The following is a 57671-nucleotide window of genomic DNA, read 5'->3' on the forward strand; positions in this document are numbered from 1 at the left end:
GTCTCAGCTTCATCCCTTGCGGGATTAACACACACACCAGCGAGAACAACAGGCCAGGGACTTAAAACACGGCGCGCACTCCCATCGAGAAGTTGCGGCCTGGTAAGGGTGCCAAATCTTTCAGGAACGAGGTGTGAACACGCGCCTCTTCGTCAGTAATGTTGTCTGCGCTGGCGAAAAATACCCAGTCGATCCCCCCAGCGGCGATGTCATACTCAACACTGGCGTTTAATAGTGTGTAGCCATCTGTAGCCGTTTCAAAAGGCGCTGTTTTGTCTTGATCGTCGTACCATTCAACGCCAATTTCACCCGATAAAGACTGGCTTTGATATCGCAGGGTTGACCCTAAACGAAGCGGAGGAATACGCGGAAGATCTTCGTTATCCAATTTGGCGCGAATGTAATCGCCATACACTTCAAGACGCCATGATTCGTTCAGATTGACAAAGGTTTCCGCTTCAATACCATAGAGATCTGCATCAGACTGCTGGAAGTAATAAACCGGGGTTCCTTCTTCCTCATGCTCGTCATGGCCTTCTTCCTCTTCGTGCTCATCCTCTTCATGCTCGTGCTCTTCGCTTATGGCAATTAACCCTGTATCACTTTCGTAAATGTAATTGTCTGCCTGGGTATAAAACACTGATACGGTATACCCCCAGTCACCACTGAACTTGCGGAAAGTTAAATCAAGGTTCGTAGTCACTTCCTCTTCTACGCTTCGCAGCGTATCAAGTAATTCTCCGTCGTCATCTAACTGATACACCAAGCCAACCTCGTAGGTCCGCGTTGCGATGTGTTGACCACCCGAAAACAACTCTTGCTGACTAGGTGCGCGTTCGTTGCGTGAAAGGGTCAGCGCCACAGCGTGACCTGGCTGATATTCCCAGTTAGCGCCAGCAGACAGTGAAACACTGGTGAAGTCATACTCTGGGAAATCGAAGGCAATGAGTTCTTCGTGTTCATGATCTTCTTCCTCGTGATCATGATCTTCGTGCTCGTGCTCGTCATCGTGATGCCCTTCATCATGCTCGTCTTCGTGCTCATCTTCATGTTCAGCGTGTAACTCGATTTCTGCGTCGGCGGCGTCATAAGTGGTACGCTCAACACGGCCACCTATTTCAAAGGTCACATCGCCCACTTTCTTCTGTTCTACCAAAAACAGCGCTAATGCACTAGTATTAGTGGGAGGTGAAAACGCCTCTTCACCGTTGGCTTCATAATCGCTGTCGTCAAACTGCAAACCGACAACACCATGCCAGCCCTGAACCCCAGTGTGAGTTACAGCTAATTTCAAATTCGTGCTTTCGTTTGTAAACTCGGTACCCACTTCCCCGTCTTCAATTTCAACGTGGGAATAATCGGTATACGCCGCTGAGAAACGCACATTGTCGATACCTTTTGACGGAGAGTGCCATTCACCGGCCATCTGATAGCGCGTCATGTCCACGTCTATCATGGTGCCTTCTTCAGCATGCTCTTCGTCGTGCTCGTCTTCGTCGTGTTCATCTTCATCATGCTCGTCTTCATGATGGTGGTGATGACCTGGCACGCCATACTGGTTGTCGAGTTGTTCAACGGAAAAACCTATGAAGCCTTCGTCTTGAATATAGCTCAAGCCGGCAGTGAAATTGGTGGTTTCCATATCACTGCTGCCGAGTACGCCAGGGGTGTCGTCTTCATCAGGCTCTACAGATCCATAACCGGGAATATCTACGTCATCAGTATTGCGTTTGAAACCGTCGAAATGGAAAGCAAAATCCCCCGCTCCCGCGGTAACATCAACCTTGCCAAATTTGCCGTTGTCCACCGTGGAATAACGAAGCTCCGCTTCTCCTTCGGTTCCATAGGGCATTTCTTGCGGGATCCGTTTATCGACCACATTAACCACACCGCCAATGGCACCTGAACCGTATTGCAGGGTGGCCGGACCACGTAAAACTTCTACCTGGGTTGCACTGGACGTACTGGTCGCTACATTGTGATCAGGCCCAATACGAGACACATCGGACACATCTAATCCGTTTTGCACAATTTTCACCCGGGGACCACTAGCGCCGCGAATAACAGGACTGCTGGATACCGGCCCGTAGTAGGTAGAATGCACGCCAGGCGTACTTTTAAGGGTTTCACCTAAAGTAGGCTGCTGTTTGCGCCTTAACTCGTCTGCGCTAATCACTGAAACGGGAGTGACACTTTCCAGCACAGAGTTTTGCATCGCCGTGGCAGTTACCACGATATTTTCGATAGACGCTGGCGCTAAGGTAAAGTTAACCACCCGGTCTTGCTTTACGATACCCAAATCCTCGTCACCGTGAAGGTGTTTTGGAGAAGAAACGTGAATATGTACATCATCACTAGCAATGTCTTTTAATGTATAACGCCCTTGGTCGTCGGTAATATAAACCCGTCGCGAGCCTTCCAACGTGACCTCGGCACCGACAACAGGGTTGCCCGATTGATCTAAAACCTTTCCGGTAATCGTGGTGGCAGCGGCACTACCTGAAAAAACCGCCATTAAGGCCAGTGCGAGTGTTGTTCGATTATGCATTGAAATAAGATCCGTTATTATGTCGGGGTTCGATATGTTATAACATTCTTGAATAAATAAATGGCGAGGTCAATGATGTTCTATCGCATAAATCTGCAACTCAACATATGATACAATATAACATAACCGGAATGCAACAATGGCCGCCACACGTATTGTTACTTCGTTGTATTTAGGCGCGGGAAATAGGAAAAGTCATTACCTCTTCGATATGTTTCGCGTTGAGTTTTATCATCAGTAACCTGTCTATTCCCATCGCTACACCGGCGCAATCGGGCAAACCACCGTCAAGGGCACTAAGAAAGTATTCATCGACGGGTAATTCCGGCAACCCAAGTTGTTGCCGCTGCAGGTTGTCTCGGACAAATCGTTGTCGCTGCTCATGGCCGTCTGCTAACTCAAAAAAGCCATTGGCCAACTCGATACCTTTGAAATACACCTCAAAACGATCGGCTGTTCTCCCGTCAGATTCATTCACTCTGGCCAGTGCCGCTTGACTAACCGGAAATCCGAACACAAAACAAGGCACGTCAGCACCAATAACGGGCTCAATTGACAAACTAAACAGCAATTGCAGCAGGGTGTCGATATCATTCGGCAGGCCTGAAGGCATATCGATATTTTGTGCAATTGCGACAGCCTGAAGTTCGGCTACACTAGCGGTAAGTGGGTCAATGTCAAGCTGCTGCTGGAACACTGCCTGATAGCTAATTTTCTGTGCCGGTTCAGTACCCAGCGTAAGTTGTAGTAACGCGTCCATTTCCATCATTAATTCACGATGGGTAAAACCCAGGCGATACCATTCCAACATGGTAAATTCGGGGTTGTGATAACGACCAGCCGCCTCGTGTCGAAAAGCCTTACAAATTTGATAAATATCGCCGTATTCAGCGCAGAGCAGCCGCTTCATGGCATATTCAGGTGACGTTTGAAGATACAGAGTTTCCATTTTACCGGTATGACTTTCACTAAACTGGCTGGAGAATGCCGACAGGTGAACGTCAGTCACTGTGCCATGGCATAACAACGGCGTATCCACTTCCAGTGCGTCCCGTGTTTCAAAAAACTGACGAATTTGCTTTAACAGTGTCGCCCTGGCCTTCAGGTTTTTAAGGCTTGCCGTTGGTTGCCACGCGTGAGGATAAGAAGTCATATGAAGTGAAATAAGGTGTGGTTTTTTCTGTTGCTGAGCATAGCGATGTGTCATTAACACATCGCCACACTCAAATCGTGCATGACTAAAAAGCTATTCAGTATGGCGTTTATTTCTGTGCACGAGACACGTATTCGCCTGAACGGGTGTCTACGCGAATCACTTCGCCTGTCTGAACAAACAGGGGAACTCGAACTACCGCTCCTGTCGACAAGGTCGCCGGTTTGCCGCCTGTCCCCGCCGTATCCCCTTTAAGGCCAGGATCCGTTTCTGTGATTTCCAGTTCGACAAAATTAGGGGGCGTAACGGTAATCGGAGAGCCATTCCACAGCGTAATGGTACAGATGTCGTTTTCTTTCAGCCACTTTACATTTTCTCCTACTGCTTTTTCATCCGCAGCAATTTGTTCGAATGTATCATTATTCATAAAGTGATAGAATTCGCCATCGGTGTACAGGTAAGCCAGTTCCGTATCCATGACGTCTGCGCCTTCAACTGATTCACCTGAACGGAATGTTTTTTCCAGAACTTTACCGGAAATCAGCTTACGGATTTTAACTCGGTTAAACGCCTGTCCTTTCCCGGGTTTCACGTACTCGTTTTCCAGGATGTTGCAAGGTTCGCCATCAAGCATAATCTTGAGGCCGCCTTTAAATTCGTTAGTGCTGAAAGTAGCCATATTTTTCTCTGCCCATACAAAAAGGTGTAAATACGAAGTGGCGCAAATAATACCTAAAAATCGGCTGTCTGTAGAGACAAACTGGCAAAAAGAATTAGCCTTGGCGTACACCACGCCAGAAGCATTATTAGATTACCTGGAATTAGACCGCGAAAAACTCGCCCATCACAGTGCAGCGCGTCGGCTATTCCCCATGCGGGTTCCCCGTCATTTTGCGTCCCTAATGGAAAAGGGAAATTGGCACGACCCCCTGCTTCGCCAGGTCATTCCCTTGTCTGAAGAATTTAAGGTAACGCCTGGCTACAGTATCGACCCTCTGGAAGAGCACAACACCGCGGGACAAGGCTTACTGCACAAATATAAAAGCCGGGTATTGCTAATTATTCGTGGCGGGTGTGCGGTAAATTGTCGTTACTGCTTCCGCAGGCATTTTCCTTATCAGGACCACGCGGTGGGTAAACAGGAATGGCAAACAGCCATCGAATATATCGCAAAAGACGCCAACATTAATGAAGTAATTTTCTCTGGTGGCGACCCATTAATGGCTAAAGATACTCACCTTGCCTGGCTTGCTGAGCGCCTTGCAGCCATCCCGCATATAAAACGTCTTCGCATTCATACGCGCTTGCCTGTGGTTATGCCGTCACGAATAGACAGTGCTTTCGAGCAATGGTTTACTGGTTTGCCACTACAAAAAATTTTAGTCTTGCACGCCAATCACAGCAATGAAATTAGTGCGCCATTGAAAGCACGCATGCATTCACTGCGAAGCAGAGGAGTGACGCTGCTAAACCAAGCGGTGTTGCTCAAAGGGGTGAATGACAGTGCTGACGCACTATGTGATTTACAGGAGGCTGTTTTCGATGCGGGCGTACTGCCCTACTATTTGTATTTGCTCGACAAGGTACAAGGGGCGAGTCATTTTGAAGTCAGCGACGAAAAAGCACGAAAACTAATAGCACAAGTAATAAAGCGTCTACCGGGCTTTTTGGTACCAAAACTCACCAGGGAGATTGGCGGCCAACCCGGCAAAACGCCTGTCGACTTACATATTCATCCGTAGATCACGCGTAGGTATCAACGTTGGCGCCCAACGAGGGATTTCCAGATGACGGTTTTGGTACGTCAGCTGCTGATTCCAGTAGCTGAAGCGTTGCTTTTCCCTCTTCCTGTTGCTGGCTTTTCGCCATTTTCAGAGAGGCCAACTCAAGCGACGCACCGGACGCTCCCGAGGCACTTGTACCTTGTAGATCCATACCAGTTTCCTTTGTTACTTGTAGCAAAGTGAAAAAGTAGGCAGAATTGCCCACCTTCGAAGGTTATCGGCCTTACTCTGATTAACTTTAGCACAATATACAGGAACGTCATGCAGGCGATTAACGAACAACTTCGCGAAACTCTTCAGGTATTATACAGAAAAGCCATTGATGCTGATGCCACGCTAGATGCCCTTCAACAGGCACAGAAAGGCAAGTTTCAGTCTGTGTTTGCCGACGACAGCGGGTTTACCACCCAAGCCAAACGCTTTTCACCCTACGTCGAAGAAATCGCCCAGGACTGGCAGGAATTAAAAGATACAGACGACGAAACGTTCAAGGCCGGCCTGGCGCCTTTGATCAGGAAGATTGAGCTAGCTTTAAAAACATTGAACCAGTTTCAGTCAGTTGGCAAAAACTAAAGCCCGGTTGTCTGATACAAGGGTATGGCAGATAAACGCGTTTTAATTTCTTCGACTTCCTGTAGATACGCTTCACTATCGACTTTTTCAAAGCGTTCCACAAATTCCGCTTTTGACAACCCTTCTACAATACCTTCGATGGGGGGCATAATGTCCCCCTCCTGGTGTAACCTGGCCAACTTAATCTGAAAGTCAACGGCAGTGGCCGGTGTGGTACCTACATCTGCAAAAGCGACACCTGCCATGTCAGCAGTAAGATCGACAAAAGAATACCCGCTGCCCCCCATTGCCCTATCCATGAGTTCTTTAAACTCGCCAATTGCCAGGGTAACTCCCTGTTCACTAAGTACCTTAAGCGCAGCTGAAATAATAAAGTGACGGGCTAAATCGTTTCGCCCCCGCAAGGTAGGTAGTGATGCGGGTCTTAACGCTTTGTCTGCGTTAGGCTGCACATCGCCAACAAAATTAGCCACCCTGTGATGGCCAACAAAAATGGCCAACGCCAGAATGGCAGCGCGATTGTGTTCCACGGCGTTATTTGAGTTGCTGCGTTGTTTTACCCGCTTCATCAATAAACGGATGTAATCAGTGAGGGGCTGTGGTGTATCAGCCAAGGCAATGTCCTGCCAGGAAATATAGCGCAAATAATACGCAGTCAGATCGCGCAAGCCGTCATCCTGTTCCACGGAAAGGCCGTTTTTAACTTCATTGAGCTGCTTCAAAAAACCGTCCAGTGGCTGCAAAGAAATAGCCACCTGTTCATGTGTCATACTTACCTGCTCTACCTGCAGACGAGCCTGGGTCGCAATGTCGCTGTCGGTCCAGCGATTAACCAACCACTCAACTAAGCTGACAGCCATGTCACCAGGCAATCGAAGATCTCCGATTTTAACGTTGCCCAGCGAAAAGCGTTCTGCCGGTAATACGGTGGAATCGATGTTCAAATAGCCATCAAAAAAAACGACTGGCAATGCAACGCTAAATTGCACTCTGGTGCCTTCGGGCGCAATGGCCACCGCACCGCGAAAGTCAGGCTTTGCCCGTTGAAGAAAGCCGACGATAGAATCTATTTGCTGACGATTTACAACGATGTCGTGGGCCTGATGGCGATCGCGGATACTCGATTCGATTTGTGACAGCAAGGCGTGGACCGTATCAGCATCGGCCAACTGCTCTGCGCCCTTTGCGTCTACCGAGGGCGAAGTTTCCACTATTAAAACCACAGTGCTGATAAATAACGCTATTAACAAGACTACTGCAATAAGTATACTTCGACCAATCCGCAACGCTTTTGCCCCTTATTTTCTGAGCCGCTATTTTTGGTGAATCCAGGAGTAAATACAACTCCTGAACCTAAAAAACTGTTACAGGACTTTGCCATGAGTTACTGTAACGAGGAAACAGAACGATTAACACTCCCTCGCGTACCAGGCCTGTAAAGAATGATACTTGGATGTGGCATCGGAAAAGTCGTGATGAGCCGAGTGTACCGTAGGGATCACCGCACAAGGCACGCCGGCGCGAACAGCTGCGCGCATGCCGTGCTCGGTATCTTCAATAGCAACACACTCCGAGGGGCTTCTGTTAAGCTTCTTCATGGCCAATTGATAACAATCCGGGGCGGGTTTACTGTGTTTAACGTCCTCCACAGATACCGTAGCTGAAAACATGTGTTTTATACCTCGCGCAGTAAGGGTACGCTCAACAGATATACCGCTACCACCGGTAACAATAGCCAGTTGAAACCCTGCGTCATAGCATTTCTTCAGTGTTTCAACCGCATGGGGCATCAGCGGAAATGGCTGCTCTTTAAGGTATGCTCTTGTTAAAAAGTGCTTTTCTTCTGCCAGTTTCTCTGCTGGCACGGCAAGGGTAAATGTGTTCACCACATCAATTGCATTTTGCGCCACAGGTATTCCTGCCATGACATTAGAATAAAAATCGGCGGAGATATGGGCTCCATACTTAGCAACCAGGGTTTGCCAGATTTCAAAATGGGCATGTTCAGAATCGATCAGTGTACCGTCGTGATCAAACAAAATGGCTCTAGTGGCAGCGGTTACGGCGGATTTCGCTGGCATACATCTCTCCTTTCTTTCAAACTTAGCATAGTTTAGACCTATCTACAGCTACCATACCGCCATCTTTGATATCGCGGCGACACTTTATCGCGCAAACGCGAAATTCAACGCAAAGTAAGCGAGAAACTGTCAACAAAATTTACGCACAAGCAAAACAGATTAAAAAAAATACTATTTAACAATAGCTTACATATTGGCACCATTCATGCTTAAACCTATACATAGTCCTGGGCATTGAGTACGGGAACACAAACGTAGTACGGAGTTTCTCATGATAAATATCAAACAACTTGTAACAGCAGCCACGTTAAGCTTGTGCAGCTTGATCTCTCAAGCGAGCGTGATATCTCTCGATTTCGAGAATATTGCCCCATACCCCAATACGAACAATGTCCTTATTCAGGAATTTTACAATGGCGGCACGTCCAGTATCGGTACTAGTGGTACTGATTTCGGGATCAGTTTTTCTGCCAACTCATTGTTAGTTTGCCTTAACAGCACAACAGAATTCTGTTCCAATGCCTCAAGGGGCGGCATGGCACCAGATTCAGCTGAAGGTGCTTTATTTTTCCTCACTGGCTCTGCTTCGATTATGAACGTAGCGGCAGGCTTTGACACTGGCTTTTCGTTTAACTATGTTTCTGTATCTCAAGCCGGTTCTGTGTCGGTGTTCGATGACGTAGACGGAACAGGCAACCTCCTTGCAACAATCAGCCTTTCTCCCAATGCGGGAAGTTGTCCTGGTTACAGTGCTACTTTCTGCCCGTTTTCAGCGGTTGGCGTATCGTTTAGTGGTACCGCAAAGTCAGTTTCTTTTGCCGGTGTAGCAGATCAAATTGCATTCGATGACATTACATTCGGTTCAGCAACGCCAGGCCCTCAAGTTGGCGTTCCCGCACCGGCATCATTAGGCCTGTTGGCAGCCACCTTGCTGGGTTTACGCTTACGCCGTAAAGCCTAATCCACATCTCTTTTACCGAGATCCAAACGGAGCGCAATTGCGCTCCGTTTTGTATTTCTAACAATGCTATTGGCTTCTAGCCATTTCGAGTGATTTCAAAAACAATAACACTGTAGTTACCGCCTTACCACCTGCTACTTCAGTTGTTTACCCTATTCACAGGGAACGCGAATACGATTGTACTTGAGCGAGTCAAACTTACGAATGTAGACTACCAAACCAAAGCCTCTGCGTTTAACTAACAAGCCTCGACAACAAGAGAATAACCATGCAACCTCACGACCACTCCCCCCTTGACGATTTTATTGAGTTTCCAGAACAGGACATGCTATCCCGCAGTACCGACTTCTTATCAACTATGCGTCGACGCCATAGTGTTCGCCAGTTTAGCGACCGACCGGTAGACCGAGCGGTTATCGAAAACTGTATTTTGACGGCTGGTACGGCACCAAGCGGTGCGAATCATCAGCCCTGGCATTTTGCCGCCATTCATTCCAGTTCGGTAAAAAAGAAAATTCGGCAGCAGGCAGAAGCCCACGAACGGGGCTTTTACGAAGGGCGCGCCGGTCAACAATGGCTGGATGATCTGAAGCCTTTAGGCACTGACGCGAATAAACCTTACCTTGAACTGGCACCTTGGTTAATTGCCGTTTTCAGCCAAAAATCAGGGGAAGCGGAGGCAGGTGAGAAACGTCAGAATTATTATGTCCATGAATCTGTGGGTATTGCGGTTGGCATGCTTATTACAGCTTTACACAATGCGGGGTTAGCCACACTCACCCACACGCCTAAGCCAATGAACTTTCTAACTGAAGTTTGTCAGCGCCCTGATAATGAACGGGCATACATGCTAATTGTTGCAGGCTATCCGGCTGATAATGCGACAGTGCCAGCCCATGCAAGGCAGAAAAAAGGCTTGGACGAAATCGCCAGCTTTCTCTAAATGAACCGCGCACTGTATTCACGACATCAAAATAGAGGACGAAATTATGTTTAAGTGGCAATGCGCTAGCTTCGATGAACTCTCAACTCATCAGCTCTACGCCGTTTTGCAAGCAAGGGTGAACGTATTTGTAGTGGAACAAAACTGTCCCTATCCCGAGTTAGACGATAAGGACCTTCACCCAGAAACCCGTCACCTTATCGGTTACCGCAATGACGACATCGCTGCTTACGCCAGATTACTTCCGCCCGGAATAAGCTACCCCTCAGTGAGTATTGGCAGAGTACTTACCACGGAAAAACACCGGGGAAACAAACTGGGCTATCAACTTGTAGAAGAGGCAATCAACCAGTGCACTGCCCTTTGGCCAGACACTGCCATTGAAATTGGGGCCCAGGAACACCTTGCCCACTTTTATGAAAAATTTGGCTTCAAGCCCACGTCTACCATGTACCTGGATGACGGCATTCCGCACATTGATATGAAACGGCTGGTTTAACTTGTTCTGTTGCATTGAGCCCGCGAACGCAACGGAGACTTGTCACTACAATAACGAATTTGCTAAAAGCGTACACTCTAGCGACAAAATGTCCAAAAATTATACACATCGATATAACTAATCAAGTAAGTGATTGTTTTTAAAACACTGTCATGTAGGTATAGATATTGCTAAATACTTCATCGTAAACTGTGATTTCTGAATTCTTATCAAGGTCGCTATTGTAGGCAAAAAGGCCTTTTTAAAGTGTGCAGTGAAGCCAACTCGTTAACTCAATGGAATATTTATTATGACTAAACACTCGAAAAGCCGACTGGCTAGAGTACTTGCAGGAGCAGCATTAACGGCCGCGGCGGCTACAGTAGATGCATCTGTGATTGTATTAGATTTTGAAGGCGTCGGAAACAACGCGAATATAAATGATTTTTACAATGGTGGGACGGATAGCCTGGGCAACTCTGGCGTCGATTATGGCATTCAGTTTGGTTCAAACTCATTAGGCCTTGTTGATCAAGATGCCGGAGGCGGTGGTAATTTTGCCAATGAACCTTCCAGTGATACGGTTATGTTCTTCCTCACAGGAACTGCAGTGCTAAATTATACACCTGGGTTCGACACGGGCTTCTCATTTTTCTATTCATCGTCTACAACTGCATCAGTTTTTGTGTATGACGGTTTAAATGCGACGGGCAACCTACTAGCGACGCTAAATTTATCGGCACAACATACTGACAACTGTTCAGGTGATCCTACAGGTACCTTCTGTAACTGGACGGCTGTGGGCGCTAGCTTCGCCGGTACTGCATACTCAATAGATTTCGGTGGCACAGTTGACCAGACGGGCTATGATGATATCACTTTTGGTTCTGCAGACGCCGGCGGTGTGAAAGTAGCCGAGCCTTCAGGTTTAGCATTATTGTTGATGAGTTTAGGGCCTTTGGCGTTTAGCCGGGCGCGACGCAAGGCGCAGCGTCGGGTCGCGTAAACAGTATTCGGGCTAGTGTCTGCTGAACTAGCCCATAAATTATCGTGCTGTACATGGTGGTTCGTGGGGCTGAACAGTAAAATTTTACCTACAGCACCACTTCCGCCATATTTCCTTTACTTTCAAGCCAGGTTTTGCGATCACCGGCGCGCTTCTTGGCCAGTAGCATATCCATGGTTTCCATCATAGAGATATCGTCGTCGATGGTCAGTTGAACCAAACGACGGGTGTTGGGATCCATCGTGGTTTCCCGCAACTGTATAGGGTTCATTTCACCTAACCCTTTAAAACGTTGTACGTTTACTTTGCCGCGTTTTTTCTCTGCTTCAATACGATCCAAAATGCCCTGCCTCTCACTTTCATCCAGCGCATAATACACTTCTTTACCCACGTCGATACGAAACAGTGGCGGCATAGCTACATAAACGTGCCCAGCATTCACCAGTGCACGGAAATGCCTTACGAATAAGGCACATAACAGGGTGGCAATGTGTAAACCGTCAGAATCAGCATCAGCCAGAATGCAAATTTTACCGTAACGCAACCCTGATAAGTCTGATGAGTCCGGGTCTATACCCAGTGCCACAGAGATATCGTGAATTTCTTGCGAAGCCAGCACCTGAGAGGAATCCACTTCCCAGCTGTTCAAAATCTTACCACGCAAAGGCATGATAGCCTGAAATTCTCTGTCGCGAGCTTGTTTAGCAGAGCCACCGGCAGAATCACCTTCCACCAAAAACAGTTCGGAATGGTTAATATCCTGAGAAGAACAATCGGTAAGTTTGCCGGGTAATGCGGGACCTTGTGTGACTTTCTTCCGCGCCACCTTTTTGTTTTGTCGCAACCGGCGCTGAGCATTGCTAATACACATTTCTGCCATTGCTTCGGCAATATCTGTATGTTGGTTTAACCACAAGCTAAACGCATCCTTGACGACGCCCGATACAAAGGCGGAGGCCTGACGACTCGAAAGCCGCTCCTTTGTTTGCCCGGCAAATTGTGGGTCCTGCATTTTCGTCGACAAAATATAGGCACAACGGTCCCAAATATCATCGGGTGTAAGTTTCACACCTCTTGGCAAAAGATTTCGAAATTCACAAAACTCGCGCATAGACTCCAACAACCCTTGTCGCAACCCGTTGACATGGGTGCCGCCTTGGGCGGTTGGAATTAGGTTCACATAACTCTCGGTTACCAACTCCCCACCTTCGGGTAGCCACATCACCGCCCAGTCAGCGGCTTCTGTATTACCGGAGAAAGTACCTACGAAAGGCGTATCTGAAGGTAGTGTTTCAAACTCTTTTACCGCCTGATATAAATAATCTCTCAAACCGTCTTCGAAATACCACTCGGTGGTTTCACCACTGACTTTGTTGTCGAAGCGAATGCGCAGTCCGGGACAAAGTACCGCTTTCGCCCGCAGGTTATGGGCTAAACGTGAAACAGAGAACTTCGCAGAATCAAAATACTGAGGATCTGGCCAAAAGCGCACCCGTGTACCAGTATTTCGTCTTCCACAGGTATCAATTACCCGTAACTCTTCCACTTTATCGCCATTGGCAAAGTCGATTTGATACACATTGCTGTTCCGGCGTATAACAACTTCTACCCGCGTCGAAAGCGCATTAACCACGGAAATACCCACACCGTGTAAACCACCGGAAAAAGCGTAGTTTTTGTTGGAGAATTTACCCCCGGCATGCAACTTGGTCATGATCAATTCCACACCGGATATTTTTTCTTCCGGGTGAATATCCACAGGCATTCCACGGCCATCATCAATGACTTCTAACGACTGATCTTCATGTAAAATCACTTTGATGGTACTGGCGTGCCCGGCTAAGGCCTCATCTACGCTGTTATCAATTACTTCCTGCCCCAGATGATTCGGGCGCATGGTGTCAGTGTACATGCCGGGCCGGCGTTTAACCGGCTCCAACCCATTTAGGACTTCAATCGCTTCTGAATTATACTGATTCGACATAATGCTGCTTATTTTGAGACGCTAATTATTATAGACACGGGCGTGTCATTCTCTAACGATGGTAGCAGGCCTGAGTGACCTCGGCAATTGAAACGATTTTGTTATTCCCGCCATCGCTATGCATGATAGCCAACAGTCAAATGGCGGGTCGCAAATACTTGAGAAGTCGACGCTTAATCGGCTTCCGCCCGAACCAGGCTGTTTAAATCATCCACCGTCAACTCGAGCGTTTCGCCATTAGTCCATGTAACTGTTACCAGGACGGGTTTATCGCAATCACCAATACCGAAATGCAGAACAGGGTTTGCACTTTGCGAATAGGCAGCCGAGGTTTGCCCGACCCGTTTAACCTGCGTGTAGTGACAAGCCGTGACTGACACACTGGCACCTAATGCTGGAACGCGATGTTCAGGCGAAGTCGGCACCGCGATTTGAACATAATCTCCACCGGCATGCGTATTCTTAAACAAATGCCATTGTCCCCGTTCGTTGCCCACCAGAAAATCCACCTTACCATCGAGGTTGTAGTCAATGGGTTCAATACCTAAACCAAGCGCCCCGAGTTCAGGTGTAATAATACCGTGAAAGGATTGTTCAACGAACTGTTTGCCTTTTTGGTTAACATACACAAGCGCTTGATTTGGATGAATTAAATCACCCTGCTTTATTACCACCATGTCGCTGAACCCGTCATTATTAATATCGGCAATCGCCGACGACACCGTATTGTGTAAATAACTAAGGCCCAGCTTCTCTGTCACATCGACATATTTGCCGCCGCGATTTTCCAGTAAAATGTCTTTTGCCGCTTCCGGCAAAGGGGATGACGGAAAACTTTCAACACCGTGAATAACCCCGGTAGAAACAGAAAAAGTATTTATCGCGAACTGCCATTGTTGATTCCCAATGTAACCAATATAGGCCCCTTTTTTATCAAGTGTATCGGGAAAGCCCAAAGCATCACTATTCACCAGCCGAACATCCCGTCCGATATGAGTTTCTCCCGGGAACGCATAGGGGTAGGAAGATTCGCCAATGAGTAAATCTTTAGATGGCCACTGACTTTGAAAATTGACTAATTCGATTACCGGTCCGGCTTTAAAAGGGGGAAATACGTAGGCTCCACGTTTCCAGTAGTACCCCAGCGTCTGTTCTTTCTGATCATAAAACGTTTGCCCGGCTTTAAGCTCTTTGGCACGGGTGACGAATAAGTCGTAATCACCATCGTTGTCGTAATCAATTTCATTGATGCTGGTAACATCTGTCAATGCAAAGGGGAATACCGAATGACTCACGGCGTCGTATTGAAAAGCTGCGGTAGCCTGAAATGCTTTCGTCTCGCCATTGCCGTATAACAGCAGATCTGGCAACCCGTCCTGATTTATGTCCGTGATGAGGGTTTTCTGGCCATCACCGAACACGGGTGGCAAACGGCTATGCTCGGTAAACTGCCCATTTTGAGTATTTTCGAATATGTAGTTTTCACTTTGTCCCTGCATTTCCTTTGACGGAAAAGCAAAGTTGATCAAATCAAGCCATCCATTGCCATCGAGGTCAACAAGTTTCACAGTACGGCCCCGCATAAAAGGCAAAGGCGTATCAAATTCAGCCACATTTAATATGTCCCGCGTCGGTGTAACACGAAATAACTTTGTATTACGCGCATTGCTGCCTGAGCCACCACCTCGGGATATGACAATTTCCACATTGCCGTCTTTATCAAAATCGGCAGCTGTAATCCCGTGCATATCTCCCATAATGAGATCATAGGGCTTTTGAAACCGCCCTTTGTTGTTCCACAGGATTTTGACACTGAAGCCGTGATCATTAAGCAATAAATCGGGAAATCCATCCTGATCTAAATCAGCCACTGTCGCCACGTCCCACTTGCGCAGATCCTCGTTAGGCAGTGGCAAATCCCGGTCCACCGCTTCGAACATTGCGGACTGTGCTCCCTCGCTGACAGTTGTTTCGGCCGCTGTACATCCCATACTGATGGCCGTCAGCAGAACACTGGTAAAAAAGGTTATATTTTTAAGAAATTTTGTTCTTTCCATTGCGCTTTATTCACCTCAATTGACAAAAACATTACCCGAGCGGGTCATGACACCACAAAAAATATAATATGTTATGATACATCATATGTTTATTTTTGTTAATAAATTCATGTCAACCGTGTTACTTATATGTGAATAGCCCAAAGTACATGTCTGACAATTTCGTTAACGCATGCTGCAGGCAGGGAAAAAAGCCAAGCTCAGACTGAAGGGTGTAAGGATGTTATATCCACACACATAGAACAAACCCGCAACTCAGCAGAAAAACAAACAAAGAGCCAGCCAAAACCAATGGTTTTACACCTACTTTCAATACCGGTGCCAGGTGCGTATGCAGCCCGAGTGCCGCCATTGCCATGGTAAGGAAAATATTATCAGCGAATAGTAAAGTACTGACCACTTCAACGGGCAGCACCTGCATAGAATTAATCCCACACATCGCTATAAAAAATACGGCAAACCAAGGAATGTGTTTTCCCTTGTCTGGTGTGTATTGCTTATTGTCGTTGTCGCGGTTAACAAACAACGAGAGCATCACTAAAAACGGTGCCAGCATCATCACTCTTATCATTTTTTCTACCACTGCAATATCTGCGACATTAGCGTTTACCGCAGAGCCTGCTGCGACTACCTGAGCGACCTCGTGAATCGTGGCACCTGTGTATATGCCAAATGCATCTTCACTGAGTCCCATATGTGTATACAGAAGCGGATACACACACATACTCAACGTGCCAAACAGCACCACAGTTGTCACCGCCAGTGATACTTTGTGGGCCTGCCCTTTAATCACAGATTCGGTAGCCAAAATTGCCGCCGCCCCGCAAAATGCACTGCCAGCTCCAATTAGCACCGTAGTTTGCAGATCGAGTTTGAGTAGCTTTTTGCCCACAAACAACGCTAAGGACATGACACTCAACACAATAAACAGATCGATAAGCACGCCTTGCCAACCCAGTTGTCCAATTTGGGCGAATGTAATACGCAAGCCAAACAGAATGACCCCCAGTTTTAACAAGTGACGCTTGGCGATGTTTACACCCCCGGAAAAGAAGTGTTCAGTGCGGTTCCAGACGGTATTCCCCAACAAAGCCCCGGCAATAATGGCAATAGTCAAACTACTCAGTCCTATTTGTTCACACAACGGTGAACTGGCACACCACATGGAAAAACAGGTCAGCAATGCCACTAAAATAAGACCAGCAGGTACTGAGTGAAAAAAACGCGCAGAAACGGGAATAGTAACCATAGTCGAAGACGCCAGTGTAATAACTTGACAAAAGAGTACGAATCCATGAATCATAACTCAAATATTATTAAATCATGATTAGATAACTATTACTTATGAATTTAAATATCAGCGCACTTCGCATTTTTTATTCTGTTGCTATGGAGGGCAGTTTCACCCGTGCAGCAACTACACTGTGTATCAGTCAACCGGGAGTTTCCAAAGGCATCAAGGAATTAGAACAGCAAATTGGTCTATGCTTAATCGAACGCTCAGCCAGAAGCCGAACGCTGCGCCTAACCGCCGCCGGTGAATCTCTATTTGCTCACGCCAGAAGTATTTTTGCTATTGAAAAATCGGCGATCACTGAAATGCAGGCGCTCGTTGATATTACCGCGGGTTCTTTGACAATAGGGGCCAGTACTACCGTAGCGGGATATTGGTTAGCTCCTTACATAGCCGAATTTAAAAAACAACATGCCGGCATCAGCATAGACGTAATCGTCGGAAATACCGCTCACATAGAGCAAAAGTTACTGGACGCAGCCATCGATATTGCGTTGGTGGAAGGGCAACCCAACCAACCCAGTATCAAGGCTTCGCCGTGGAAGAAAGACGCCATGAGTTTGTGGACAGCGCCAGGACAAACGTTTGACCCCAATCAATGTACCTGGCTGTTACGAGAAGCAGGCTCGGGCACCAGAGACGTGGCTACATCACTGATTGTGAAAAACAACTGGAAAATAAAGGAAGAGATTTGCATTGGTAGCAATGAAGCTATTGCTCGGGCTGTGGCGTCGGGACTGGGCGTGGCTTTTTTACCCGATGTCGTGTGTCAGGAACTTTATGAACTAAAACGTTTGATCAGGATAGACATGCGAACTGCTCTTCATCGCAACTTATATGAACTCACATTAGAAAAAAGGCCACTCGCGCCAGGCGCAAGGGCCTTTTCAAACTTACTCAATAGTCGTGCAGAAATCTTATAACCTATTTGCTAGTGAGGTTGATTTTGCCCTGATACGCGAAGGCTATAATTACATCCGATCAGAGCTAAGGTATTATGAAGAAGTCTGATGTGATAAATTGTTATCGGGCTGGAATAAAGGAATGAAATTGTTGTTACGCTTATCTATCTTTTTGTTTTTAATTTACTTTGCGACTGATTTTGCCTTTGCTGCCGAATCGGATAAATGCGTAAACTGTCATCGTCAGGAAGTGGCTGATTGGGCTGTGTCTGACCACGGAAAAGCCATGTTACTCCCTTCTGACGATACCGTAGTGGGAGACTTTAACCAAGCGCATGCCTCTCACTTTTCCCAGCAAGCCACATTTTTTAAGAAAGGTAATAAGTTTCTCATATCATTTACCGAAGGTAATAAAACGACGGAATACGAGGTCAGTTACACCTTCGGTCACTACCCGTTGCAGCAATACCTCATTGCCACAAAAGACGGCAAATATCAGGTATTCCCCTTTTCATGGGACAGTCGCCCTGCCAAAGAAGGAGGGCAACGCTGGTTTCCCAACTATCCCGAAGAAGATATTGCCAGTAATGATCGACTCCACTGGTTGCAACCCATGCAAAATTGGAACGGCATGTGTGCAGACTGTCACTCATCAGGCCTCAAACGACAATTCGATATCGACAAAGAAACATTCAACACAACCTATGACGACATTAACGTCTCATGTGCATCCTGCCACGGCGATATGACCGCGCACGCAGACAACCCTTCCGCTGAAAACCACAGCGGGCAGATTGCATTGTCGTTAAAAGAACAAAAAGCGTTGGGTCAATGGTTGCTTAGTCCCAAAGATAAAATAGCCCATTGGGAAGGTGAACCCAGAAACAATAAGTTTATGGATACCTGTTACGGCTGTCACTCTCTGCGCTCACCATTAACAGACGGCATTGACCCTTCAAAGCCGTATCTGGATCAATTTACGCCGTCTTTGCTTACGCCACCGCTATACCACGCCAATGGCCACATAAAAGAAGAGGTGTATGTGTATGGCTCTTTCCAGCAAAGCAAAATGTTCGAAGCGGGCGTAAATTGTGTAGATTGTCACAACCCACATACTATGAAAATAAAAGTGGAAGGTAATGGCCTTTGCTTGCAGTGTCATTCTGCTGAAGCCTACCAACAGGAGACACACACACACCATCCACTCGACAGCACTGGTAGCGAGTGCGTGAGTTGTCACATGCCGCAAACCACATACATGAGTGTAGATGCCCGCCGAGATCACAGCTTTAGCATACCTAATCCCGCAGTATCAGCCTCAACGGGCGCACCTAATGCCTGTCTAAATTGCCATGAAGAACAATCTAATGACTGGTCGCAAACCCATATTACTACGTGGTTTAAAGACAGCACTAGCTTTACCACATCAGAGTCACAATACGTCGCCATTATGCACGGACGTGTGACAGACAAAAACGCAATGCTGAAACTAGCCAGTGATACATCGCTGCCCATTATCAAGCGCGCGACACTGCTTGCCATGCTGCCACGTACCGTGAGCGCATTGAACAATCGTGAGTTAGCAAACTTCCTCGTTCATGATGCACCACTCATTCGCCTAGCCGCTGCGCAGGCCGCAGTGCTATTGCCAGACTCGGAAAGACCAAAATCACTCACGCCGTTATTGTCTGATCCATATCGTGCGGTACGCGTTGCTGCGGTCAATCAACTTGTCGGTAGTGGCCTGAAAACGGCTGACTATCACCGGGCATTAAGCGAACTGTTTGCAGCAAACGATGCGAACAGCTGGCGTGGCGAAGGTAATCTGAACCAGAGCCTGGCGGCGTTTGCTAATGGTGATGTAACCACCGCCGAACAGCGCCTGCAAACGGGTATTTCCGTCGATCCATACTTCGAAGCAAATTATGTAAACCTGGCGGAGCTTTATCGCGCACGGGGAGAAACAGAAAAAGAAGAGGCGCTACTGAAACGAGCACTTGATGCTATTCCCAACAGTGATATTTTACATTACAGCATGGGCATGTATTTGGTGCGCAACCAGGAGAAAGTCAGCGCCGTACAGCATTTCAAACAAGCAAGTCGCCTGGCGCCAGCCAACCCCAGAAACTGGTACATATACGCACTTGGTTTGGACAGCATAGGAAAAACCAAAGAAGCCATTGCAATACTTAAGCGGGTAGTGACAAAACAAGCCGATCCCTCACTGATTCAGTTAGGTTCGAGTCTGGCGCAAAAACAGGGCGACACGACGTCGCTACACTATTTTATGCGCTTCAGGCGGTAGATGCGAAACGCTTGACTTACGTTAAATACCTGCCTCCGCTTGCCCGTTTACTGTGAAAAGTCAGGTACAAAAAAAGGGCTCATCCTATGAGCCCTTTGAGACAAATTTTTCCAGTAATTTACTCGCCAACAGGCACCACACTGTAATCGTCAATAAGCAGGCTTTCTCCTGCGGGTAAGCCATAGATTTCCCACAGTGTAAAAACATCGGTAACCTGGTTCCACGTATCAGGAACCGACCACGCCCGTTCACCGGTTTCATCGTTAACAAATTCAATATACTGCCAGTCCGTAGAGGCGTCGAGTTCAGCTGAAAATGTCGTTCCGCCCCCAGGAGTAATCCGCCCGCTGTAGCCAGCAGCACCGTCGGGGATCCCTTCGTAGACCCATGGCACTATGGTATGCGTTAGTGTAACGGGCTCCGCTGGCACTGAATTGAGTTTTACCCACACCGCGTACTGATAGGTTTTGCCAACCGACGCTAACCCCTGTCCATAGGTTGCACTGTACCAGTTGCGTTGCTTATTCCATACCTCTTGGGCAACCCGGGAATACGGAACGCCTTCTTCCGTCAATACAGTACCCGCTGTTACTTCAACGGCGCTACCTGAACCAGATACACTGGTACCAGTAGCGACTGCAGTGGCATTGCCTTTGTAGGGAGCCCCCGCACCATCAAGGTTAAAATCGGTATTAAAACCTGCCGCATGAGCCGATTCACCTGGCGAGCACATTGCATTCGCTACGGTAGTAAGGTCAATACGCTTGCCCGCCACATCGGTCAATGGGGTAGCGCCGGTATCGCCGCTCGCCAACGATACCTGTACCGTGGTCAATGCCCCCACCTCGGATGGCATCTGAAACACACCAGTGGCACCAAATCCATCCGCTTCACTGCGAATAAACGGCATATCGACATCGTTGGAAGACGTCCAGTCATAGGTATAACTACCATTTAACGTATGATTTACCACCACTGGTTCAACACGAACCCCTGCGGCAACACAAGCCGGAACCGCTTTAGTTCCCAATGATGCACCCAAATTGTCTTTGTCATCGTTACTCACAACCAAACTAAATGCAGCTGTAACCGTGATCATAGCGGTAGCTTTCGCTTCGGGATTATCAACACTGGCCGCAGTAAACGTCGTTTGCCCGGTGGAGAGCGCAGAAATCACACCGTCTTCGTTGATTGTCGCTATAGACGGATCTGCCACCGTGTAAACCAATGAATTATCACAGGCAAAAGCGGGCATCGTTGAAGCAACAACCTGAGCTTGTCCACCAGCTGGTATTTCAATGTCAGACGCCACAACTTCAGCTACCGGATCGTCCTTGGCATTCACAGTTATAGAAATGGTACGTCCTGGTGCGTCTACGCCTGGTGCATAGTCGTAACCATGGTCAATCGCATAGCTAACAAGAAAGGTTGCAGATTGAGGAAAGTCTCTGTTCCCATCCCCGATAACATTTCCATCAGCGTCCTCTGCGCCAATATTGTCTGTGCTATCACACTGCCGCAAGCTATTGGAAAACGCATCTGTATCGACCAGTAGGGCTCGTCCGTCGTCTGATAGCCGAAAAGGCGAAATGGTTTGGTTCGCAACGGTATTTGAGGGGGCTTGTGGGGTAACGAAATTATTCTGCGCGACAATCTCCATTTGACCGATGTTAATCACGCCGTCGTAGCTTACTGCTGCCTCTCCCCCAATAGTAACGCCAGAGAGCAAATCGACGCGCTGTACACCGCTTTCCTCATCAAAGGTTGCCGCTACAGGATCATTAGCGATAATGAGTTTGTCGGAAGAATTAAAGTTGGGATCATACCCATCGTCACTGCCTCCACCACACGCGGTTAATAACACACACACTGAAGCCAAAGACAATGTATTTACCAGTAAGTTGTATTTCATCTTACTTCTCCAAATTTTTTGTGGCGACAGCATTTACCGGGCTGTCGCCTGAAAACCAATAAACGTTAGAAAGTGCCGCGAATACCCAGACGGAACTGGCGACCGGTTCTAAATGCTGACACCGTTCTAGCTGTGGTAATGCTGTCGTCTTCAATGACGTTTCCTTCGTCAAGCACAACCGTTTGATCGTTTGGATTCGATAAATCGGTGGTATTCGAACTGGCAAAGAACACGCGACGCAAATCATCGGTAAGGTTCAGTGCCTGGAACGTTAAGGTCAGGTTCTCGGTTAATTTGAAGTTTGAGCTAAAGTCCAAACGGTGAGTGGCGTCTTGCCACGTAGCTCCGCCTTGTGCCCCCTGACTAACCAGCTGTACATCGTTAAACCGATGCGCTAAGCGCAGGCTGATACCGTCTTTTTCCCAAAACAAAGTAGTATTGGAGGAATACTTTGGCGTATACGGTTGAGGCAATGGCTTAAACTGCAAGCCAGTGGTACCAATTTCTTCCACGTCTCTCTCTGAATCCTGATAGGTGAAATTTACACTCGCACCTAATCCGGAAAGCAAGCCTGGCAAGAAGTCATAGTTTTGTGTATAGCCCACTTCCAGCCCTCTGATATCTGCCCCTTTACTATTTATGACCGTATTCACATTCACCACATCACACTCTATATTCCACTGGTCAAAGAAGCCTGCGGTATAGCGACGCGGCATACAGTCATCGGCATCTCCCGGCGTTCTGTTTTCATCGAAAGGCAATAGTAAGTCAGCACTTTGCAAATCGTATTCAGTACGAACATCCCGGTAGTGATAAGGAATGACCACCTGCTCTTCAAAATCCTGCATATCTTTATAGAATAAAGCCACGGACAATAAGCCAGACTGATTGAAGTACCATTCGTACGATACATCAATATTGGTAGAGGTTAGCGGTTTAAGCTGCGTATTACCTGCCGAGCCAAATGAAATTCCCCACTGCGACTCTGTGATCTGCGTACGAGGATTAAGCGAATCAAAACGCGGACGCGTCATCGTTCTGCTCACAGCGAAACGCCCTATCATTTCTTCATTGATGGCGTAATTAATATTCAGGCTGGGCAGAAATACATCGTTTTCCCCATCGTTAGTCACGAACGCTGTGCGGTTTTGCACCTCATTGCCCGAACCTTGTGGGCCGGTAAACGTGGTAGTGCGATCGAGGAATGGCCAAATGTGACCCACAATGCCAAATCGCGCCCACAGACCTGCATTGGTTTGCACGAGGTTGCCATCTTGATCATAAATCAATGCGGGCAGCGGGTTGTTCTGCGTAATATTGCCGTTTTCATCAGTAAACACTAAGCGGTTTACATCAGGCCCGACTTGCCCATCAGCACCAGGAATGAGAAACGCGTTGTTCACGTTATCCCACGGAATGGTATTATCGAGCTGTCGGTTGTACGCATGGGTGATTTGCCACGCCCAGCAGTTCGACAGTTCGGCCTCATTTTGAGGTGTATAACGCACGTCGCCCACACCACTGGGCGCAACCCCCATAATGGCGTCCGGACAGGCATCGAGGTTCATATTCGCCAAACCGCGTTCCACAAGAAGGTTATACGGGTCAACAACCTGAGGAGCACGGATAAAGTTTATCCCACCGACACCGGTTGCCGTGGTTTCGTCTCTCACATATCGCAGACCTAGGTTACCGTTTAACCTGCCGCCAAAACCTTCAAAATTCACTTTGAAATACGCGGCAATAGTATCTGTTTCAATGTCTCGCGTACCGCTGATATCTTCGCGAAGCCCAACTTCACTGGCATCTTTTCCCGCCAGCAACTCCAATGCTTTTTCAGCATCGAGTAATGGCCAGCCTCCAAAAAAAGCCGCTGAACGATCTTGTTGAATATCCTCGCCGAAATTATCATACGGAAACGCATCGCCAGAGAGCATATCAGCCAGTCTAATTGACGCCATACCACGCACTTCAAAATCGGCGTTTGGATCGTCTAAGGCAATCAGATCTTCACCATTAGTGGTAATGCGGTTTTGTATAGACACTTGTTTTGAGCGGTTAGCCCACTTACCGCCAAACTGCACCGACCTGACGTAGTCGCTATCGAACAAATATTCAAAGTTCACAAAAACAGACTTGTTTTCATCTTCCAGTCTGTTCTTTCTGAACACCAGACTACCCAGGTGGTTGTGCTGCATATCGAAGGGGTTAAAGCGACTGGTAACATAAGTGGCAGAACCATCCAGCGCATCGAAAACCCCTGGAGTAATACCTGTGCTGTAGGAACACTGCGAAGGATTACCGTTCGCGCAGTCGTAACCTACGGGCTCCCATATTTCATCTGGCATCCCCATGACTACCTCGCGCCCCGCCGTTCCCCACGTATTAGTGGACATACTGATGAAGCGATCATCCTCGTCATCATCTGGAGTTTCATCAGACGTTTTAGAATAGCCTAATGTCATATCCATGCTCAGGTTATCTGTCAGTACATAATCCAGTTTGAGGGTTGCCACGTCAGTCTCAATTTCCCGCAGACCATTAGCGCGCACAAAATTACCGGCGGTGGATTTTGTTCTGGAGGTTTGAAGCGTGTTGGTCGTTAAATCTACCCCTAAGTAATCAGCCGGGTGATTTAGCGCCGCCAATGGCGCCATGTTCAGTCGTAGCTGGTGGTAATCACTCAAGACTTCCTGAGTGGTATGGGTAAGATCGAGCTGAATATCTAAGTTTGAAGTCGGCGCATACTGAAGCCCCGTGGACAGGGAGAAGCGATCACGCTCAGACGTGCTTAACGTAAAGTCGACAAAGTTGCGAGCCAGTACAAACAGGTCACCCTCGTGAAGCGTTTGAGACGACGGGTCGTAATCGAGCAGTGACTCAATGGGGTTCAACAGAGGATTGCCATCGTCGCCCACCATCACCTGCCCTTCGGCATCGCGCTGATAGCCTAAGACACGGATAGGGTTGCCCGTTGCATTGTCATAGGCGATACGGCCGCCAGTATCACCAAAGTCATCAATAGGAATAGCTGCTAGCCAATTCGTATTGATGCGGTCTTCCCGGGTTTTCTGCTTGTCCTTGGTAGCCGTAATAACGAAACCAAAAGTATCATCGAGAAACTTATCCGCGTAGCTGGCGTTTAATCGATAATCGTTTTCGCTGGAAAACTCATTATATCGCCCTTCTGCAGTAAAAGAGCGGCGAGGTTTATTCAATCGCAGAGGTTTTACAGTGTTTAGTACAACCGTCCCCCCTAAAGAACCTTCATCCTGATCGGCAGCGGCCGTTTTTAGCACGTCTATAGACGACAAGATATCAGACGAGAAGGTACTCAAATCAACGGAATTGTCGTTGGTCGCCGTTGCACTTGAACCGTCGGTACTCAAGCCGCCTGTTAATGCTACGCCGTTCATGGATATCTGGTTCAGAGAAGGGCCTGCGCCGCGGATAGACACACGCGTACCTTCCCCCGCTTCTTCCTGAACGGTTACACCGGTAACTCGGGATAACGCATCCGCAATGTTTTGGTCTGTTGATTTACCCACGTCTTCTGCGTGAATAGAATCCGTTACACCATCAGAGAAGCGCTTGGCGTTAATTGACTTCTGCAAGCTGCTTTTAAAGCCCTGAACTTCAATGATTTCTATTTCGTCATCCTGTTCAATAGCAACATTATTATTTTGCTGCTGAACCTCGATGTCGGTTTTATCTTTTTCTTCATCTTTCACTTCCTGTGCGTGCAACTGGGGACCCAGTGACATCATCACACTGAAAGAGATTGCAGTCAGTTTGAACTTTCGTTTCATGTGGTTTCTCCACTTTTTTTATGGGTGTTTTGCGCCGGCCAGGTAGCGCAAAACACTTATAGTGCGTTCTTGTACACGAACGAAAAATCAGCTTTGTATTTCGTCTTACCCAAGCAATGTAAGCTTCTTCCGTAGAACGCGTTTTTCAGGAATTAATCAATGAGTACAGACACCCGCTTGTTGGTATAAAACTCCTGCAAGCTGTACTTCGAACAATCTTTACCTACGCCGCTTTGCTTAAGTCCACCATGGGGTAACTGTACGGAATAATGCGCCTCGTTTACGCACACACTTCCCGCTCTAATACCCTTGGCGGCCTTAAACGCTTTAGTCAAACTGCTGGTATACACATAGGCAGCCAGACCAAATTCAGTATTGTTAGCTTTAGCAATCACATCGTCGCAATCGGAGAATGGAATAATGGATAACACGGGACCAAACACTTCTGTTTGCGCCACCGACATGGATTCGCTCACACCGGACAAAATGGTAGGTTTAAGATAAAAACCGGCTTTCTCTTCGGGGATTTCGCCACCTAACTCCACTTTTGCGCCCGCTTCTTTAGCTTCTGCAATAAGTGCAACAATCCGGCTCCGCTCTTTTTCACTGCTCAAAGGTCCCATGAGACGCGCACCGGCATCACCAGTTCCCAGCGTCAGTCCTCTCGCGCGTTCCACAGCCAGTGCGGTAAATTTTTCAACCAGTGATTCATGAACAAAACAGCGGTTGGGCGATACGCAAACCTGGCCAGAGTTGCTGAACTTGAGATCCACGATATCTGTCACGGCTTTTTCAAGGTTGGCATCGTCATACACCACAACCGGTGCGTTTCCACCTAACTCTACAGAGAAATGCTTCACACTGGTGCATGCAGTTTTCATCGCATTCACGCCCGCCCGTGTGGAGCCGATCATAGTAAACAATGACGTTATATCACTGGTTAACAATGGATTCGTATTGTCGTAGTTATTGGACGTGATGATATTAATCACCCCCGCAGGAAAGCCAATCTGATGCGCGAGTTCAGCGCATTTGAGTGTCGCCAGCGGGGTAACTTGTGACGGCTTAATAATGCAACTGCATCCAGACGCCAGCGACGGGCCAAGCTTGTATCCCAGGTTCAGCAACGGAAAGTTCCATGCAAGATATCCCACGACAACGCCTAGCGACTGGCGCTGAATAAAGTGATGGAATCGATCATCAGGGTCATTAATGACAGGTTGCTCAACACGCTTGGCTTCTTCAATGAAGTAACGCAGACAAGTAATAAGCATACCGAAATCGTATTCAGCGTTGTCCCTTGGCTTTCCGGTTTCTTCAATAAGCAATGCAATGATGTCTTCAGCATTGGCTTCAAGCAAATCGGCATATGCGAGGATCAGGGATTCGCGGGCCGATAACGGGGTCTCAGACCACACTGCAAACCCCTTTTCCGCTTCTGCCAGCGCTTTGTTAACCTGGGCTTCCGATATATCAGGAACATGTGTAATGACATCTGCCGTATCTGGATTGAGTACCGGGAACGTATTTTCAGCGCCCAATAACTCACCACCTATTAACATGTGGAATTCGTGTTTCATTTTGTCTCCGTTTCAGCAAATACATAAGAACGCATTGCATTTTCATTAATTTCTACACCCAGACCAGGGTCAGTTGGCACCGTAGCAATGCCATTGCTCACGTCTACTTGTTTAGTAAAGATAACGTCCCGCAGCGGGTTTTCCGTGCGGTCATATTCCAAAAACAGAGGTTTTTCTTCTCTGCGACCTGGTTCGTGATAAGCGGTAGCCAGGAAATGACAGGCACTAGCCAGATTAAACTGTGTTCCCCAAACATGAGGGATCATGTTTAAGCCCATAGAAGACGCCAAAGTTCTTATCTTCAGTGCTTCACTAGGCCCCCCGCAATAACCCAAATCTGCCTGGACAATGTCTACGCCCCCCTCTTTTAGCAAACGCTGAAAGCCAAAACGGGTTTGCTCACATTCCCCCGTCGCAATGGGCGTAATACATTTGTCACTCAGTTGACGAAACTGCGCACTGTGTTCAGGAGACAACGGTTCTTCAAACCAGGCATAGTCACAATCGTCTAGCACCTGAGCTACTTTGGTGGCTTCGCAGAGGTCATAGGCGTGATTCGAGTCTGCGGCAAGTATCATTTGAGGGAAGGCCTTGCGCATAGCACGGATCAACGCAATATCAAACTCAGGGTTTTTACCAACTTTAATTTTCATGGCTCTAAACCCTTCGTCCACATAGCCTTTGGCTTCGTCAACAAGGTGTGTGAGCAATTGGTCTTCAGGTAAATCGAGAAAGTACATTCCTGTTGCGTAACAAGGAACCTGCTCACGGAGTCTGCCACCCATCAGTTGGCTAACACTCTGCCCAAGTGCTTTGCCGCGTAAATCCCACAGGGCCATATCGATGCCAGACATGGCAGCAGTCATCACACCGCCTCGGGCAAAATCAAGGGATGCTCGCCACATGGTATGCCACAAGGCATCTGTCGACATACAAGCCCCGTTTATCAGGCGGGGGGCGTAAAATTTCTCCACCGCGGCTTGTATCACATCCGCGGGGCCGTAACACTCCCCCCAACCAGACTCGCCGTTATCAGCGATCACCTGAACTATCAGTACATTGCGCTGATTGTAGTACCACTGAGAAAAACCAAAAGGCTGCTCTAAATGACATCTCAGGTGATAGGTTTTGATACATTCAATTTTCATTTTATCTACTCTTGCGATAGGGCGGCGCCAAAACTGCTTTTCGCCACCGCAATAATACAAATATAAACATATGATGTTTATATTTCAAATATATTTACAGACTTTTAACATTTTTTGATGATTACTTAATCAATCTGGGTATGTGTGGAAATGGGGAGGCTTAACTCCCCAGGATAAGCAGTACACAAAAATTGTTGCGACTACTGCAGTTGGAAGGCTTCCCCGAAGCGCGGCATATTTGCGTCCCGCCACTCGTCGCCTTCTTTGTGTATGTGGAACCATTTGGGCGGTTGGTTTGACCACGCCCAGTGACCGGCATCTTTCACCATATCAGCAAGAATATGAGGATATTGATCACTTAAATCTTTTGTTTCCGCCCTGTCTTGTGCAACGTTGTACAGTTTCCAGCCGTCTGTTGTGGTGGTTCTCACCGCTTTCCACTGATCCCGGCGCACGGACACATCGTGAAATCCTCTTCGGTGACGCAACACAAAAAGGCTTTCACCAGGTCTCGCGCTGGTGTTATCCAGTATGTGCGGAAAAACATTCTTACCGTCTAACAGTTTCCCCGCTGGCGTCTTGGCATCAGCTAATGCCAGAAACGTCGGATAAAAATCCAATGTGGATACGGGTGCGTCATAGTGCCTGGCCTCTTTTAGCCCTTTCGGCCAGTGGAAAAACATCGGCACCCGATGACCACCTTCACGAGCACTCCCTTTCCCTTCCCGCAACGGTGCATTCTTCGCGCCCCACTTTAGTTTCCCGCCGTTGTCACTGACAAATACAATCAGGGTGTTGTCGAATTGCCCGCTGTCTTTCAGTGTTTGTACAATGCGTTTTACGCCTCTGTCTACGGCATAAACCATGGCTAGATAAGTACGGCGTTTTTTATCTTTTATATGAGAAAACAATGCCAGATCTTCTTCCTTTGCCTCTAACGGCACATGCGGCGCATTGTAAGCCAGGTAAAGGAAAAAAGGCTGAGCCTCTTCGTTCCCTGCTCTGTCGATAAAATCAACCGCTTCACGGGTAAAGGCATCGGTAAGATATTCCTTTTCCTGTACTTCCTTATCATTGCGTACTAGTGGCGTAATGTAATCATTGAAACGGGTTATTCCCATCGCTTTGGCACGCTCATACTGAGGGCGATACTGCTCAGGAAAATATTTGTGCCCGCCACCTAAGAAACCAAAAAACTCGTCGAAGCCGCGATTGTTCGGCTGATAGGGAGATTCTTCACCGAGATGCCATTTTCCTATGGCGCCGGTGTGATATCCTGCCTGTTGAAGCGCTTTACTTATAAAGGTTTCACTGGTATCTATCCCCACAGTGGAGCCGTCGACGGGCAGGTTGAACTGCGCGCCAATTTTGTGCGGATATCGCCCTGTCAACAGCGCCGTCCGACTCGGCCCGCAAAACGGGTGTGCTACATAACCGGAGGTAAATATCACCCCTTCATTTGCAAGGGCATCGAGTGCTGGCGTTTTTACGTCGTCATCCAGGCCGTGATAACCCACATCTGCATATCCGTGATCATCGGTGACAATCATCAGAATATTAGGTCGCTCCCCCTGTGACGCGAATACAGGTGCCACTGAAAAAAAACTCAGCGCTACCAATATCTTAATGGCGTGATTTTTCATTATTGTTTTCCTCAAGATAAGCTTTTGCGTGGAATTGAAGTTTCTTTAACGCGGGATCGTCCGTACGGGCCAATTCAGACATTAGCAGTTTCACCATTTCTGCCCGCGATTCTCTATAATCCCCGTTGTTGATCTGATTTATGACTTCGCCCGGGTCTTTTTTGAGATCATACAATTCATCAATATCTTCACCCGGGTTCCAAACAAATTTAAACCCTGGTGTGCGAATGGCGCGTATACCAAACCAGGCCCCGTTGTACCATTCATAGGCATACAATGCAGTATCCGGTTTGCCCGCTTCAGCTGCATCGCCCTTTTCCATCAAGGGGATAAGCGAGTGACCGTCAAAGTCATCCTCTGTTTCAAGTTGCATGATGTCCGTTAGCGTTGGCGTCACATCTATTAATGATACTTGTCGGTTAACGATACGAGGAGCCAAATCCGGATCGCGGATCAGCAGCGGCATACGCATTAACTCATCGTAGGCATAAGGCCCTTTGTCATACAGCGTGTGCTCACCCAGCATGGAACCTTGGTCGCCGAGCAATACAATGTGAAGATCGTCGTATACCCCAGCAGCTTTTGCTTCATCCAGCAACTCCCCAATAATGCGATCAACCATCGCGATGGCACCGTAATAATGTGCCCGCGCCTTGCGCCAGTCCATGTCAGACATATGGCCAACGTCATGCCAGGGCCACCAAATGCCATCCTGTGCCATTGGTTTGTTTATGCGCTTTGCCAAGTGATTACTTGGCAACGTGAGCGCTTTAGGGTCGTACATGCTGGCATAGGGTTCCGGGACGCGATACGCCGGATGGGGTTGATTGAAGCTCACAATACCAAAAAACGGACGTTCGTCTCTGGCCATCTGCGCAATCATTTGCTTACCAGCCACCACTTTTTTATATGCCTCAGTATCTTCATAAGTGCCTGGCATCGTCATGTAATACTCATGCTTTTCACTATTAGCGTCGAGTTCGCCTTCGTAATAGCCATCTACTTTAATCACTTTACTGCGTGGCACGTAAACGCGGGAGAAACGCTCTCTCGCTTCATGACCGTGTGCAAGGTCAATTTCCGCACCGCGCAACTCAGTGCCTCTCGCGCCTAGATGCCATTTCCCCACGTGCCCGACCAAATAACCAGCCTGCGACGCTTTTCGAATAAGTCCGCCTTCACTGAGGTCAAGTTCTGCCAAACGCGTATGATAAAGCTCTACGTTGTCGTCGAGCCCGGTTTTATGACCCCATTTGCCGGTATAAAATGCCGCTCTGGAAGGTGAGCACAGTCCGGTAGTCGACATAGCGTTATCAAACCGGATCGATTGCGCCGCCAGAGCATCAATATTAGGTGTGTTAACAGGCCCACCGCGATAAGAAAAGGTATCGAAGCGCATGTCGTCAAACATGAGTACAAGGACATTAGCAGGCTTCTTGTGGTGTGTGCTGGCGTCCTCTGAGGCGAACCCCGGGTTACTCGTGCTAATCATTAGCAATGTACCGAGTGCGGCAAAAACGCTTCGGGGGAATGGGTTGAAAAACGGCATTTTTACACCTTTATTTCTGACATTGTTGGAAAAAATCTATCTAATCTGTTCAACAGGGCATCGTGTCAAAGCATTTCTGTATTTGCTCAAGAGACAAGCCCACAGTTTTGATCAAACATTTCACTATGCTGACGTATTGTTTGTGGCATCAGCTTACCGACATTTTATTTATAACATGTATTTAAACATACTATGTTTAAATGTAAAGTAGTGATAACAATTGTTAATTCAGAATTTACATAAAAGTGCGCAGAATATAGCGTCAAAGGCGGGTTGGCCTGAACTTGTAGGTAGTGATGCAAACGTTGGGAAGGTGAGGAAACAATGCGCCGCTGGCAATCATACCGGCAGCGCGCGGGCAGAAGACTTACAAAGTGAGAAAGTTACTCATCTCTGAAGTCGTTACCAAATGCGGCTTTCAACCGACGAATAGCATCTTTTAGTAACTTTTCGGTAAGCGCTTCGGCACCTTCGCCGTCACCTCTGGCTATCATTTCGTAAACATCCCGGTGAAACTTAACCGAATCGCTATTGTGTCGCGGATCCTGATTTGTAATCCGTACACTAACCAGCAGCGCCGAGTAAATCATACCTTCCATTGATGAGAGAAACTCATTGTGGGCCGCACGCAACACCGCTTGATGAAACAAGGCATCGGCGACAATGAATTTCTCCAGCGAGCCGGATTCTTCTTCCATTCTAATCACAGCTTCTTCAATGGACTTCAGTGCTTCTGCGTCTGCTCTTTCTGCTGCCCACCTTGCCGCTTTCGGTTCAAAAGCCAACCTCACATCCATGAGCTGACTGATAAAGTTTCTATTAGGTGGTGCAGTAATGTGCCAAGCCAGCACATCATCATCGAGAAGAATCCACTCACTGCGCGGCCGCACTTTGGTGCCAATCCCGCGACGCACATCCAGTAACCCCTTCCCGACGAGAATTTTAACCGCATCGCGAATAACCACACGGCTTACCTGATAGCGTTCAGCCAGTGCGTTTTCTTCTTCAAGCAGCGTGCCTGGCTCAAAGGAACCTGCAACAATTCGCCGCCCCAGTTCTCTGGCAACTTGCACAGAGAGACTTGGCGTCATCTTTTTGGCCCGCTTCAAATCGTAATATACTAATTCATTCATTTGAAATGTATCCGATTACATTAAACATATGATTAAGTAAATCATAACACTTGACTGGGGCTTAATCTAATTTTCTTAATCATAAAAAGTGCGATTGAGGAAACAGCATAACACGATTCAAAGCTGGCACTGAAACGCCGTCAAACAGCCCTGGTTCCGGGTAAGAGGAAACCCAAGGTGTGGTCATAATTGACGAATTTCACTTGTCGGCGTATTCGCTAATCCTCAACCGCCCTTTACTCCTGCAGTTGATCAACACATTGACGATACTCACGAACGAAAGCCTCAGCAATTACGCGAATTTGTGCCAGTGTCATATCCGGTTTGTACAGTGCAGATCCAAGGCCAAACCCTGCTGCTCCAACTTTAATATAAGGAGCCATAGAAGCCGTTTTAGCGTCGATGCCCCCTACCGGAAACAACTTAATGTGTGGAGGAATCACACTGCGGATAGCTTTTATACCTTCGCAACCCACCATAGAAACAGGAAAGAGCTTCAATGACGTAGCCCCCGCGTGAATGGCATTAAATGCTTCGGTGGGAGTAACCACACCTGGATAGGTTTCACAATTTGCATCCACAGCCATCTTGATAACTTCGGTATTGCAATTTGGCGTGACCACCAGATTCGCGCCGGTTGCCAGCACCTCTTCAGCTAATTCCCTTCGCGTCACCGTCCCGGCTCCCAAAGACAGCGTTTTAGTACCAAAATGCGACACCAGCGAGCGAATACTCTCCAAGGCCTTTGGACTGTTCAGCGGCACTTCAATTTTGCCAAACCCAGCGGCCACCAGCACTTCAGCAACACCAATGATAGTGTCAGGTGTGACCCCACGTAATATAGCGATAAGCGGCACCACATCATCTGCGAGATTGTCCTTTGAATCCGTGTTATTAATCAAAACTGAGCTCCTTTAATATTGATGATATTCCGTCGATAAAACAGCGGTTGCCCGACAAATGCGATGCGTCGATACTTATATGGCGCGCTGCCAACAAATAACGCTGACACAGCATATCGCCACCAACCAGGGTGATAGCACTGCCGGACACACAACGCAGCTCAGCACCAATGATGACGCCGGAGAGATAATCGGCCGTTTCAGCGGCCGTCAACGTACGAAATAGCAGCAAGGGTCTAACGGAAAAGAGATCGTTTAACAGCATCCCGTTTTGCGCGCGTTCGACCCCCTTTAAAAACGCGTCTTCACTAAACTCACCAGTGGTAACACCGTCAGGGATAAGCGAAGAACCTTTACTCAGCAACGCAAACAGCTCACCAGTGAAAAACGTGCTGAATGAAGTAATAACATTCCCCATCATCACTACGTGCTTGCTGTGTGTACCGGGCAGCACAATATGTTGTTCGCGGTTCTCAATGTGTGCGAGCGCCCCCATAACCTGAATTTCTTCCCCACGCATAACGTCATAACTACCCGGCTTCGTCTCACAACTTACACCGGGTAATATCACGCCATTGGCGCCCCACGGCAGCGAAAACCGAAACGCGCCTTGTAGTAGTGCTGTTGCAGAAGCCGGCGCACTCACATAAGGCACTTGATGCCATCCGTTAGCGGACCCGACCATGCCGGCCATAACAACGGGAATAGCTGCATAGCGAGGGGTCATTTTCGCTAGTTGCGGCTCAAGCGCTTGCGCAAATTGTTTGTCTTTAACCTGCAACAGGCCAATAGGGGCTTCAATGGAATCTATCAGTTCACAAGCTGCATTCAGCCCGAAAAGCCGAAAGTTGCTCGTTCCCCAATCCACCACAAAATAAGCAATGCAATTACTCAAGATTTATCTCCTGCTGGTAAAGATGTTGGCCCGACGAGTTCGAGCTCAAGTTCTTCAATGGTTTTACCTTTTGTTTCCGGCAAAAAGGCAAACATGACGACTAATCCTACCGCACCAATAGCGGCATAGAGTAGAAATATGTTTGCCACCCCCATGTTGTCGAGCTGCCAAGGGAAAAATTGCTGAATAGACCAGGATGAGATTGTTTGCACCAGTGCAGCAAAAGGCAATGCCACACTGCGCACGTTATTGGGAAAAATTTCAGAAAAAATTACCCACATAATGGGACCAATAGACAAATTGAACGCTGCTAAGAAAGCGAAAATCCCAAACAGTACAAGGGGCGCGTTCACACCAATGATAGTTTTTTCAATGATTACGCCACTTACCATGGGCAAGGTATTTTTATCGAACAGGGCTATAAGCTCTCTTTTCAATGCAACATCAGAGCTAAAGGTTTTATCTGTTAGGCTTTCCAGTGCTTTCACGGGCAAGTTGTTCGCTTCAAAATGGGTGATTAGCGCAGTCATCGCCTGGTCGTTAAATACATAGGTGGCTTGCTTGAATCCCCACGACGTGGAACCGTGAGCCACAACAACCAACACCAGACCAGCAACAGTCAATGTTCGTCTCCCCAACTTTTCCACGAAACCGATAGCAATTAGTGTGGCAACCAATCCCACCGCGCCCGTCGTAATGGTCTGCATAAAGGTGTCTTCAACACTCATTCCCACCTGCTCAAATACCATTGGCGCAAAAAACAGTACTGCATTCATTCCGGTAGCCCCTTGTACAACGGCATAAGCTACCGCCAGCATGACAACAAATCGCAGATCCCGACTAAACAAACGGCGAAGTTGACTGGCTGTGTTAAGCGGTGCTTCCTGCGTGATTGATGCGTTAACCTGTTCAATTAACCCGGGGACTCGCTCGGGCTCGGCAATGCGGGCAAAAATTGCGCTCGCTTTCTCCTGTCGACCTTTTTTAATAAGCCAACGAGGTGATTCGGGAATACAACACAGCAGGGCAATCCAGACCACATTGGCAATGAGTTCCGCCCCCAGCATAATTCGCCAGATATTGTTGGCATCCAACCACGGCTGGGTGGCCATGGCTTTTACAAGGAAGTAATTGATAACAAAAGCCGCCAACAAACCCAGACCAATCATGAATTGATTGATGGACACAAACTTTCCGCGCTTGTCTGCAGGTGAGATTTCACCGATATACATGGCAGAAACCGTAATGGAAGCGAACGCAACGCCGCCAATAAATCGCCCCACCAGTAACATTTCGTAACTCACTGCCAATGCTGATAACAAAGATGAGAGCGAATATGTAATGCCTATGGCCAACAGAACTTTGGCTCTGCCAAATCTCTCGCACAAGGTACCGGTAAAAAACAGCGCAACGATAACTCCCAGCAACGCACAGCCTACCAACGTACCCTGCTGAATAGCATCCAGTGCAAACTCGGCGCTTACGAATCGCAGTGCACCAGAAATATTGGCTGCATCAAGCCCAAACACAAAACCACCGAACGCGGCCACCAATGCAAAAAACGCCACATTCATATCGGGGGAACGAAATCTCACGTCATCACCTTTCCATTAAAGCAAACATATTACAACAATAAACATATTATGTTTATTGCAATACAAACACAATGTTTAGATTACGTTAATTTCATTAACACAATAAAAGAGACAGTAGAAACACGGAAATTGTTATGTGAGGCCACACAAATGTAGCTCGAAGGGTGAAAAAGTCACACTAATCGAGAAACTGAAATATCCTTGGCAGGTGGGCATCAAAATTGACAAAGCTGTGATTTCCCCCCTCTTCAATAGTGACATCGCCACCGCTGTATTTTCCTTCCGCTTGCCGATAATCGAGAGTTTCATCCCCCGTTTGCAACAGCACTTTATATTGTTTTGGCGACTTAATAGCAGGCGTATCCATGGCGCGTAGCACTTCCATATCTTCAGGCACAATAGAAAACAACTCTTGCGTGTACGGATTGATGTGTTCGCCGATATAATTCACCAACAACTCATAGGGCTTTACCGCTGGGTTTATTAACACGGCTTTGCCACCAAATCGCTCCACCAACCATGTAGAAAGAAACCCGCCCATCGAGCTGCCAATGGCTCTTATACCTTGCTCTGTCAACGCAGGGTTTTCTGCAAGGTATGCCTCTAGCTGCGGACCTACTTGTGCCGGAAAATTCGACAACTGTGGAATGTGTAACTGGATTTCCGGGCGGTGTCCAACACACCAGGCTTTTGTTTGCTGTGCTTTCACAGACTGAGGTGAACTTAAAAAACCGTGCAGGTACAACACATGCATTCAGGGTACTCTCCTTGTGTTTGACGACCATTCGCCGTTCTGTGATAAATAAATTTCCCGATAACCAGGAGGCTGCGGATCTACGGCGAAATCCGGACTTAACTGCCACTGCCAACACGTTGACGGCGCACTTAGCACCATTGTGTGGCAAGCGCTAAAAATGCGTTCCGCATGAATATGACCATGTAATATCAGCTGTATTTTTGGATTTTCTTCGAGCCAGTCATATAATTTTTCAACGTTGATTAGTGCGTGCTTGTCCATCCAACTTTGGGTTGCTACCAAATGATGGTGCAACACCAGTATATGATGCGTTTGTCTTGGTGCGCAGCGAATACTGCTCTGTATGGCGTCCAACTCAGCGACGCGGATCTGTCCTTTCGCCCCCTCGAAACGGGTATCCAAACCATGGATAAACCAAGGCTGCAGCGACCAAGGCGTGGTCGCTCGAAGTTCGATATCGCGCAAACATGATGAAAAGTGACTGTTGTTATCGTGGTTTCCAGCAATCGCTCGCCAGGGTACCCCGGGCAAGAACTCCGCCATAGCTTGAACGAAGTGATGATAACTGGCCTGAGAGTCATCACCACTGATGTCTCCGGTGACTAATACGGCGTCAGCGTTTTGCTTTGCAACATGTTTAAGTACCCTAACCAAAGAACGGTAGGGGTTAACCTGATATAAACTCGCCTGTTTATCTGCCAGCAAATGACAATCTGACAGTTGTACCAAGTGCATTATACCGGTGCCGATACAGTAGGTTTATTTTTGAGACAAAACTGCAACCACTCAGCAAGGAAGATATTTATCATCAACTTCTCATTGCGCTGGCGCATTTTGTTGTTGGGATAGTCATAGGAAGGCTTAAACGCACCTGTATTCTGGCTGGTGATAACTTCGGCCATTCTGGCATCGTGATACAAGCGAACTGACATGGAAGGCTTCAAATACGCCGGCGCGCCAATGTTAACCTGTTCCACAGTGAGTGTGGTGGTATACCGGGCTGCTTCATCAATGGTAACGCAGTAAGTAAATTGCCCGGCAACAGAAAAGCGGTAAGTCAACGACCTGGTATCACAATCTGGCAGCATGCGCAGAAAACGGCTGTAGTTTAACTCACAGAGTGCTTGCATACTGGGCAGGTGTGGTACGTATTTTCCTGTTGTTTGACTCAAGACTCACTCCACTGGGTTAACAGTTTTTCTTTGTGCATAAAAAACCATTGTAGCGCAATTATTGCAGCAGCATTATCAATACGGCCACTTCCTAGCCATGCAAGCGCGTCTTTTTCTTTCACCCTGTGCACTTTTATGTCTTCAGCCTCGTAATCGAGCCCGTGAATACCACTGGCTTTTGAGGCGTCTGTTTGCGCCATAAAAATGTGAATACGCTCCGTAGTACCTCCCGGACTGGCCAGATAGCTCAGCGCTTTTGTCACCTTATCGAGATGGATACCGGCTTCTTCTTCTGCCTCCCGTATACACACATCTTTTTCCGTTTCACCTTCATCGATCACCCCGGCAATCACTTCAATAAGCCAGGGGCTTTCACTGGTAGCCATGGCGCCAATGCGTACCTGTTCGATAAGAACGAACTCTTCTCGTTCCGGATCATAGGGCAATACCGCGACCGCATGGCCACGTTCAAAGATTTCCCTCTTTACAACATCACTCCATCCTCCGGCAAAAAGACGATGACGAAAGTCGTACCGCACCATTTTAAAAAAACCGTCGTACAGAGGAGAAACGGCCTCAATTTCGATGTCTTTTGAGGTAAACGTCTCGTTTTTTTTGTTCATTTACATTCACTCACGCATGTAAAGCGCCTATTATAATCATCAACTTGAAACTGGCTCAATAGCCACCATCTGATTATTCGGGCAAAAAATAATAACAGCAATCAAAGTGTAAACCGACTTTGCAACATATTCTGTTACAGTTAAACATGCCCTGTTACCACAACAGACTATCGGTTTGCGATTAGGTTTCATACACTTCATGGCTTATGAGTCCAGTGGACCGTCAAATATTACAGGAAGGCACATTTAATGAAACGAACACTCTTATCATTGATGGTTGGATTGGGTGTCACCGTCGGCGCAACAACGTCAGCATTTGCGGATGATCTACTGCAGGTTTATCAGCAAGCCCTTGCCAACGACCCCGTGGTCAACCGTGCGAAAGCACAAAAAGACGCAGCATTTTCCGGCATAAAAATCAGCCGCGCATCTCTGCTGCCACAAATTTCCGGTTCGATCGGTTACTCTACATCTTCGTCAGAAAACGCACAGTTTTTAGGCGAGGGTATTGTCACTATTGACTCCGACAGAGATACCTCCAGCTATGGTCTTGATTTGTCCATGTCATTGTACGACCACGCTAACTGGGTAGGTCTTGACAGAGCTGAAAAAGTCGCTGAACAAAGTGATGCCAACCTTGCCGCTGCGATGCAAGAACTTATTGTTCGTGTTACAACTGCGTATTTTGATGTATTAAGAGCAAAAGACAGCCTTGAGTTTGTCAAAGCGCAAAAAAGTGCCATTGAACGTCAGTTGGAACAAACCAAACAGCGTTTTGAAGTGGGTTTGACCGCAATTACTGATGTCCATGAAGCGCAAGCCAACTTCGACAGCACAGTCGCACAGGAAATTCAGGCCGAAAATGCTGTAGAGTTGGCACTTGAAGCACTGCGGGTAATTTCGGGGAAATATCACGACAGACTATACGTTCTCAATACTGAGAATTTCTCTGCCACCATGCCGCAACCAGCGACACCTGAAGCTTGGCTTGAAACTGCAGAAGAAAAGAACCTGGCACTTCTGGTGAATCGTCTTGCGATGGATATTGCTAAAGAAGATATTCAAGCAGCACGTGCTGGCCATTATCCCACCCTTGATTTAGTCGGCTCTGCTGGCAGATCAAAAACTAAAAGTACCACTACAGCTGGCGATACGGTCATCGACAATACAACACCGTTTCTCGATAACTACAGCGCGGGAATTACACTGACCGTACCCATCTTTCAGGGCCTGCGCGTAACCGGGCAAACTGAACAGGCCAAGCACAACTATATTTCTGCGAGCCAGGATTTAGAGCTGACTTATCGCCAAACAGTGCAATCGGTACGGAGTTCGTTTAACGACGTTAAAGCTTCCATGTCTACGATCCGCGCTCTGGAACAAGCAGTGGTATCTGCACAAAGTGCGTTGGAAGCGACAGAAGCCGGTTTCGATGTAGGCACACGTACTATTGTTGATGTGTTGAACAGCACCCAGAATTTGTTTGATGCCCGCAGAAACTTAGCCAGTGCCCGTTACGACTTTATTCAGGCTGTGGTGAATTTGAAACAAGCTGCTGGTAATCTGACAGCCCAAGACCTAGAAGTGATAAACAAAGGGTTGCGCCCCGCAGAAATGGACAGCTAGAGCCCTAGGTATGATCAATAAAAGCCGCACTGTTAATTAAACGTGCGGCTTTTTTATCTAAGCTAATACACCAGCTTCAGAAAGACGAGATTGCAAGGCGTTGAGGATCACAAGCAATTCACGTAAATCCCCTTCTAACAGGGCAGCGTGATCGCTGGTGGGAATAAAATTTTCCAGTTTTTCGCTTGTCTCAAGTAATTTTCCTTGCAAGCGAACTAAATCGTCATCCATTATACGTGCCCTTAATCATGCAATACATTTTTTGCATTTTAGAGAGTTTTAAAACGCAATTACACCAGATTTAGTTCTTAAAATTTATACTTAAGTAGCATATACACGCAAACCATGAAAGCTTCTGAACTTCAAACGCGCTTCGAACGCATTCGCTCCAATAAGACTTTTGAAATATTTGTTATTTCAGTTATTGTTATTTCTGCTCTGCTTGTCGGGGCCAAGACATACGATATGCCTAGGGGATTTGCTTCTGTCACCCTGATTCTGGATTGGTTTATCAGTGCGTTTTTTCTCACCGAAATCACCATTCGCTTCTTAGGGGAAAAACAAAAAACACACTTTTTCAAAAGCTTCTGGAACTGGTTCGACACCTTGATTGTGGTCATTAGCCTCATTCCCGCTGAAAGCACCGACCTGGCTGTCATTGGACGCCTGGTAAGAGTATTTCGGGTACTCAGGATGATATCTATTATCCCAGAGCTGCGCATATTGCTGGTATCACTGGTAAAAGCGCTCCCCCAACTGGGTTATGTGATGCTACTGATGTTCATCATCTTTTATATTTATGCGGCTATTGGCAGTACCCTATTCGAAGGTATTAACAGCGACCTTTGGGGAGATATCACCATTTCCATGCTGACGTTATTCCGGGTCATGACCTTCGAAGACTGGACTGACGTGATGTACGAAACCATGGCAGTGTACCCCTTTAGCTGGTTCTACTATCTTACGTTCATCTTCTTTACCGCGTTTGCGTTTCTCAACATGGTGATTGGCATCGTTGTGGGCGTTATGGAACAGGAAAACGCCGCCGCCAGAAAAGAGGCTGCCGCAGAAAATAACGAGCCCACACTGCAAGATGTCATGGATGAACTCAAAGCCCTGAAAGCCCAGGTGTCCAGGTCTGCAAAGAACAAACCTGAGTGACAAAAAAAGCCCGCGATACACATCGCGGGCTTTTCTCAATCAATCACTGGTTACAGACTGTAGCGAACCCGCATTCTCTCTGCGCGTTCTTTACCAGCCTCAGTGACAAAATCTTTGCCACGTATTTTTTGTCGGGCAACTTCTTTTCTTCCCATGTCCAGCAACAACTGAACATAGTTTAAATACACGGTGTCAGAGACACGACTGTCGTCACTAATCACCGCATCATACATCGACAGCGCTTCTTCATATTTATTCTGCTGAATGGTGATTTGCGCCAATGTATCAACCGAGTCAGCATTGCGCGGCTGTAAACCCACCGCCCGCTTCGCAAGTGGTGCAGCCTCATCCAACTCACCATCCTGATAATACAGATATGCCAGGTTATTTAACACCACGAAATTATCGGGAGACTTATTCAGAATGTCATTGTATACCGCTTTTGCCTTGGTGTTGTCCTTGTCAATAAAGCGCTGGGCATACATCATGGCGACACGCAAATCGTCAGGTTTCTGTTCGAGGTGTTTTTCAATAAATGCCAGCGCCTTGTCCGATTGACCTGCACTTTCGTAAACAGCAACAACCAAAATAGCATTTTGTGCGTTAGGCGTTGCCTCATATGCAGCGTTTGCATCCTCAAGAGCCTCCATTTTCTTGCCTTCAAGCAATGCAATTCTGGCGTTTATGCTGCGTACCAAAGGCAGTGTATTTACGCTGTCGGGCATATCATCCATTATCGCTTTTGCGGCTTTTCCTTGCCGACTAAGGGCTAGAAAATGTGCTTTTAACAGACGTATTTGTGAATCGGGGCGCTTGCTCAGGAACGCATTGGTCAGACTCAACGCATCACCGTACTTTTGTTCGGCGTCCAGCAGTAACAACATACCCAGCACACCAGTTTTGTCCTGAGGATACAGTGACAACCACTGTTCATAATGCCCCTTAGCGCCCAGTAGGTCATTCATTCGCATGAGTGTCTGACCTTTCAAGTTCCAGTAGACCTTGGGCGTTTCAGCGGTTTCTTCTACCGGTTCAAGCAGGTTCAGTGTCTGTTGATAATCTTCCTTAGTGAAGGACACCCGAGCAGCGAGAAGGCGCAGCCCCAGATTATCAGGTTGTTGTTTTAGCTGTGTAAGAATTTGCTGTGCTACCTGGCCTTCATCAGCTGCATCGTATTGAGATGCAATGGTGTAAAGCAGTGTTAACGCTGCCCCGTTGCCCGGTGAAACAGTCAGAGCGTTATTGAGAACTTCAACCGCACCGTCAAAATCACTGTCGGTGAGAAGCAGTCTTGCCCGCACGATCTCGATATCAGCATTTTCCGGCTGCAGCGCTTCTGCTTTGTCTATTTCCTCCATTGCGAGCGCTTTTTCCCCCTGTTTGAAAGCTATTTCAGCCAGGAACAAGTGGGGCACATGGTTATCTGGTTCTTTCTCAGCCCATTCCTGAGCGGCAGCATTGGCCTCGTCGAACTTTCCTGTACTCATATAGGCCGTAATAAGCGTGCGCTGTGTAACAATAGAATCCGGAGCCTGAGCGGCAGCCGCTTCCAGGTTAACTAGCCCTTCAATGTCGTTAATCGACAACTGCAACACACCTAAGCGAGCGAGATCTTCTGCGGTTTGCGACATTTCACTGGATTTCTCAATCATCGCTTTGGCATCAACCAGGTTTCCCTGTTGCAACAATTGGTAGCCCGCTTTGGAAAATAGTGTTGCATCCCCTTCGTTTTTAGCATCGACCCGGTTAAGCACCTGAGACGCGACTTCACCCTCTCCCAACTGCAACAGACTGTCGGCATACAAACGCAACGCCGGATGTTCAGGTGGTAATGACGGGGCAACCTCGGCTAAATATTTGTTCGCCAGAATATAATCTTGCATCTGATAGGCTGAATACCCCGCCACTAGCTTAATTGCGTCGTTGTCCTGCCCGCCCTGAATAGCCGTTTTAAAACGGGCAATGGCTTGTTCATAATTGCCGCTGTTGGCCTCAATGATGCCTTTGTACTGATTCAAAAGAGGATGCACAGGATTAAGAGCAAGCATTTCATCCACCATAGGCTCGGCCTGTTCCGTTTTTCCCTGTTCGATTAACAGTGTGATGTATACAAACTTGCTGGTTAGATCATTGGGGTTGGAATCGACATAGTCTTCAAACGCATCCAAGGCGGTGTCTTTATCACCTGTTGCCATGGCGAGCTTGCCAAGTTGCTGTAATACGTCTTTATTTTGCGGAGCCTGCTCTCGCAACGTTTTCAATGATGCTACTGCGGCTTCATTCTCATTGTTAATAATGTGGCGATAGGCAAGTGCAAGCCCCCGATAAACTGAACTGGTATCCAGTTTTTCGAGGTCGTCGATAAGCGCCATCGCATCGTCGTTCTTACCCAATTGTGCCAGCGCCTGCATTTTGTAGAAACCAACCTCGGCCGATTCCACCGCACTCATGCCTTCCATCCGATAGTCCACATCGGCTAAGGCGTTCTCAGCACCGGTTTTTTGATAGGCTACAGATAACAGCGGAATGACCTCAGACGCCGAATGTCCCAGATCCATGGCGCGATTCAGTTCCTTCTCAGCGCCTTCGTAATCGCCCATTTGCAAATAGAGTTTTCCCAGTTCAAAACGAGGCAAAGGTGCTTTGGGATTACTCTTTACCGCGTTTTTAAATTCGATGATCGCAGCCTCACTATCATTGGCAGCGACGAACTGCCTGGCAGCATCAAGATGCTCTTCTGTGCTTTTCTTTCCACAGCCGCTCAAACTCATACTCAGGCATGCCGATACGGCCAGAGATATCAATAACCTCTTTCCTGCTCTGTTACTCTTCATCCTTTTTACCTTTTTTACTGGCTAATCCATCAAATTGCTGTACTAAATCTGTACAACGCGTATAATGCCGCCGCGATTGATACAGAAATTAGTACGAAATTCAAAAACTAGGCGTTTCTTCGCCACTCAGACACAACCCTGTCGAGTAATTCCGTGGCAACCGCCATGCGAATGGAATATAATATCCGTTTAGTTACACATGCCGGCAATTGCCGTGCCCGCCTTACATTCATTAGGATCCTTAATGACAAATACTGTCGAGCTGACATTTAAAGACCTCAACTTACCACCAAGCATCTTACAAGCTCTGGAGAAGGTTGGCTATGAAAAGCCATCACCAATTCAAGCTGAAAGTATTCCGCTACTACTTGAAGGCCATGACCTACTAGGTCAGGCACAAACAGGTACCGGTAAGACAGCGGCCTTTGCGTTACCTATGCTCGCTAATATAGACCCAGAAGCAAAACTCCCGCAACTGCTGGTACTTGCTCCTACACGCGAACTTGCCATTCAGGTAGCCGAAGCCTTTCAGGTTTATGCCAGCTTTTCACAGAAAATTAAGGTTCTGCCTGTATACGGTGGTCAGTCTTATGATAACCAGATCCGCCAGCTTAAGCGCGGAGTGCAGGTTGTGGTTGGCACACCAGGCCGGATTATCGACCACATTAAACGCAAAACGTTAAACTTAAGTGAACTTCGCTTCCTGGTTTTAGATGAAGCTGATGAAATGCTTCGTATGGGCTTCATTGATGATGTGGAAACCATTCTTAGCCACGCGCCAGCAGAAAGGCAAACGGCATTGTTTTCTGCCACCATGCCTGGTCCCATCAAAAAAATTACTCAGCGTTATTTGAAAGACCCAAAGCATGTAAAAATTGCATCAAAAGTCAGTACCGCCAGTACTATTCGCCAGCGCTATTGTCAGGTTGCACCACATCATAAACTCGAAGCACTCACCCGCATCATGGAAGTTGAACCCTTCGATGGGGTCATCATTTTCGTAAGAACGAAAACAGCGACAGTTGAATTATCAGACAAATTATCTGCCCGTGGTTATGATGTTGAGCCACTAAACGGCGATATTCCGCAGAATGCTCGCGAGCGAACAGTGGAAAAGCTGAAACAGGGCAAGATTGATATTCTGGTTGCTACCGACGTGGTTGCCCGGGGTCTGGATGTTGAACGCGTAAGCCACGTAATTAACTTTGATGTGCCTTACGACACCGAATCCTACGTTCACCGCATTGGTCGTACTGGCCGTGCCGGACGAAATGGTGAAGCCATTTTGTTTATCTCACATCGTGAAAAACGCATGCTTTTCGCTATTGAGAAAACTACCCGTCAGCCTATCGAGCGCATGCCGATACCTTCAATTAGCGAATTGAACGAAACTCGTCTGAGCAAGTTTAAGAATGCGGTTAGCGAAGCTACTACAGATGACAGCTTAGAATCGCTGATGCCGATTGTTGAGTCTTTGCAGAAAGAAACTGAAGCCTCGCCAGAGCGTTTGATTGCCGCGTTAATTAAACTGGCCCAGGGTGATGAACCTCTGTTGTTAAAAGAAACTGATCGCCCTGACCTGCACAGCAAGCCGCAACGAGAAGATCGCGGTGATCGTGCAGACCGTGGTGAAAGACGTGGTAATAAGGGCGATCGTCCGGAACGTGGCGACAGACGGAACAAACGTGGAAGCAGCAAGCCGGAAGCCGGAATGCAACGTTTCCGCATAGATGTAGGCCATACCCATGGCGCTAAGCCAGGAAATATTGTAGGTGCTATTGCCAACGAAGCCAATATCAACAGTAAAAACATTGGTGCTATTGAAATTTACGACCGTTACAGCACTGTGGATTTGCCGGAAGGCATGCCGCGGGAAACCAAAGAGTTATTACAAAACACACGCGTAGCGGGCCAGCGTCTGGCAATTCGCGAGTGGTCAGACACGCCACCTAAAAAACGTGGGCCTCGCAAAAGCTAGCGTCCCAACAAATCGCATCCATTAAGGCAGGTGAATAAAACCTGCCTTTTTTATATCAAAAAGAAATAACTAGGCAGAAAATGGATTTTTTAATTTTGCTGTAAAGCGTCAGAATATACGCTTAGTTTTATTGTGTATTTACTATTACAGGTGTGTAGCACTCATGCGTTATTTTCCGGTTTTTATTGACACCAAGGCAATGCAGGTACTCGTGGTTGGGGCCGGAGAAGTGGCCGCGCGCAAGCTAGAGTTAATATTGAAATCAGACGCGTCGGTAACCGTAGTGGCCCCCTGGATGTGTGACACCGTTAAGGCCTATGCCAACAACCCCAGAGTTACACTTGTTAAACGCGCCTTTGTTGATGACGATCTGATAGATAAAGCCATGGTTTTTGTGGCTACCAGTGATGGAGTGGTGAATGAATATGTTCACGACCAGGCCCGCGCCCGTGAAGTACTGGTGAACGTTGTTGATAATACGCCTCTGTGCCAGTTTATTACGCCGTCTATTATCGACCGCTCTCCCATCGTTGTTGCTATGAGCAGCGGTGGTGTTGCCCCAGTATTACTGCGCTATTTGCGCCAGAAGCTCGAAACCGTCATTCCAGGTAATATCGCCCGCCTGGGTTCGTTTTCTGAAAAATTTCGCGAGAAAGTCAAAGCTACCCTGTCGGGCGTTACTGCCCGTCGTTATTTTTGGGAAGATATCCTCGACGGTGACATCGCTGAAATGGTGGAAAAAGGTCAGGACGATAAGGCACAAAAGGCATTCCTTGAAGCACTTGACGCAGCCAAAGAAGAGAAGAAAACACAAGGTCAGGTATACCTGGTTGGTGCTGGCCCTGGAGATCCAGACCTACTCACTTTCCGCGCTCTGCGACTGATGCAAAAAGCCGATGTTGTGGTGTACGACCGCTTAGTCTCACCAGCAATTTTGGAGTTGGTTCGCCGTGACGCAGAAAAAATTTACGTAGGCAAAGCTAAGAGCAATCATACATTACCCCAAGAGCAAATTAACTCGTTGATGGTGGAAGAAGCCAAAAAAGGCAACCGGGTAGTTCGCTTAAAAGGCGGCGATCCGTTCATTTTCGGCCGCGGCGGAGAAGAAATTGAGGAACTCATTACTGCGAATATTGATTTTCAGGTTGTTCCTGGTATTACAGCCGCGTCCGGTGCCAGTACTTATGCAGGCATTCCACTTACCCACAGGGATCACGCGCAATCAGTAACGTTTGCTACAGGCCATTTGAAAGACGGTACTATCGATCTCAACTGGCCAGCTCTTGCTCAGCAAGGACAAACTCTTGTGTTCTACATGGGCCTTACTGGCTTACCCATTATTTGCGAAAAGTTGATTGAGCACGGACTGAATGCTGACACCCCCATCGCCTTGGTTCAGGAAGCAACCCGAGACGCCCAAAAGGTGGTAACCGGCACATTGGCAACGATTAACGACAACCCTCAAACGCCACTGATGCGCCCGCCTACATTAATTATTGTTGGCTCCGTAGTGTCGTTGCACTCGAAACTGGATTGGTTCACAACGCAATTAAATTAGCGTCGTTGCCATCAGAGGTGATTACTACTCATTGAATGCGTTAAGCTATGTGACCGTCTCGGTTAAACATAGTTATTTCATCGCGATGGCGTATACTGAGCTATTATAGAAATATCGGCTCTCCCCTATTCAATGTGAAAGGAACGAGGTTTGCGCACTATCGTTTTGATCATTTCGCTTTGCTTTGTATATCAAGCCAATGCAGAACAACTGTCTTTTAATCGTTCCAAGCAGGGTGGCATGCTAACCTATCACTATCAATGGGTAGATGCGGACAAACAGACGCAGGCAATCAATTTTAACCTTAATGCCGAAAAACTAGCTGCCAGCCCTTTAGAACAGAAAAACTACCAGCCGACACTGGCCATGCGCTATGTTAGCGTCGAATTGCTAAAAATAGCCCGGGGATACGACCCGCGTGATGCGACCATTACTATCCGTCAGCAGGGTGAAAAAGTGGCCATTGGTGTGCGTTCCAGAGACCAAGAAAAACTCAAAGCTGTGCAAACTCACCTGACAGAGGCGAAAGAAAAAGCGCTGAACGATTACCTTCATGAACATTACTACACCCGCTATCGCACATCTTTCAATGAAAAGGCCATCAAGCCTGACCACGTTCGATATATGAAAGAACTCACTGACGTATTGATACCGTTATCGCAAGCTTTTTACGAAAAAGTCGTGGTGAGATCTGACGCCAGGGAATATTTCAATTTGTTACTGGGATGGGTGCAGAGTATTCCCTATGACGCGCTTGACAATCGAATACAGAGCAACGGTTCAGGCTTCGCACCTCCCGCACAACTGCTAAATGAAAACCGGGGAGATTGTGACAGTAAGTCGGTACTCACCGCGTCAATTGCCCGGGCGTTCTTACCTGATACTCCCATGGTACTGATTCTTCTGCCCGATCACGCCCTTCTCGGCATAGCCCTTACACCACGCAAGGGAGAAAAGACACTTAACGCCAACGGTGAAACTTATGTACTTATTGAGCCCACAGGGCCTGCAAAACTAAAAATTGGCCAAGTAGCAGACAACACCGCGTTAGCCATTGCTCAGGGAAAATACACGTTAGAAAAAATTCAATAAAAAGTATCCACCCAAATAGTGGGCCCAGCCAGGTATGTAGCCAACTGCTACTCTGACGCCAATTAGGTTGTGGCGTTTTTTCCATTTTGCTTACCATGGTGCCTTTTCCAGTAGAAATAGTCCGCCACACCCTATACCTGCGAGAATGGCGATAAACTGGAAGACCGCTTTGCCCCCTGGCAACTTAAAAGCAACGATAACAACTGCACAGAAAATAACAAACCCAAGCATGGTTGCGAGCAGCACAGCATCCGGTCTGGGAAGAGGAAGGGTAACGGCAAGGAGCCCCGTGTAAACAGCCACAACTGCTAAATTTCCCACCGTCGCCAAGCTTGTACGTATCAACACATCCGCAATTGAACGCTACAAAAGCGGCTTTCTTGGCAGCATAACTGCATTGAGGATTTTACTACTTGACATAAAAAGACTTCACCCACCTAATAGATAATGATTATCATTCGCTAGACTAAAGTCTAAACCTGACCACAACCTGACAACACGTGTAAATACAGCTATGAAACTACTGATCATTGAGGATAACCAAGCACTTCGTGAGTTGCTCAACGACAAACTAGCCGCAAATGGATACACCATTGATGCGGCTGATTCGTGTACAGAAGCGCGAGCGTTTATACAACACGTTAAGTATGACCTCATTGTTCTGGATCTGGGTTTACCCGACGGCAATGGTATTGATTTACTAAGGACTATTCGCAATCAAAAGAAATACACTAACCCTTGTATCATTCTTTCCGCGCGGGATGCATTGCAAAGTAAGATCGACGGGCTTGATGCCGGAGCTGACGACTATTTAATAAAACCATTTGAATTTGCTGAGCTACACGCGCGGATCAGAGCGCTTTTGCGGCGTCCTCAAGCAATGAATGACGATTTTATCGTCGTTGAAAATGTGTATTTACATCGCAATAAGCGCGCATTGAATATGATGGTGAACACGTGACTACCGAGCAAACTGCACAGATTTCCCGGTGTTTGAGACATTCGTGTGCTTTGCAACTTCCGCGCTTTGAACAGAATAACCGCAGACTTTCGTTAGATATTCCACAGGAAGCTGAGTATTTAGAATGCCGGGGTTCTGCACACCTGTTTACTGAAGTATTTAATAACTTAATTGAAAATGCGTATAGTCATGGCATGGGGGCCGTGATGGTGTCTATTACTGTTGCCGAAAAATTAGTGCAAGTACACATACGTGACGAAGGTGAGTCACTCAAAGATATATCACTTTCCCTGTTGAGTACCAGGTTCTATAAAGCCAATTCTGATACTCAGGGCAGCGGGCTGGGGTTATCTATTGTGCATTCAATTTTACCTCATATTTCTGCCAATCTAACGTTATCCCCGTCACCAACCACATGTTTTACGTTGTCATTACCTTATTTATCTCAAAAGGCTATTCGCTCCCCAACAAAATAACCAGCGCCGTGGCTCAACATTCCTTCTCACTGTGAATTCTACGTTGGCACTATCGCCCCCAAACACGCGCCGGGGGCTTAGAACGTCAGTGTGATTTCCTTGGCTATAACTCTTGCTCTGCAAACTCCGCCAGACGAGAACGCACTACACCATCCAGATTTATAGTGGCACTGCCCGAGAAGTTTTTGAAACGCTCAACGAGATATGTCAAACCCGATGTAACAGCACTTAAATAATTGCTGTCGATTTGCGCCAGGTTTCCAGAACAAATTAACTTTGTACCCTCACCGCAGCGCGTAATTATGGTTTTCAATTGTGCCGCCGTAAGATTTTGTGATTCATCCAGGATCACAATGGAATTTTGGATACTTCTCCCGCGCATAAAGTTAACCGATTTAAACTGAATATTGGCTTTTTCCATAATGTAGTTCATAGAACTCTTCGCGTTTTCATCGTGTTTGTGAAGCACTTCCAGAGAATCCGTTATCGCCGCCAGCCAGGGGGCCATTTTTTCCTCTTCCGTGCCAGGTAAAAAACCAATGGACTCAGCAATTTCTGGCGTAGAACGGGTTACGATAATCTTGTCGTACATGTTCTTTTCCACCACCATTTCAAGGGCCGCCGCTAACGCCAGCAATGTTTTACCGCTTCCCGCTGGCCCAGTAAGGATGACAAGGTCAATATGTGGATCGAGAAGAGAATGCAACGCCATTGCCTGACCGATATTCTTAGGTGATATCCCCCAAGCGTGCCGACTCATGAGGCGTTCGTAGCCTAAGTCCAACACTTCCAATGTGTCAGACGTCATGGCTTCCACAATACCGGCAAACTGCTTTGATTCATCAAGTAAATATTCGTTTATGTAGGGGTCGGCCATCACCGTACGGGGAATAGTATGAATGGTGTCGCGACCCTCACTTCTGCTTTCAACAGACTTAACCTGTTCCCAAAAGTTACCTTCAAACTGATGGTAGCCTTTAGAAAGGTACTTAATATCACTAATAAGCTGGTCAGTACGATAATCCTCCACATGCGCCAAGCCAGCACCTTTGGCTTTCAGCCTCATATTGAGATCTTTGGTTACTAAGACTACTTGCTGGGGCGCGTACGTTTTCTGCAGGTGCAGGGCCACGTTGATGATGCGGTTATCATTTTCGTTACTGGTAAAAATCTGCTGCGATTCTGCCATATTTAAATCAGCAAAAATCGACAACGACCCGGAAGGTTTATTATCGCCCGCTCCCATCCCCTCCATAGAAACACCGGCCAACATATCCTCTGGTGTGGCGTCGTGGAGTAAGTCCTCCATGGATCGAATAGATACGCGCGCATCTCTGGCAACATCTTTCTTGCTGTCTTTGATGTAATCAAGTTCTTCTAACACTGTCATTGGAACAACAACGTCATGTTCTTTAAAAGAGAGGAAAGCAAGAGGTTCGTGTAGCAGGATATTTGTATCTAAGACATAAATTTTGGTGTCTGTGGATTTTTTTCTTGGCATCCTTCGCTCCGACAAGAGAAATCTAAGCCCGTCGATGACTGACGTGCAGTAAAGAGTCTCGCTTAGGAGAGATGGATACCGTCGAACCGGATTATCTACTCCGTATCGCGTCGACTTTCATTTCCACCATAATCCAGTTTTACCAACTTAGCACTTTTTTTTGCTATTTTTTTATATGGCAAGCACTGTCGCGGGAAGAATTGCCCAAAAAACGCCAGTTCACCTTTATTCGTACCGGTAGTGTCAGTACAATACCGGCCGCAAAAAATTAAGGTATCGCTATGAGTTCAGTTAATACATTTTCCGCGGGGCAGCGCTGGTTGAGCAACACCGAGTCCGAGTTGGGTTTAGGCGCTGTGATGAGTGTCGACTTCCGCTCGGTAGAGATTTTCTACCCAGCCACCGGCGAAAGCCGAATGTATACCAAGGAAAATGCCCCGCTGACTCGGCTCATCTTCGGCGAAGGCGATACTGTTACCAGTCAGGACGGCTGGACCTTACAAGTGCAAAAAGTTGAAGAATCCAATGGTGTACTGATATATCACGGTTTGCGCGAAGACACTAAAGCCAGCGCACGACTACCTGAAATGCAGTTGGACAATCACATTAAGTTAAATCAACCTGAGCAACGTCTCTTTAACTTCCAAACCGATGCGCCCAAGTGGTTTGACATGCGGTTAAATGCCCTGCGCAACCAACACGCTTATCTCAAATCTTCCACCATTGGTTTGTCGGGCGCCCGTATCGAACTCATTCCCCACCAGTTGCACATCGCTTCTGAAGTGGGGAGCCGCCATGCGCCACGCGTGTTGCTGGCTGATGAAGTGGGGCTGGGTAAAACTATTGAAGCCGCACTGATCATTCATCGCCAGTTGAAAACCGGAAAAGTTCAGCGTGTACTTATTGTCGTCCCTGATTCTTTGGTTCATCAGTGGCTAGTAGAAATGTTGCGCCGGGTGAATTTGCCATTTGCTATTTTTGATGAGAGTCGCTGTGAAGCACTTGACGATGCTGGCGGCAATCCGTTTGAAAGTGATCAATTGGTATTGTGTAGCATCAACTTCTTGAAAGACAATGCCAGGCGTCATCAACAGGCTTTAGAAGCAGGCTGGGACATGCTTGTGGTTGACGAAGCACATCACCTCGCCTGGTCAGCACAGGCACCGTCAGTCGAATACCAGCGTATTGAAGCACTGGCCAATACCACACCCGGCGTATTGCTGTTAACCGCAACCCCTGATCAACTTGGCCATGAAAGTCACTTTGCCCGCTTGCGGCTACTTGACCCCGCGCGGTTTCACGATTACGCCGCTTTTTTGCAGGAAGAAAGCCAATACAGTGCATTGGCCGACGCAGTAACGCCTTTACTGGATGACGAGCCTTTGTCCGACGAAGCCATAGATGCACTCAACGCTGTAGCCCCGGAAATCATGGCTCGATTTGATGACATCAATAGTACTGACTCCCGACAAGCGGCAATCAGTCAGCTCATCGATACTCACGGCACAGGGCGTTTATTGTTTCGTAACCGACGGGCGGGAATTGAAGGGTTTCCCGTCAGGCAACTGAGTACTTACCCACTGGCGCTACCGGAAATATACGACAGTGCCGTGTATGGCGGAGAACTCTTTAATGCCCTGTATCCCGAGCGTCAATCTACGCTGGTAAACAGCTGGTTCGATCACGACCCCCGAGTAGAGTGGTTACTGGGCTTTCTGCCAACTGTTCGCCCTGCAAAAGTACTGCTGATTTGCGCTGATAAAATCACCGCCCAGCAACTCGGCGAAGTCATTCGAACCAGAAGCGGTATTCGACACAGTGTTTTCCACGAAGGCATGAGCATTGTTGAACGCGATAAAGCCGCCCATTATTTTTCCGACCCGGAGGAAGGTGCGCAGATATTGTTGTGTAGTGAAATTGGCAGTGAAGGGCGCAACTTCCAGTTTGCCCATCATTTGGTATTGTTTGATTTACCCCTTACCCCAGATTTACTTGAGCAACGCATAGGTCGTTTAGACAGAATAGGTCAAACCAAAGATATCCAAATTCATGTCCCTTTCATTCAGCAGACGGCGCAATCTGTGCTGCTAAAATGGTATCGCGACGGACTTGATGCATTTGAGCATACCTGCCCCACGGGGTCGGGAGTATTTGACGAACTACAGGACAAACTGGTTGAAGCCTGTCTTGACCCAGAAAATGATATTTTAGTGTCAGAACTAATAGAAAACAGCCTTGCTCTCAATCAAACCTTAAAAGCGCAGTTAGACGCTGGTCGGGATCGCTTGCTGGAACTGAATGCATCGGGTGAAGGCCGTGTTGATGGTCTTATCGAAGACATTGTGGAGCAGGATGCTTCCGTGGAACTATCTCGCTTTATGGGTAGGCTATTTGACGCACTAGGCGTCACTCAGGAAGAGAAAGGCAATGACTGTTTTATCCTTACTCCTTCTGAATCAATGGTAAACCATTTACCGGGGCTCGACCCCGAAGGTATGACGGTAACGTATCGCCGTCGTATTGCCACCACTCTGGAGCATGTTCATTTTCTCAGCTGGGACCACCCGCTCGTGCACAATGCTATAGATATGGTGCTCTCGGATACGCTGGGCAAAGCCAGTGTTGGCTTTATTGCCGATAGAGCGCTACCCAAAGGCGCATACTGGCTCGAGGCTCTGTTTGTATTACAAGCGAATGCAGAGAAAAAACTGCAACCTGGACGTTTTTTGCCCGCAACCCCAATACGTCTGTGTTTAGACGCACAAGGTAACGACGCAGATCTCACTTTTGACGTGGGCCGTCCCGTTGGTAGAAAAATTGCCCAGCAGTTAATTAAAGCGCTTCAACAACCTCTAACACAACACATTGAAAAAGCAGCGGTTATGGCACAGCGCCTCGCTAATCAAATCCAGCATGATGCAATTACAACAATGACAGACACCCTCTCAGCACAAGCCCAGCGCCTGAGAGATTTACAAGCTCACAACCCTGCCGTCAGAGACAGTGAAATTGCTTTTATTGAGTCACAACGTGATGCGCTCACAGAAGCACTGCAGCAAGCCTCCGTGCAATTAGACGGGTTGCGTATTGTGGTAAATAACCCGTAACGCCCCATGAAAAAAAACTTTGTTTACCAACCGCCTTACACGCCTTATCTGCAGTTACTTCACCACGACAATGACATTGTTGTGGCAAACAAGCAAAGCGGTTTGTTGAGTGTTACCGGCATACAACCTGCCCATAAAGACGCGCTGATAACCCGTGTTCAGCGCGTGTTGCCCACTGCAACGGTTGTGCATCGCCTTGACATGGCCACCTCTGGCGTAATGGTGATGGCTCTGAACAAAGATGCCCACCGAAAACTATCCAGACAATTTCAAGACAGAATAACTAAGAAACGTTACTACGCGCGGGTAGACGGCATAGTAGCACCCGATGAGGGCAGTATAGATATTCCATTAATAGTGGACTGGCCTAACCGTCCGAAACAGAAAATCGATTATGAAAACGGCAAACCCTCCCTGACCCATTTCAAAGTCATTAAACGGTTAGAAAATGAAACATGGATGGAATTGCTACCGGTTACTGGTCGCTCTCACCAGCTTCGCATGCACATGCTGGCCCTCGGCCACCCTATTTTAGGCGACCGACTATACGCCCACGAAGAAGCCAAAGCACGGGCTCCACGGTTGCAACTTCACGCTGAAACCTTGTTATTACAACATCCGGAAAACGGCGAATGGTGTCGTTTCTCTTCTGTTGTCCCCTTTATGGCGCATACTCCTGTACCGCTGGAGATAGACAAACCTTAAATGTACCATTAAGTTTACTCGTACCACGCCGATAAATAGTGTAACGCGTGGTACGTGTATACAGGTGCTGTGTCCAACTGAAGGTGAAAACGTGCGTCGACTAATGGTTTTTCTGCTGTGTGTGGTGTATCTAAACCGCGGATCCGCGTTGCAGGTTGACGACATCAAGCAGCAGTATTTACCCGAAGAATACAGCACGCTATTAGTCGGTGAAAAAGACGTTCCTGTATTCGCCGCCCAACCCACCGTTCCCTTGAGTCGTGGCGTTGCCCTTATTTTTCTGGATACAGGACAACGAGGGCTTACCCTTCACAACGCCAGTGCGCTAGCGAAGAAACTGAACCGTTCAGGTTGGCACACCCTTATTATCCCATCACTACTTTCAATAACAGAAGCCGTCCAACCGCAACAAAACAACGACGACCTGGCATCTGCAATGCACCCCCGTGCAGTGGCATCGCCACCTCCGGTAAACGCAGATACAGCGCAGGCCGAAGTAACCTTACTTGCGCAAGCCGCGTTTGAACATGTCAATACCGTTCCTGGATACCGGCTATTGATTAGTCAGGGAATGCAAGCATCACTGTTGACGTTACTTGCTGCGGACGAGCGTATTCCTCGCGTCGATTCTCTTATTACAATCAATCCATTTTGGCCGCAAGTTGATGTTGCTAATAAAATAACAGAGAAAATGGCAAACTCTACCGCGCCGGTCCTTGATCTTTTTTTTGCTCATCGAAATTCCGCAGAACCCCGTCAAACAGCAGTGAACAAAACCCTAAAAATGCACTACAGGCAAAAACAGCTAAACGAGATGGCCTTGTTTTCCCACAGCCAGAATACGTCTGATTTTACGACAGTTGTTTACAAAGAAATAAAAGGTTGGCTACAGTACCTGGGTTGGTAGCCTTCGTAAATCCTTATAAAAAGTAAGTCAATTATTATATTTGTTGAATATTCAATTAGATGTTTACTTTTTATTCTAATTCAATGAAAATTTCAGTTTACCGACTATAATAATTTCCATTAATAAGGTATCAGACGGCCACCCAATATGCTTATGTCTTTCGTTGATACCAAGGCCGCCCAGCTCTGTTTTTATCTTCGCGGTTTTTGGCAAGAGGAAGTTCCACATTCTGAATTAGAAATATTCTTCTGGGATACGATGGAAGAATGGAGTTTGGTTGATTATCAGCAGGATCAACCGTACACGCCTAAAGAGCGTGTATTTTGGCATGTGCTTCATCAACTGCATTATTGGTCGGAAGAAAAACTCCGCCACGATCCTTACATGGTCGATGAACTTTCAAACTGCCTGGTATTTCTCGAAGGTAAAGGTGTCTGCCCACTGGATTGTGTAGGTATTCGTCCTTGACTGCAGCTCATCTGCATATTTCGTTCCTTGCGATAGAAAACAAGTGATAGTGTTATGAAAAGCTTCGATCTGTTGCGCAAGAAAATCAAACAAACTTATATTGTTACGCTTTCCCTCACCATTGCCTTGCTGACTTTTTGGTTTGTCTGGACACAATATTATTTTTATTCTTTGGAGGGTCAGCCATATATAATCAATATTGCAGGCAAACAACGCATGTTGTCTCAGCGTATTGCCCTGGTTGGCAATGCACTGGTATCTGAGCCAGCAAAAGCGAAAGGGGAACCGCTGAAATCAGAGCTCGTTGCGCTAACCCGTGAGTTCCTGCACAACCATGAAATACTGGTAGGCCGAGTGCCGGTAAACGAAGAGTTCAATGCACTCAACGGTGAATTGGAAGCCCTGTATTTTTCTCCACCAGCAATGTTAGACCGACAGGTCAGTCAGTACGCTGAACAGGCGCTACACCTGGCCAGTTTATCGTTACCCCTGGCTATGGACGCCCAGCCC

Annotated in this window: 47 protein-coding genes (1 of these 47 running past the window's edge); 20 read left to right on the top strand and 27 right to left on the bottom strand. The window is 47.4% G+C overall.

Annotation, left to right across the window (positions count from 1 at the left end; genetic code table 11):
* Positions 1 to 61 precede the first annotated feature (61 nt).
* From KO518_RS04530 to efp, 3 genes are all read right to left on the bottom strand, one after another.
* A complete protein-coding gene (locus KO518_RS04530) occupies positions 62 to 2548 on the bottom strand; it encodes a TonB-dependent receptor (RefSeq protein ID WP_216024645.1) in 2487 nt (828 codons plus the stop codon).
* 172 nt (positions 2549 to 2720) lie between these two features.
* Positions 2721 to 3701 carry an elongation factor P--(R)-beta-lysine ligase gene (gene epmA / locus KO518_RS04535; protein ID WP_216024731.1) on the bottom strand — a complete coding sequence of 327 codons (981 nt, stop codon included), beginning with the start codon at positions 3699 to 3701 and terminating at the stop codon, positions 2721 to 2723.
* 109 nt (positions 3702 to 3810) lie between these two features.
* Positions 3811 to 4380 carry an elongation factor P gene (efp, locus tag KO518_RS04540; protein ID WP_216024646.1) on the bottom strand — a complete coding sequence of 190 codons (570 nt, stop codon included), beginning with the start codon at positions 4378 to 4380 and terminating at the stop codon, positions 3811 to 3813.
* Positions 4381 to 4417: 37 nt separating this feature from the next.
* Here efp and epmB point away from each other — a divergent pair, with 37 nt between their 5' ends.
* On the top strand, positions 4418 to 5443 hold the full coding sequence (gene epmB / locus KO518_RS04545; protein ID WP_216024647.1) for an EF-P beta-lysylation protein EpmB: 1026 nt from the start codon (positions 4418 to 4420) through the stop codon (positions 5441 to 5443).
* Position 5444: 1 nt separating this feature from the next.
* Here epmB and KO518_RS04550 read toward each other — a convergent pair whose 3' ends face one another.
* Positions 5445 to 5636, bottom strand: coding sequence for a hypothetical protein (locus KO518_RS04550; protein WP_216024648.1), 192 nt, complete (start codon positions 5634 to 5636; stop codon positions 5445 to 5447).
* A 110-nt stretch (positions 5637 to 5746) separates the two neighbouring features.
* Between KO518_RS04550 and KO518_RS04555 the strand changes: the two genes are divergently transcribed.
* Positions 5747 to 6058, top strand: a complete 312-nt coding sequence (locus tag KO518_RS04555; RefSeq protein ID WP_216024649.1) for a hypothetical protein — start codon at positions 5747 to 5749, stop codon at positions 6056 to 6058.
* Here the strand turns inward: KO518_RS04555 and KO518_RS04560 are convergent.
* Both KO518_RS04560 and KO518_RS04565 read right to left on the bottom strand, forming a co-directional pair.
* Positions 6055 to 7269: a hypothetical protein gene (locus KO518_RS04560; protein WP_216024650.1), complete on the bottom strand. Its 1215-nt coding sequence runs from the start codon at positions 7267 to 7269 to the stop codon at positions 6055 to 6057. The two genes, KO518_RS04555 and KO518_RS04560, sit on opposite strands and share 4 nt — an antisense overlap.
* Positions 7270 to 7467: 198 nt before the next feature.
* A complete protein-coding gene (locus KO518_RS04565) occupies positions 7468 to 8139 on the bottom strand; it encodes an HAD family phosphatase (RefSeq protein ID WP_216024651.1) in 672 nt (223 codons plus the stop codon).
* 271 nt (positions 8140 to 8410) lie between these two features.
* On the opposite strand from KO518_RS04565, the gene KO518_RS04570 reads away from it, so the two are divergent.
* The 4 genes from KO518_RS04570 to KO518_RS04585 all read left to right on the top strand — a co-directional run bounded on the left by KO518_RS04570 (position 8411) and on the right by KO518_RS04585 (position 11527).
* The gene (locus KO518_RS04570; protein ID WP_216024652.1) at positions 8411 to 9100 is read left to right on the top strand and encodes a PEP-CTERM sorting domain-containing protein; all 690 of its coding nucleotides are present in this window, start codon (positions 8411 to 8413) and stop codon (positions 9098 to 9100) included.
* A 268-nt stretch (positions 9101 to 9368) separates the two neighbouring features.
* On the top strand, positions 9369 to 10043 hold the full coding sequence (locus tag KO518_RS04575; RefSeq protein ID WP_216024653.1) for a nitroreductase family protein: 675 nt from the start codon (positions 9369 to 9371) through the stop codon (positions 10041 to 10043).
* 46 nt (positions 10044 to 10089) lie between these two features.
* Complete coding sequence (locus KO518_RS04580) at positions 10090 to 10542, top strand: GNAT family N-acetyltransferase (RefSeq protein ID WP_216024654.1); 453 nt, start codon at positions 10090 to 10092, stop codon at positions 10540 to 10542.
* A gap of 289 nt (positions 10543 to 10831) precedes the next feature.
* Positions 10832 to 11527, top strand: a complete 696-nt coding sequence (locus KO518_RS04585) for a PEP-CTERM sorting domain-containing protein (RefSeq protein ID WP_216024655.1) — start codon at positions 10832 to 10834, stop codon at positions 11525 to 11527.
* A gap of 88 nt (positions 11528 to 11615) precedes the next feature.
* On the opposite strand, the gene parE is transcribed toward KO518_RS04585, so the two are convergent.
* The 3 genes from parE to KO518_RS04600 all read right to left on the bottom strand — a co-directional run bounded on the left by parE (position 11616) and on the right by KO518_RS04600 (position 16817).
* Positions 11616 to 13511, bottom strand: a complete 1896-nt coding sequence (gene parE / locus KO518_RS04590; RefSeq protein ID WP_216024656.1) for a DNA topoisomerase IV subunit B — start codon at positions 13509 to 13511, stop codon at positions 11616 to 11618.
* Between the two features lie 173 nt (positions 13512 to 13684).
* Positions 13685 to 15568 (bottom strand): CRTAC1 family protein, encoded by a 1884-nt coding sequence (locus KO518_RS04595; RefSeq protein ID WP_216024657.1) that lies wholly within the window; start codon positions 15566 to 15568, stop codon positions 13685 to 13687.
* Positions 15569 to 15791: 223 nt separating this feature from the next.
* Entirely contained in the window at positions 15792 to 16817 is a 1026-nt protein-coding gene (locus KO518_RS04600) for a YeiH family protein (RefSeq protein ID WP_252735895.1), read from the bottom strand.
* Positions 16818 to 16912: 95 nt separating this feature from the next.
* Here KO518_RS04600 and KO518_RS04605 point away from each other — a divergent pair, with 95 nt between their 5' ends.
* Positions 16913 to 17785 carry a LysR family transcriptional regulator gene (locus KO518_RS04605; RefSeq protein WP_216024659.1) on the top strand — a complete coding sequence of 291 codons (873 nt, stop codon included), beginning with the start codon at positions 16913 to 16915 and terminating at the stop codon, positions 17783 to 17785.
* Between the two features lie 121 nt (positions 17786 to 17906).
* On the top strand, positions 17907 to 20069 hold the full coding sequence (locus KO518_RS04610) for a multiheme c-type cytochrome (protein WP_216024660.1): 2163 nt from the start codon (positions 17907 to 17909) through the stop codon (positions 20067 to 20069).
* A gap of 118 nt (positions 20070 to 20187) precedes the next feature.
* Here KO518_RS04610 and KO518_RS04615 read toward each other — a convergent pair whose 3' ends face one another.
* The 14 genes from KO518_RS04615 to nudF form a co-directional block, all read right to left on the bottom strand.
* Entirely contained in the window at positions 20188 to 21981 is a 1794-nt protein-coding gene (locus tag KO518_RS04615) for an Ig-like domain-containing protein (RefSeq protein WP_216024661.1), read from the bottom strand.
* 65 nt (positions 21982 to 22046) lie between these two features.
* Entirely contained in the window at positions 22047 to 25790 is a 3744-nt protein-coding gene (locus tag KO518_RS04620) for a TonB-dependent receptor domain-containing protein (protein ID WP_216024662.1), read from the bottom strand.
* 152 nt (positions 25791 to 25942) lie between these two features.
* Positions 25943 to 27370, bottom strand: coding sequence for an aldehyde dehydrogenase (locus tag KO518_RS04625; RefSeq protein ID WP_216024663.1), 1428 nt, complete (start codon positions 27368 to 27370; stop codon positions 25943 to 25945).
* On the bottom strand, positions 27367 to 28518 hold the full coding sequence (locus KO518_RS04630) for a mandelate racemase/muconate lactonizing enzyme family protein (RefSeq protein WP_216024664.1): 1152 nt from the start codon (positions 28516 to 28518) through the stop codon (positions 27367 to 27369). Before KO518_RS04630 ends, KO518_RS04625 begins: the two co-directional genes overlap by 4 nt.
* 200 nt (positions 28519 to 28718) lie before the next feature.
* Complete coding sequence (locus KO518_RS04635; protein WP_216024665.1) at positions 28719 to 30161, bottom strand: sulfatase; 1443 nt, start codon at positions 30159 to 30161, stop codon at positions 28719 to 28721.
* Positions 30142 to 31710, bottom strand: a complete 1569-nt coding sequence (locus KO518_RS04640) for a sulfatase-like hydrolase/transferase (protein ID WP_252735897.1) — start codon at positions 31708 to 31710, stop codon at positions 30142 to 30144. Before KO518_RS04640 ends, KO518_RS04635 begins: the two co-directional genes overlap by 20 nt.
* A gap of 383 nt (positions 31711 to 32093) precedes the next feature.
* A complete protein-coding gene (locus KO518_RS04645) occupies positions 32094 to 32843 on the bottom strand; it encodes a FadR/GntR family transcriptional regulator (protein ID WP_216024666.1) in 750 nt (249 codons plus the stop codon).
* 236 nt (positions 32844 to 33079) lie between these two features.
* A complete protein-coding gene (locus KO518_RS04650; RefSeq protein WP_252735899.1) occupies positions 33080 to 33745 on the bottom strand; it encodes a 2-dehydro-3-deoxy-6-phosphogalactonate aldolase in 666 nt (221 codons plus the stop codon).
* A complete protein-coding gene (locus KO518_RS04655; protein ID WP_216024667.1) occupies positions 33738 to 34640 on the bottom strand; it encodes a 2-dehydro-3-deoxygalactonokinase in 903 nt (300 codons plus the stop codon). The genes KO518_RS04650 and KO518_RS04655 overlap by 8 nt, the downstream gene beginning before the upstream one ends.
* Positions 34637 to 36235, bottom strand: coding sequence for an MFS transporter (locus tag KO518_RS04660; protein ID WP_371742241.1), 1599 nt, complete (start codon positions 36233 to 36235; stop codon positions 34637 to 34639). Before KO518_RS04660 ends, KO518_RS04655 begins: the two co-directional genes overlap by 4 nt.
* Before the next feature lie 178 nt (positions 36236 to 36413).
* Complete coding sequence (locus tag KO518_RS04665; protein ID WP_216024668.1) at positions 36414 to 36989, bottom strand: YqiA/YcfP family alpha/beta fold hydrolase; 576 nt, start codon at positions 36987 to 36989, stop codon at positions 36414 to 36416.
* The gene (locus KO518_RS04670; RefSeq protein WP_216024669.1) at positions 36990 to 37727 is read right to left on the bottom strand and encodes a metallophosphoesterase; all 738 of its coding nucleotides are present in this window, start codon (positions 37725 to 37727) and stop codon (positions 36990 to 36992) included. It abuts the gene before it with no gap.
* Positions 37727 to 38122, bottom strand: a complete 396-nt coding sequence (locus KO518_RS04675; RefSeq protein WP_216024735.1) for a DUF1249 domain-containing protein — start codon at positions 38120 to 38122, stop codon at positions 37727 to 37729. The genes KO518_RS04670 and KO518_RS04675 overlap by 1 nt, the downstream gene beginning before the upstream one ends.
* 38 nt (positions 38123 to 38160) lie before the next feature.
* A complete protein-coding gene (gene nudF / locus KO518_RS04680; RefSeq protein ID WP_216024670.1) occupies positions 38161 to 38787 on the bottom strand; it encodes an ADP-ribose diphosphatase in 627 nt (208 codons plus the stop codon).
* 249 nt (positions 38788 to 39036) lie between these two features.
* On the opposite strand from nudF, the gene tolC reads away from it, so the two are divergent.
* Positions 39037 to 40413: an outer membrane channel protein TolC gene (gene tolC, locus KO518_RS04685; protein ID WP_216024671.1), complete on the top strand. Its 1377-nt coding sequence runs from the start codon at positions 39037 to 39039 to the stop codon at positions 40411 to 40413.
* Positions 40414 to 40470: 57 nt separating this feature from the next.
* On the opposite strand, the gene KO518_RS04690 is transcribed toward tolC, so the two are convergent.
* A complete protein-coding gene (locus KO518_RS04690; RefSeq protein WP_216024672.1) occupies positions 40471 to 40644 on the bottom strand; it encodes a hypothetical protein in 174 nt (57 codons plus the stop codon).
* 114 nt (positions 40645 to 40758) lie between these two features.
* Here KO518_RS04690 and KO518_RS04695 point away from each other — a divergent pair, with 114 nt between their 5' ends.
* Positions 40759 to 41574, top strand: coding sequence for an ion transporter (locus KO518_RS04695; RefSeq protein ID WP_216024673.1), 816 nt, complete (start codon positions 40759 to 40761; stop codon positions 41572 to 41574).
* A 50-nt stretch (positions 41575 to 41624) separates the two neighbouring features.
* On the opposite strand, the gene prsT is transcribed toward KO518_RS04695, so the two are convergent.
* Entirely contained in the window at positions 41625 to 44408 is a 2784-nt protein-coding gene (gene prsT / locus KO518_RS04700; RefSeq protein ID WP_216024674.1) for an XrtA/PEP-CTERM system TPR-repeat protein PrsT, read from the bottom strand.
* A gap of 244 nt (positions 44409 to 44652) precedes the next feature.
* On the opposite strand from prsT, the gene KO518_RS04705 reads away from it, so the two are divergent.
* From KO518_RS04705 to KO518_RS04715, 3 genes are all read left to right on the top strand, one after another.
* Positions 44653 to 46386, top strand: coding sequence for a DEAD/DEAH box helicase (locus KO518_RS04705; RefSeq protein WP_216024675.1), 1734 nt, complete (start codon positions 44653 to 44655; stop codon positions 46384 to 46386).
* A 163-nt stretch (positions 46387 to 46549) separates the two neighbouring features.
* Positions 46550 to 47944 carry a siroheme synthase CysG gene (gene cysG / locus KO518_RS04710; protein ID WP_216024676.1) on the top strand — a complete coding sequence of 465 codons (1395 nt, stop codon included), beginning with the start codon at positions 46550 to 46552 and terminating at the stop codon, positions 47942 to 47944.
* Between the two features lie 150 nt (positions 47945 to 48094).
* Positions 48095 to 49036 carry a hypothetical protein gene (locus tag KO518_RS04715; RefSeq protein WP_216024677.1) on the top strand — a complete coding sequence of 314 codons (942 nt, stop codon included), beginning with the start codon at positions 48095 to 48097 and terminating at the stop codon, positions 49034 to 49036.
* A 90-nt stretch (positions 49037 to 49126) separates the two neighbouring features.
* Here KO518_RS04715 and KO518_RS04720 read toward each other — a convergent pair whose 3' ends face one another.
* On the bottom strand, positions 49127 to 49339 hold the full coding sequence (locus tag KO518_RS04720) for a hypothetical protein (protein ID WP_216024678.1): 213 nt from the start codon (positions 49337 to 49339) through the stop codon (positions 49127 to 49129).
* A 211-nt stretch (positions 49340 to 49550) separates the two neighbouring features.
* Between KO518_RS04720 and KO518_RS04725 the strand changes: the two genes are divergently transcribed.
* Together KO518_RS04725 and KO518_RS20070 are read left to right on the top strand one after the other, a co-directional pair.
* Entirely contained in the window at positions 49551 to 49997 is a 447-nt protein-coding gene (locus KO518_RS04725) for a response regulator (protein ID WP_216024679.1), read from the top strand.
* Positions 49994 to 50473: a HAMP domain-containing sensor histidine kinase gene (locus KO518_RS20070; protein WP_216024680.1), complete on the top strand. Its 480-nt coding sequence runs from the start codon at positions 49994 to 49996 to the stop codon at positions 50471 to 50473. The genes KO518_RS04725 and KO518_RS20070 overlap by 4 nt, the downstream gene beginning before the upstream one ends.
* Before the next feature lie 103 nt (positions 50474 to 50576).
* On the opposite strand, the gene KO518_RS04735 is transcribed toward KO518_RS20070, so the two are convergent.
* The gene (locus tag KO518_RS04735; RefSeq protein ID WP_216024681.1) at positions 50577 to 51974 is read right to left on the bottom strand and encodes a PhoH family protein; all 1398 of its coding nucleotides are present in this window, start codon (positions 51972 to 51974) and stop codon (positions 50577 to 50579) included.
* 281 nt (positions 51975 to 52255) lie between these two features.
* Here KO518_RS04735 and rapA point away from each other — a divergent pair, with 281 nt between their 5' ends.
* The 5 genes from rapA to KO518_RS04760 form a co-directional block, all read left to right on the top strand.
* Positions 52256 to 55081, top strand: a complete 2826-nt coding sequence (gene rapA, locus KO518_RS04740; protein WP_216024682.1) for an RNA polymerase-associated protein RapA — start codon at positions 52256 to 52258, stop codon at positions 55079 to 55081.
* A gap of 6 nt (positions 55082 to 55087) precedes the next feature.
* Positions 55088 to 55786 carry a pseudouridine synthase gene (locus KO518_RS04745; protein WP_216024683.1) on the top strand — a complete coding sequence of 233 codons (699 nt, stop codon included), beginning with the start codon at positions 55088 to 55090 and terminating at the stop codon, positions 55784 to 55786.
* A gap of 91 nt (positions 55787 to 55877) precedes the next feature.
* A complete protein-coding gene (locus KO518_RS04750; RefSeq protein ID WP_216024684.1) occupies positions 55878 to 56693 on the top strand; it encodes a DUF3530 family protein in 816 nt (271 codons plus the stop codon).
* Between the two features lie 147 nt (positions 56694 to 56840).
* A complete protein-coding gene (locus KO518_RS04755; RefSeq protein ID WP_216024685.1) occupies positions 56841 to 57161 on the top strand; it encodes a hypothetical protein in 321 nt (106 codons plus the stop codon).
* Positions 57162 to 57215: 54 nt separating this feature from the next.
* Positions 57216 to 57671, top strand: the beginning of a protein-coding gene (locus tag KO518_RS04760; RefSeq protein WP_216024686.1) for a response regulator. The gene runs 1734 nt beyond the window's last position; only the first 456 of its 2190 coding nucleotides appear in the window; the start codon lies at positions 57216 to 57218; its stop codon lies beyond the right edge, outside the window.

This window comes from Aestuariibacter sp. A3R04 (assembly GCF_018860805.1).
Taxonomy (GTDB): Bacteria; Pseudomonadota; Gammaproteobacteria; order Enterobacterales; family Alteromonadaceae; genus Alteromonas.

Bases quoted from the DNA above. Each gene is read 5' to 3' on its own strand.
- KO518_RS04550 (WP_216024648.1), bottom strand. From the start codon at position 5,636: ATGGATCTACAAGGTACAAGTGCCTCGGGAGCGTCCGGTGCGTCGCTT.
- KO518_RS04690 (WP_216024672.1), bottom strand. From the start codon at position 40,644: ATGGATGACGATTTAGTTCGCTTGCAAGGAAAATTACTTGAGACAAGC.
- epmA (WP_216024731.1), bottom strand. From the start codon at position 3,701: ATGACTTCTTATCCTCACGCGTGGCAACCAACGGCAAGCCTTAAAAAC.
- KO518_RS04665 (WP_216024668.1), bottom strand. From the start codon at position 36,989: ATGCATGTGTTGTACCTGCACGGTTTTTTAAGTTCACCTCAGTCTGTG.
- KO518_RS04675 (WP_216024735.1), bottom strand. From the start codon at position 38,122: ATGCAAGCACTCTGTGAGTTAAACTACAGCCGTTTTCTGCGCATGCTG.
- KO518_RS04600 (WP_252735895.1), bottom strand. From the start codon at position 16,817: ATGGTTACTATTCCCGTTTCTGCGCGTTTTTTTCACTCAGTACCTGCT.
- KO518_RS04725 (WP_216024679.1), top strand. From the start codon at position 49,551: ATGAAACTACTGATCATTGAGGATAACCAAGCACTTCGTGAGTTGCTC.
- KO518_RS04625 (WP_216024663.1), bottom strand. From the start codon at position 27,370: ATGAAACACGAATTCCACATGTTAATAGGTGGTGAGTTATTGGGCGCT.
- KO518_RS04610 (WP_216024660.1), top strand. From the start codon at position 17,907: ATGAAATTGTTGTTACGCTTATCTATCTTTTTGTTTTTAATTTACTTT.
- KO518_RS04635 (WP_216024665.1), bottom strand. From the start codon at position 30,161: ATGAAAAATCACGCCATTAAGATATTGGTAGCGCTGAGTTTTTTTTCA.
- KO518_RS04555 (WP_216024649.1), top strand. From the start codon at position 5,747: ATGCAGGCGATTAACGAACAACTTCGCGAAACTCTTCAGGTATTATAC.
- nudF (WP_216024670.1), bottom strand. From the start codon at position 38,787: ATGAACAAAAAAAACGAGACGTTTACCTCAAAAGACATCGAAATTGAG.
- KO518_RS04695 (WP_216024673.1), top strand. From the start codon at position 40,759: ATGAAAGCTTCTGAACTTCAAACGCGCTTCGAACGCATTCGCTCCAAT.
- KO518_RS04745 (WP_216024683.1), top strand. From the start codon at position 55,088: ATGAAAAAAAACTTTGTTTACCAACCGCCTTACACGCCTTATCTGCAG.
- KO518_RS04645 (WP_216024666.1), bottom strand. From the start codon at position 32,843: ATGAATGAATTAGTATATTACGATTTGAAGCGGGCCAAAAAGATGACG.
- KO518_RS04605 (WP_216024659.1), top strand. From the start codon at position 16,913: ATGAATTTAAATATCAGCGCACTTCGCATTTTTTATTCTGTTGCTATG.
- rapA (WP_216024682.1), top strand. From the start codon at position 52,256: ATGAGTTCAGTTAATACATTTTCCGCGGGGCAGCGCTGGTTGAGCAAC.
- efp (WP_216024646.1), bottom strand. From the start codon at position 4,380: ATGGCTACTTTCAGCACTAACGAATTTAAAGGCGGCCTCAAGATTATG.
- KO518_RS04565 (WP_216024651.1), bottom strand. From the start codon at position 8,139: ATGCCAGCGAAATCCGCCGTAACCGCTGCCACTAGAGCCATTTTGTTT.
- KO518_RS04670 (WP_216024669.1), bottom strand. From the start codon at position 37,727: ATGCACTTGGTACAACTGTCAGATTGTCATTTGCTGGCAGATAAACAG.
- KO518_RS04595 (WP_216024657.1), bottom strand. From the start codon at position 15,568: ATGGAAAGAACAAAATTTCTTAAAAATATAACCTTTTTTACCAGTGTT.
- KO518_RS04585 (WP_216024655.1), top strand. From the start codon at position 10,832: ATGACTAAACACTCGAAAAGCCGACTGGCTAGAGTACTTGCAGGAGCA.
- KO518_RS04530 (WP_216024645.1), bottom strand. From the start codon at position 2,548: ATGCATAATCGAACAACACTCGCACTGGCCTTAATGGCGGTTTTTTCA.
- KO518_RS04570 (WP_216024652.1), top strand. From the start codon at position 8,411: ATGATAAATATCAAACAACTTGTAACAGCAGCCACGTTAAGCTTGTGC.
- tolC (WP_216024671.1), top strand. From the start codon at position 39,037: ATGAAACGAACACTCTTATCATTGATGGTTGGATTGGGTGTCACCGTC.
- parE (WP_216024656.1), bottom strand. From the start codon at position 13,511: ATGTCGAATCAGTATAATTCAGAAGCGATTGAAGTCCTAAATGGGTTG.
- prsT (WP_216024674.1), bottom strand. From the start codon at position 44,408: ATGAAGAGTAACAGAGCAGGAAAGAGGTTATTGATATCTCTGGCCGTA.
- KO518_RS04575 (WP_216024653.1), top strand. From the start codon at position 9,369: ATGCAACCTCACGACCACTCCCCCCTTGACGATTTTATTGAGTTTCCA.
- cysG (WP_216024676.1), top strand. From the start codon at position 46,550: ATGCGTTATTTTCCGGTTTTTATTGACACCAAGGCAATGCAGGTACTC.
- KO518_RS04755 (WP_216024685.1), top strand. From the start codon at position 56,841: ATGCTTATGTCTTTCGTTGATACCAAGGCCGCCCAGCTCTGTTTTTAT.
- KO518_RS04735 (WP_216024681.1), bottom strand. From the start codon at position 51,974: ATGCCAAGAAAAAAATCCACAGACACCAAAATTTATGTCTTAGATACA.
- KO518_RS04615 (WP_216024661.1), bottom strand. From the start codon at position 21,981: ATGAAATACAACTTACTGGTAAATACATTGTCTTTGGCTTCAGTGTGT.
- KO518_RS04705 (WP_216024675.1), top strand. From the start codon at position 44,653: ATGACAAATACTGTCGAGCTGACATTTAAAGACCTCAACTTACCACCA.
- KO518_RS04640 (WP_252735897.1), bottom strand. From the start codon at position 31,710: ATGCCGTTTTTCAACCCATTCCCCCGAAGCGTTTTTGCCGCACTCGGT.
- KO518_RS04630 (WP_216024664.1), bottom strand. From the start codon at position 28,518: ATGAAAATTGAATGTATCAAAACCTATCACCTGAGATGTCATTTAGAG.
- KO518_RS04620 (WP_216024662.1), bottom strand. From the start codon at position 25,790: ATGAAACGAAAGTTCAAACTGACTGCAATCTCTTTCAGTGTGATGATG.
- KO518_RS04580 (WP_216024654.1), top strand. From the start codon at position 10,090: ATGTTTAAGTGGCAATGCGCTAGCTTCGATGAACTCTCAACTCATCAG.